Below are 57,037 nucleotides of genomic sequence, written 5' to 3'. Positions count from 1 at the left end.
GAACCGTTAGCTGTAATTAAAAACCAATCAATGAGATTAAAATTATTATTCATACCCCTTTTATTAACCTTAACCGCTTGTGGACAGACGGTCGAAAAACAAAATCAAAATTCAGAAAAAAAACGAGTTGTTGGAACTCGAATTTATATAGAGGAACCAGAAAATTTTAAAACCTCCAAAGACTTTGTTGGATTTGAAAGCGGACAATCTTTAATCCAATTTATGGACCTTTTCGGAGGAAACTATAACTCTAATGCTAGAAATTTTACCAAAGAAAACTTTGAATTAAAAGGCATTCAAGTCTTTGATTTTGAAGAATTACAGATTGACAACTATCCGGCAAAAATGGCTTTAATTCAAGGTAATGAATATCAAAAAAGTCTTCAACTCGTATTTGGTGATAATGATTTTTCAGTTTTCGCAATGGCTATCATCCCTAACTATGAGAAAAACAAAATTGAGGAGGTTAAAAAGTCTTTCTTAACCATAGAATATAAAAAAGATAGAGTTCTTGACCCTTTTGAAAATGCCTTTTTTGAATTGGACGATTCAAAAAGTATCTATAAATATGCGAGAGCAACATCAAATTTCTTTTTTTATTCTTTGAATGGAGTACAAAAAGATAATTATAATGAAGAATCCTTTTACATGATCTCTCAAATACCAACTGAGTCAATGAATGAAAATCCAAAATCTCTATTTGAAGATAACTTGAATTCCCTAAAAAAGAATGGCTTGGTAGTTTCAAAAAGGGTTGTTACCGATAGAAAAGAACTCAACGGTCTTGAATTCTATGAAGAGTTAGTAATTGGAAAATTGAATAACAAAGAATCGCAAATCAAAATGACAAGTGTTGTAAAAGGAAGTCGTGCTGTATTAATAAATGCTCTTGCAAAAGATAATTACGAATTGACACTTCAAGAGTTTGACAAATTGACAAATGAATTGAAAATGAAATAACTACAGCTAACATTGGCTATAATTCATTGCTGCTTTGTCACTAACTTTAAAACTAGTAACCATTAATACGGCCCGATTTCTAACCGACAATTTCCTGCCGGAAATCGCCGCAACGAAATCATAGCCGGGGCCGTTGTAAGCAATTAAAAAAGTCCTCCCTTCTTCTCGATTTTTTTTGCTGTTTAGGATAGTAAGAGCTCGTTTTTCAATCTCAAGGTAATTATTAGCAACGATTGTGTCCCAAATCTTACCCAAAAACTTTGCGCATGGTCCCTGTCCTGTTTTTGTAGTGTTCCGGTAGATAAACGTCAAGCAAAAACAGGATAGGGCGCATACCTACTTTTGATTTAAAATACTATCTTTTTTTTTGGTCCATTTTTTAAAATCTTCATAAATAACAGGGTGGTCTTCGAAATATCGTCTTGCGTTTTTAAAGCTTTCTTTTTGACCTTCTAGGAATGCTACTTTGTTTCTCTCCTCGAAGTGGATAAAGTGATAGCCAAAATAACTAAGTGAAAGAACCTGAATTGAAATTACAATACAAAACAAGGTCGCCACCCAATTCGGGATTATCCGTGCAGATTTAATCCCTGTTTTATTTCCGTTGTTTTCTCCTTGTAAACGGTTATGGCTTTCTTTTGTTCCGTTGTAAAGCCTTTTATATAGTTTTCGATTCTTGAAGTGTCCGCCTTTAATTTCAAGTCCTTGAAATTCTTTGACAAGGCTTCCAACTTGCTTATCGATTTATGGAACCCTTCGATTTCCTCGGTCAGGAGTTCCATCATCTCTTCCATCTTTTTCATGCTTCTATTCTTTAAGTTTATATTCCTATACCTCGGTCCAATGTCCTTTTAATGACCTTCTTCAATACTCTCTTTGCAATATTGGTCGCTATATTCGTGCTCAGCCCCGTTGTCTTTCCCGCTAGCTTGATGGTGTTCCCTTTTTTAAGTTGGATGCCCATTGTAGAATTATGGGCTATTTGAATAGCCAATCTACTTCCCGACATCGAACGATGTACTTCGCTTCCTTTTAGATTATGCCCTTTATACTCGAATCTAAACCCCTGTAACTGGTTTTGCCTATTGATACTTGGTATGACCTTTATCTTGTTTTGTTTCATGTACTGGATATATTGGTAGAAATCCTTGGGCCTCTTTTCCGTCATTACTTTTTCATGAACCTTTTTGATCGCTTTGCGAATCCTTTTTAGTTCGCTGAGTTTTTCCTGTTGTACTTCCCTTGCGGTGGTCAGTCCCATTTCCTTGGCAACTTTCTCGGCTGCATATTGGCTCCTCTTTCCTATGAAGTTGTCCTTATAGGCCGTCCCATCGAAACCTATCCTATTGACATAAACATGAACATGGGTATGCTGTTTGTCCCGATGTACGAAACCAATTCCCTGATGTTCGGTGAGTTTCATTTCAATAATGAATCTTTGGGTTAGTTCTTGAAGCTGTCCACTTGATAGGTTCGTACCGTCTTCTATCGTTGGACTTAGTACAAAACTTAGGGTATTGTTCTTCGTTCTTATGTTCTGCTCTTGGATAATCTTGAACTCCTCTGTGATCTCCCTTGGGTTATCCCCTGCAAGATGTTGCTTGTAGACAACCTCTGCTTTCTTCTCCTGGTTCCATCCATAACCCATGGATGCCCCTGTATGCGATATCGATTTTCCCTTCCCTATCATTTTTTGAAATTGTACAGATGCATTCGTATTTCATTGGCGAGCTGCTCTACTTCCTTTGCCAATTTGGGATTCCGCTTTTTGAACATATTGCCTATCCTTGTAAAGTTGTTCTTGTATTTCACGAGCATCGCATAGTGTTCCAATTGTTCCGAGGTAAGCCTTTCTACGATGTCGTTTTCAAAAGCTGCTCTTCTGCAATATTCTGATAGGGAGAGCCCAGCCTTTTTGGCCTTTAACTTGAGCAGCTTTTTTTCATAGATGCTGCACCGAAATTGTACGAACTCTCGTTTCACTTTTTCTTTTTTTCTTTTGCGACCTACGGGAGCAAAAGCAAGATTGTCATGACAATGACACATCTTGAATTGCCGCCCAACTACAAATTAGCTGTTGAACTGAGCGGTGGCAGCAAGTACTTTGATTTTAACTATGGAAGAGCTGTTGTTTTCAAGAAAATCCAATAATTTACTTGAATCCTTAGGATTATCTGAAATAGATTATGACTAATATAAGAAAGGTAAGTAGATGCGCCCTATTTCGATTTTAACTGACGCTTACCTACCTGGACACTATAAAATCGAAATAGGATCCAGCGCGGTCAAGTTGTGGTAAGAATTGGGGATGGGCTTTTAAACTTAAAAGTTGACCACTTTATCTAAAGCTTCGTCCTGTTCATCATTCATAAAATTAGCCTGATAAGAAATCGTAGTGGTTATCGAGGAATGACGATACAACTTCTGTAGCATTTGAATCGGGATTTTATCTCCCGAGATATTACCAAAGGTGTGCCTGGCAATATGCATACTTAAATTTTTATCTATTCCTACCTTTTTGGCAATGCGTTTAAGATGTCGGTTAAAATTTCTAGTTGTAGTCTTGATTCTAGTACGCAGCTGTTTTGCATTATTAAAATCAGTGTTTCGAAGCTCCTTAAAAACAAACTCTTCCGAATCATTTGATGACTCTCTATAGATATTCAAAATCAACTTAGCTTTAATCGGTATTCTTAAAGAAACACGTTTATCATTCTTGCTCATACGGTAATGCAACCGGTCATCACTGAAATCACTCCATCGTAACTGAATTATATCTGTTATTCGAATTCCAGCAAAATAAAAGCTTAAGAGCCAGACGTTCAATGCGTGCTGCTGGGCTTCGGTCAGGCCAACTGCATTTTCCAAAAGTTGAACCTCCTCAACGTTTAATCCGACCTTTTCTGAGTCTGGAAATTTAATCTGATATTTTCCACGACCGAATGGATAATTATTCCTATCGGCAATAGATTCAGCAATGGCCAAATTATAAATGGTTCTAATAGGAATTATATAGTTCATTACAGTCCGAAATGCCAATCCTTTTTTGTGAAGAAGATGTGTTTCAAACCTATGAAGTAAATTAACCGTTATACTATTGAAAGGTAATTCTTGATGTTTGGTGAATTCCAAAAATCGTTCAATTCTACTTTTCTCATTGTCATACCGGTGGAATTGTTTTCTATTTCGAAGGTTTGCGAGATATAATTCTGCCACGGAATAAAAGTCATGCCTGTTCTTATTCTGAATATTATCCTTTATAGTTTGAACGGATTTATACTCCTTAGAAATTTCTGATTCTAGAAGTTTACTATTTACTTCAGATACCCGTGTTAATATCAATTGATTTAAATGGGCAGAATTGGGATGTGAACGTTTTACTTTGCACTTGACTTTATCCCACAATTTTTTCTCGATATACTGACCTGTATAAATGAAAGATGACCTACGATTTTTAGTTATCCGAATGGCAATTGGATATTTATCGTGTGAATTTTTCTTATTTCTGAGGACAGCTTGTACCGTTGCCATAACTTATCTTTATTTTAAAGGTACAAAATCCTGGGTACAACATAGGTACAACATTTATTGCTTTTAGACCTTATTATTTGATATCAAACAAAATTAAAATATTCATAACTAATTGTATATCAGCATACTTATATTATTTTGATAACATGTGTCGTCTTTTTCATAACCCGGAGGCCGAGGGTTCAAGTCCCTCTCTCGCTACAAAATGCCCTTACTAATCTAGTAAGGGCATTTCTTTTTAATCTACTGGCTATATTATATTTCATTTATACTTTTCTAAAACCTCTTCTATTGGAATATCACTTTTAAATTCTTTTACTTCAATATTTCGATAAAAAATTTCGGCAGTTTCGGCTTGTAAGCCAATTAAGCCTTTACTATGACTTAGATTTCTAAGCACATTAACAACTTTATCGTTTAAAATATGAACAGCATATTTGTTACCCATAACAATTACCTCACATTTGTTCCACTCGCCATTTAAGGCGTTATAAATGGCTTTTTTGCTGGCTCGGTGTTCGCCACCTCTATGTTTTTGAACAACTCCTCCTTCTTCAGGCGACAAATAACTTAACCTCTTAGCACTAGATTCTCCCTCTTGGGCATACCAGTCAAACTGCGCTCCTGAGTTCCAAATATCGCCAGTGTGATTTAAATCTTCTAAATGGTTATACCGTACCTGATATTCCAAACCCTGGGGCCAAACCTTTGCATCAAAAACATGGTAGTACATGCCTGCATCATATTGATATGTCTCAAAGTTGTTAAATCTTTTAGCGCCCCACCTGTATTCAAACTTAAAACTATAGCGACTATATTCTTTATTCGAAAAGAACATACAATGGGTTTCATTGCGATTTTCTTTAAATCCATATCCATCTTCAAAATCTTTGAATACGTGCATTTCTCCATTTTCTCCTGAAGTAAATACCTTCTTTGCCAATTCTTCATTAAAATCACGGCACATGATATTCCAATCATTTAAATCCTGCCCATTGTATAAATTAATATAGCCCTTGTCATTTAATTGGGTTAGATCTGTTTTACAACCAACTAGACCTAAAATGCTAAGCACAATCAATATCTTTTTTATCATGTTACAATAGTTGGAATTACTCTTTTTTCTGTATTAAAATTGCCCAATCCTTTTGATTGGATTTAGGAGGTTTGCCCAACGCAACCTCTTGACCTCCGTTTACTTCTTTTACCTTTGACTTTTGTAATTTGCCCCCCAATTTAGGGTTGTACCAGTGTATGGTAAACTTTCCACTGGCACTACTTAAATCAAGTGTAGCAGTTGGTTCCGTATTGAGATATACGACATAAACTTCGTTCTCTTTTGCCATGCAGTATAGCTTATTGTTATCGTCAGAATTACCAACCAGCGCATTCTTATTGACCATTTGCCAGAAAGGAATTTTATTTTCTTTAAAGAACCTAATGGCATTAACGGCTTGATCCCAAAATAAATCTCTAGATCGATAGTCTTCGCATGTTATATCAGAATTGGGGTGTTTATATCTAAAATACCATTCATTTCCCCAGCCACCGGCCATAAGGGTACCCCATAATGCATTTCTTCTGGCCACATCATGATTTGGGTCTTCATCGTCTGGAAGCAGCGAATGCTGTGCATCGCCTGGCTCATCGACCGCTACCGCCCATTGAAAACCTGCTTTTTCAGAAGCATCTAGCCAATGTAATACCTCTTTATGCACAGTTCTAAAATCAGAGGTGTGCGTTTGTATAGAAGGCCCTGTAAGTCCGCTATCAGGCCCCAAAAGATCATCGTACATTACTCCATTGTGTATTACCAAATGATGATGATACGGGTCGTGCTTCTTAAAATAATGGGTCATGGCCAAACGCTGTTCAGTATCTTGTGGAGGCGTGGGGTGGTTAGGAATCCATTCCCCATTTTCTTCACACAAATTCCAGTTCAATGCCAAATGATGACCGAATCTTGCTATTAACTCTCTGTAATAGAGCTTGCTGTTTGCCCCCACTCCTCCATTGTCAAGCAAACCTTGATTTTCTACCTCCAATGTTTTGAAATGAAGAAAGAGGCCTAGTTTCTGGGCATGCGAAAAAACGATTTCCCATTGATCCATTTTAGAAACATCGATTCTAGCATAAGTATCATAGTCTATATATGGAAAAACATTTTGATCATCGCCTTCAATATTATTGGTTAAAAAAGAAACGGAATTCAAGCCTTCAGAAGCCAAATAGTTTAAAGCCCCGATCATGGCCTTTCCTTTTCCGTTTTTCCATGTTGGGTCGCCCTCTTTCCAATCTTGAAGATGCGGCGCCCATGATTTTATGAAATTATCTTTATGCCCATCATTATGAAAGGTTCCATCAAAATCTTTATAGGATAAAAAGTTTTCTGGTGCGTCTGGTCCTTGCTTTAAAAAATATTCCCCTGTTTCGGCAAACTGTAAATACCGTTCACCAACATAATTCAATCTTCCTTTGGCCCTAAAATCATTTCCTTTCTTGTCGGTATTTTCAATGCTAAAAGTTCCTTTTGCACCGTCCATATACTTACCACTTGCTCCGGTGTTTTTCTTATCGCTGATGGCTACCCAATTTCCTTTTCTAAAATCGACATTGTAAGTCCACTCCCCTATTTCATCTGGAGAAAAATGTACGCGCCATTTATTACCTTCAGTACCAGAAGTTTCACCTGCGTTACCATCAGCGGCAAAATAACCTGGTATTTTATAGACTTTACCCGAAGACTTGTGCGAAAAGGTAACATTGAACCTATAGTTCATAAATGGATTATACTCTTCCTTTTCTGAAGTAAAAGGACCTTCAAAGGTTAAAGTGACCTTATGCCACTTCTTTAACTCACCATCAATTGTTGGCTTTTTTGCAGAAGTGTCATCACCTTGCATTTCGGTGAGAAGATTCTGTCCATGACCAATTTTGGTGATAACCATTCCATTCCAGCGACCCCTACTATACTCTTTACCATCTTCACTACCTATATTCGCTTTTACACTGATAACATCATTTTTGTTCAATTGAACATCTAAAAAACTCTTGGCGTATTTTGCGCCTTCTTCAAAAGTATCTCTGCTCAGAGGTGGACTAAAACTACCTTGTTCAAAATTATTTACACTAAAGGCATATGAAGATCTTCCATCGTTTTCTCCCACTCCAAAAAGAACCACATCGTAAAGACCGGAATTTTCATTGAAAATAGTATTGGCTTCTGCGGTCTTTCTTTGCTCTGGATTTATTGCAAGCCAATCACCATCAATGTAAAAACCATTATCTACATTTTCAAAATCTTTGGCATCTATTATCGTGGCATAAGGCTGGTAATACTTTACTTTTTCCCATAGTGAAAGGTCCGAAATATCCTTTTTTATTTCAGGGTTTTTTGGTTTATAATCCTTGTCCGTAGTTATAAGCCATTGATCCATCTCAAAACCATCCTCACGTAAACTGAACTGTATATCGTGCTCACCGGCCCTTTCAATATCTAAATAAATAAGACCGGGAACTCCACAATGCTCTTCTTTAGTACGTTGCCTGCTGGCCCAGAACCAGTTTTTCTTTCCATCGCACCATTGCATACGCTGGCCAGATTCTGGCCAAGTACCATCAATACCGACATGTACCCCATTGTCTTCAGAACCTTCACTGAAGGCCCTTACCCAGACGTAATACCTGCCAGGATTCGAGATATTAACTTTATAATGCAGAATGGCCAGTTTGCCAGGTTCATTACTAAAATTCTCGCCTGGTATAAGTTCTTCATCATGGTTAATCCTCGTGTCGGGCAAAATCTCTAAATATCTTTCTTGGCTAGCCCCTTCAAAATGCAACTGAGTGTTTTCCCTTTTGAGATTTGATGAAAATTCAGGCGATACTACATACCATTTTCGAATATCGGTTTTTGTCTGCTTACTAAAGTCTTCAGCTTCAACCAATAAACTACCCCCGCTTTCCTGGTGTATTTTTTGTGCACTGGTATAAAAAACTGAAAAGAGAATAACAAAAAATGCCATGCCTACCTTTCTAAAAAAATATGTAATAAATTCTCCTTTACTCCTCATTTTAAATGTTTGTTATTAACTAATTATTTTTAGGTTCTATTTCTATTCGTTGATTTTCTTACCACTAAAAAGGATTTCAAAATGCGCTTTTCAAAGCTTTCATTCTCATTCTCCATTTGCTTTAAAAGAAGTTCTGCCGCTTCTTGGCCCATTTGATAGGCAGGTTGATCTATACTTGTAAGAGAAGGTTCTATAAGCTCACCGACCGGTTCATTATTAAATCCGATTACAGATAATTTTTCGGGTATGGCTATGCCTCTTTCTTTTGCCGCAACCATTAAGTTAATAGCGATTTGGTCACTGAAGGTTAAAATACCATCTGGATAGTTGGGTGCGTACAATAGCTTTCTAGCTGCAGAGAGCATACTTTCTTTATCGAACTTACTAAACACCACATTTTCCTCTTTTATTGAAATACTATTTTCCTCCAAAGCATCTTTATATCCTTGGGCCCTTTCTAAATTTATCTGTAATGATTCCGGTCCGCCCAAATAGGCAATATTCCTACAACCTATAGCTATCAAATGATTTACTGCTTCATGAGCCACTTTTCTGTTATCGATTACTACCTTATCGGTCCTTATTGCATTGCACTCACGGTTAAAGAATACCAAGGGAATGTTTCTACTTTTCAATTTTTCAAAATGCCCAAATTCTTTGGTTTCAGAGGCAATGGAAACTATAACACCATTTACCCCTACAGCGATAAGCTCTTCAATCAATGTTTTTTCCCTTTCAAAAGATTCATTAGATTGGCATATAAGGATATGCATACCCCTTTGCTCCAAAATATTTTCAATGCCGCTAATCACCATAGCATAAAGATGGTAGCTTAATTTTGGTACGATAACCCCAATAAGGTTCGATTGCTTTAAGCCGTCTTTAGCAAAATGAGTATCAGAGACATAACCCATCGCTCTTGCCGCATTCCAAACCTTTTCATGGGTTCGAACGCTTATATTCGGATTATCATCCAGTGCCCTAGAAACGGTAGAGATAGAAATATTAAGCTTATCGGCAATATCCTTTAAAGTGACTTTAGTCATAAGTCCAATTTATTTTATGCAAAATTTTTGCATAAAATACATAATTATCTATAAATAAAAATAAAAACCTATTATTTTGCTAATATTAATTTAAAAAAATACATTTATATCATATTTTAATGCAAAATTATGCAAAATACTGTATTCTATGAGTAAAAATTATAAGATAGCCGTAGTAAACGGTGATGGAATTGGTGAAGAAATTGTACCCGCAGGAATATCGGTCATTGAGGCTGTGGCAAAAAAATATGGGTTTAGCATATCTAAAGAAAACTTTTCATGGGGTGCTGGGCATTATTTAAAGCATGGAGAGTTTATGCCAGAGAACGGCATAGAAACTTTAAAGTCTTTTGATGCTATTTATTTTGGTGCGGTTGGTCTTCCAGAAGTCGATGACACGCTACCGGCAAAAGATTATACTTTTAAAGTACGAACCGATTTAGAACAATACGTAAATTATAGACCGGTTAAATTATTTGCTGGTATCGAGAGTCCCCTAAGGGATAAAACAGAAAATGATATTGATTTTGTTATCATCAGGGAGAATAATGAAGGTGAATTTGTACAGAACGGAAAAATCCTTTATCCAGATACTCCCAATGGTGTTGCAGTAGATACTAGCATGGTAACTCGCCTGGGGGTGGAACGTATTGCACATTATGCTTTTAAACTTGCTAGAAAACGCAGAAGAAAATTAACTAACGTTACAAAATCCAACACCTTGATATATTCTTTAGGTTTTTGGGATCATGTTATGGAAGAAGTATCTAAGGAATATCCTGATGTTGCGTACAGCAAAATGTATGTTGATAACGCCTCGGCAAGTTTTGTTTTAAGGCCCGAAGTTTTTGATGTTATTGTTACGACCAATATGATCGGGGATATCTTGTCAGATTTGGGCGGTGCCATTATGGGCAGTCTTGGACTTGGAGGTAGCGGAAACATCAATCCTGAGAATGATTACCCCTCTATGTTTGAACCTATTCACGGCTCCGCCCCAGATATCGCCGGCCAAAACATCGCGAACCCTATTGGCCAGATTTGGTCCGCTGCCATAATGTTGGAACATCTGGGCGAAATTGAGGCTGCAAATGACATTATGAAAGGAATAAATGCCACCACTGCCAAAGGTGATCTAACAAAAGATTTAAAAGGTTCGGCAACGACCACTGAAATTGCACAGAGTGTTATAGATTCTATTCTAACTCTTGAAAAAGCGAACGCAATTGGCTAAAAATAGAATTATAGATTTAACTCAGCCCATTTCTGAAGCAATGGCCGGTGTTAGTATTGAACAATCAAAGTCTATTGAAACTGATGGATGGAACGCCTCTACCCTGCACCTGTATTCGCATAGCGGCACACATATGGATGCCCCTATCCATTTTGATGTAACCAGACAAACTTTAGATCAGATTCCCATAGAACGTTTTATCTCAAGGGCCTGGGTCATAGATTTAGATGGAATTTCACCAAGCGAAAAAATTACGCTAAACCATTTAGGTTCCAGCCGAAATCTGATTTCACATGGCGATAGTGTTCTTTTAAAGACAGGCTGGGGCAAGTATATCGGGCAATCAAAATATAGAGATGAATTACCCCGTATCAGTGAAGAATTGGCACATTGGTTAGGTGAAAAACAAATAAACATACTTGGTGTAGAACCTCCTTCCGTTGCAGATGTCAATAATATCGAAGAAGTAACCAAAATACATACGATTTTAATGAAGAACGATATTCTGATTTTGGAAGGATTGACCAATCTTGACAAAATCGAAAAAAATGAAGTCACACTTATGGCCTTTCCGCTCAACTATAAAAATGGGGACGGCGCACCGGCCAGAGTATTAGTATCTGAGAATTTAACTGTATGATTGCTGAAGAAATTCAAAATAGCATAACCGAAGGAAAATTATTAGATGATATTAGTGAAGAAATAAAAGCTGAGTTTTATAAAAAACCCAGAGTGATTGTTATTTTGGACGATGATCCTACTGGTACCCAAACCGTTCACGATGTTCCAATAATTACAGAATGGTCAGAAGAAACCCTTTCACATACAATATCAAAGCATAATATATTTTTTATTCTAACCAATTCGAGAAGCCTACATACTATTGAAGCCTATGATCTAGGTTTCCTTTTAGGAAAAAGACTTAGAAAGATCACGGAATTACTGGGCAAAACCCTCATTCCTATAAGCAGAAGCGATTCTACCCTGAGAGGGCATTATCCTATCGAGATAGATGGGCTTAAAAAAGGATTAGATTGGGCGCATTGCAAAGAGGTATTCACCCCTGCTTTTTTTGAAGGTGGTCGCTATACATTTAACGATATCCATTACGTCAAAGAAGGTCAAGATTTCATACCTGTCTCACAAACTCCTTTTGCTCAAGATAATACTTTCGGGTTTAAATCTTCTAATCTCAGAGAATGGGTTAAAGAAAAAACGGAAAACAATATTAAAATAGAAAATGTTGGTTCGGTTTCAATTCAAACAATCAGAAAAGATGGAATTATTCAGGTAACAAAAGAGCTCTCGAAAAAAGAAATTACTATTATTAATGCTACAAGCCCCTATGACCTTCAGGTTGTTGCTTTGGCCTCCTTTAAACTGAATAAGGATATTGTTTACAGAACCGCTGCATCGTTTATCAATGCAATATCATCTATTCGACCAAAACTTTTTAAAATAAATATAGCCCTTTCACTAAATGAAAGAACTTTAGGTGGCCTTACCATTATAGGATCCTATGTGCCAAAAACAACAGCTCAATTAAATTATTTGAAAAACAATAATGAAAATTTAGCCTTTTTAGAATTTAAGGTGAATTATCTTCATGAAGATGAGGAATTTCAAAAACAGATTCAAACCCTTTCCGTTCTTATAGATTCTTTCATTAAAATGAGTAAAGATGTAGTTTTATATACCACTCGAGAAGTCTTTACCGGAGCTACCAAAACAGAGAGCTTAAATATCGTAAACAGGGTATCTTCAGGTTTGGTAGGGGTAGTTCAAAACCTCACCAAAAAACCAAAATATTTAATTGCAAAAGGTGGTATAACGTCTAGTGATATTGCTGTCAAAGGTCTAGGTGTTAAATCGGCAGTTGTCGCTGGTCAGGCAATTCCTGGGGTGCCAGTTTGGATTTTAGATACTAAAAGTGCTTTTCCTGGAATGCCCTACATCGTATTTCCGGGCAATGTGGGTGACGAAACTGCGCTACACCAACTAATACTTGAGTTATCATGAAAAATCATAGTTTTTTCCCAAAGCGCTATTTTATGGTTTTGGGAACCTTTCTTTTGGCCCTTCTCCTTTATATAGACCGTGTTTGCATTTCGGTAGCCAAAGACCCCATAGCAGAGGCATTGCAACTAAGTGACAAACAAATGGGCTGGGTACTTTCTTCCTTTGCATTAGGATACGCCTTGTTACAAGCCCCATCAGGATTATTATCCGATCGCTTGGGACCCAGGAAAATATTAACGGTCATAGTAGCAATATGGTCGGTATTCACAGCTTTGACTGGTGCGGTATGGAATTTTATTTCATTATTGATTACAAGGTTTTTGTTCGGTGCCGGAGAAGCCGGGGCTTTTCCTGGAATGTCTAGAGCCATATACAGTTGGATTCCTTTGAAAGAACGTGGTATCGTGACAGGCATAAACTTTTCGGGCTCGCGCCTCGGCGCTGCTTTTGCCCTGCCATTGGTGGCTTTTATGATAGATGATTTAGGGTGGAGAAACTCTTTCTATGTATTGGGTGCCATTGGGTTTGTTTGGGCGACTATTTGGTATATGGCCTTTCGTGATAATCCTGAAGACCACAAACTCATTTCCAATCAAGAAAAAGAATATATTATCGCCTCAAGACAAGATAAAAAAATCTCTAAGGCCAAAGCCAAAGTACCTTTTGCACAGGTTCTCGGTTCTAAAAATATGTGGTTGGCCATGGGACAGTATTTCTGTAGTAATTTCACTAATTTTTTTGCCCTTACCTGGTTATTCCCACACATCAAAAGCGAGTATAACCTAGAGGCCGTAGAAGCGGGTCTATACACTTCTATTCCCCTAATATTCGGAGCTTTTGGCAATTGGTTTTCAGGAGCATTAGTGGATAGAATATTTAGCAAAGGAAGATGGAAACGCTCGCGAGTTTTACCCGCTGTACTCGGGTTTTCACTTGCCGCACTTGGATTAATCGGAAGTATCTATATGGATACCGCTGTGGGCGCGATCGTGTTTTTAAGTATTGCTATTTTTGGGGCCGATATGACGCTTGCGCCCTCATGGTCTTTTTGTGTCGATATCGGTAAAGAATTTTCCGGCACCGTTTCGGGAACTATGAACATGGCCGGAAATATAGGCTCATTTGTGACGGCTTTAATCTTCCCTTACCTCGCAGCCTGGTGGGGTTCTACCACGCTTTTCTTTTTTGTGGGTGCAATCCTAAACATTTTGGCTATATTGTTTTGGTTGAATATGAAACCGCAAAAACGATTGATTAGATAGTCATGAAAAAACTAAAAGGGGTGTGTTTGGGGGCGGGCTATTTTAGTCAATTCCATTTTGAGGCATGGAACCGTATAAATAATGTTCATATTATTGGAGTATACGATAGATTTAGAGCCAAAGCTGAAACAGCCGCCAAAAAGTTTAAAATTGAAAGAGTCTATGAAAACTTGAGCGAAATCTTCGAAAAAGAAAAGCCAGATTTCATTGATATAATCAGCCCTCCAGACACCCACTATGAATTATGTGAGCTGGCCATTAAAAATAATGTACATATTATTTGTCAAAAGCCATTGGCGCCTACCTTAACCGAAGCGCATAAAATTGCGGCGCTCTTAGAGCCTAATAAGGTAAGAATGATGGTGCACGAAAACTTTAGATTTCAACCTTGGCATAGAGAAATTAAAAAGCTGCTCAACGCCAATACTATCGGAAAACCACATGCCATTAATCTTCGCATGCGCATGGGTGACGGGTGGCAATCTGATGCTTATATGAACAGACAACCCTATTTTCGGGAAATGGAAAAATTACTGATTTATGAGACAGGTATCCATTTTATTGATGTTTTTAGGTATTTAATTGGAGAGGTAGACAGTGTTTATGCCAAACTAAAAACATTGAATCAAAACATAAAAGGAGAAGACTTTGCATGGGTACATATTAATTTCGAAAATGGTGCTTTAGGGTTCATAGATGCAAACCGTTACAATGAAAATACCGTTGACGACCCCAGATTGACCTTTGGCGCTGTGCTAATTGAAGGTAATAAAGGTAGTCTTCGTCTCAATGATGAAGGAAAAATAACCGTTCAATTATTAGGGGAAAAAGAAAAACAGCACAACTACACCTTTTACAAAAAGAATTTTGCCGGGGACTGCGTCTACAATACCCAACTACATTTTGTTCAAAGCTTAAAGAGTAATGAAGACTTTGAAACCGATATTACGGACTATCTAAAAAACATGGCCGTACAAGATGCCGTTTACAAATCATTCAAAACGGGCGGACCGGTAAAGCTTTAAGAACCAAAGATTTGAAACCCAAAAAAGAGCCTCAGGTGATATCCATCTTTTTAAGTAAAAATGAAGCGTTCATGTTTTTACAAATACCTTCTTTAAGGGTATAATCAAAATAGAGTTCATCATTTCTGATTTCGGTTTCAAAATAATAATTTTTAACCTCGGGCAGATCGGTGCTAATTTCACATAGACTTAAATCATGGGTAGCGATAATACCCGAAACATCCATAGCTACCAATTTCTCTATGAGCTTTTTAGAGCCGGCTGCCTTATCTACACTATTGGTGCCCTTTAAAATTTCATCAAGTATGACCAAATAGGTTCCTTTTTCCAAATTTTTAATAATAAACTGTAAACGCGTTAGTTCCGCAAAAAAGTAAGAACTATTCTCTGTGAGAGAGTCGCTGGTGCGCATACTAGTGATTAATTTTATCGGTCTATAAACACTTTCTTCAGCGCATACCGGCAGGCCAACATTGGCCATTACGATATAGGAGGACACTGTTCTCAAAAAGGTGCTTTTACCAGCCATATTGGCTCCGGTTACAATAAAAAACTCCTTATTTTTTAACTGCAAATCACTACAGACCCTATCATTCGAAGCAATAAGCGGGTGTCCTAAGGATTTGGCGTCTATCCTCATATCTGTTGTATTCGAAAGCTGAGGAAATGTAAATTCTGGGTGGTTATATGCAAAACCCGCCAAACTGTTGAAGCCATCATAAAATGCTACGGTTTCGAACCATTGGCTTACCAAATCTTTATGGGCAACTATCCATTTTTCAATTTTCATTGAATAATAGATATCCCATAGAAAGAAGCCATTCCCTAAAAAAGCAACAAAAACATTATTTCTATTATCTAATGCATCCAAGTGTTTAGAAAAGTCTTTAAAAACTTGAGATGCCTTCTGCTGGTTCGATTTGATTTTTTCCTTTTCAGAATTAAGAAGTACTGTTTTAAAATCATAATCCTCAATCTCTCTTAATAATAGTGCGTATTGTTGAATGGTTTCTTTTATCCTATTGGTAATAGCGCTCAACTTATTTACCCTTTTCACAAAAAAACCTGTCACTACCAGCCCAAGAAGAAGGCAAATTAAAATAGGCTGAAATCCGATTAGGTCAAAAAACGATGCTATAAAAAACGCAAAGGAAATAACCGTAAAAATTGCAGGCAACCATTTAAAATGAGCGGGTATAAACGACTGATAATTCTTCAACCAAGAGGTAATCGTATCATTTGAAGTATTAGAATTCAACATGCGGGCCAATGCCGTATATTTTTGTCGCCATTTAGGTATTTGAGCTAGCTCTTTTATAGCTTCTTGCCGCTCTTTTATGCCAATGATTTTATTCGAAGTCAATAAATCGGCCAGAAACTGTCTGCCCTCTTTTAAGCCTGTTCGATTTGCATATTGAAAAAACGAGCCTCTACCAAAAAGATCAATATCCGCACTGAAAAAGTGGTTTGCATCCAAAAATGCAGAACCATCCTCCCGATTCAAATAATCTCCTTTCGCAATTTGAAGTTCTTCTTCATTAAGGGTTTTAAGCGTTTTTTTTAAGTCATAACTTGTTTTTCGAGAAGCATAAATTTTGAGCAGTTTAATAAAAATTCCTATACCGATAATCGCAATTACAGCTGCTATTCTTGGGGAATCAGAAAAGAAATAAATAAGCAAAGCCGAAGCTATAAAAACGAACAACCTTAATAGGCTCAATAAGTTCAATCTTTTCTTATCGCTCTTTATCAGTGACTTAAGATTGGAAAGTTGTTCTTTATAGAACACATTTGGGTCTTGCATAAATTTGTATTGGGCGTTATTGAGTTTATAAACGCTCTTTGATAATGTTCTCTACCACTTCAGGATTTAGCAAGGTAGAGGTATCCCCTAAATTACCCATATCATTTGATGCTATTTTTCTAAGTATGCGACGCATAATTTTACCACTTCGAGTTTTTGGAAGCCCTGGCACAAACTGAATCTTATTTAACTTGGCAATAGGTCCTATATGCTCTGTGATTACCTGATTGATTTCTTTTTTCAAATTCTCACGGTCACGAGACTCACCAGTTTCTTTTAAAATTACATAGCCATACAAAGCATTTCCTTTTATGTCATGCGGAAAACCTACAATTGCAGATTCTGCCACAGCAGGATGCTCATTTATAGCATCTTCGATAGGTGCGGTACCTAAATTATGTCCCGAAACAATAATTACATCATCTACCCTACCTGTAATGCGGTAATAGCCAACCTCATCACGTAAGGCGCCATCACCTGTAAAATACATGCCTTTAAAAGCAGAAAAATAAGTGTCCTTATAGCGTTTATGGTCTCCCCAAATGGTTCGAGCAATTGAAGGCCATGGAAATTTTATGCACAAACGACCATCGACTTGATTACCAAATATTTCTTTGCCATTTTCATCCATTAATGCAGGTTGAATTCCGGGCATAGGTAGTGTAGCGTATGTTGGTTTTGTTGGTGTTGCAAATGGTATCGGCGAAATTAGAATTCCACCTGTTTCTGTTTGCCACCAGGTATCTACAATGGGGCATTTTTTATCTCCTACATGGTCATTATACCAATGCCAGGCTTCTTCATTAATTGGTTCTCCTACGGTACCCAAAACTTTAAGGCTAGAAAGGTCATATTTAGTTACAAAATCTAAGTTTTCTTTTGCCAAAGCTCTAATTGCAGTTGGTGCAGTATAAAATTGTGTCACTTTGTGCTTTTGAACAACGTCCCAAAAACGTCCAAAATCTGGATACGAAGGAACCCCTTCGAACATTACTGTAGTAGCACCATTAGCCAACGGGCCGTAAACGATATAGGAATGCCCCGTAATCCAACCGATATCGGCAGTACACCAATACACATCGTCTTCTTTGTACTGAAACACATTTTTAAACGTATAAGCGGTATACACCATATAGCCACCTGTAGTATGTAACATCCCTTTGGGGCGACCTGTGGAACCAGAAGTATATAAAATAAACAATGGGTCCTCCGCTTCCATGATTTCTGGCTCACAATCTGTAGATTCAGCATCCAAAAGTGGTAATAACCATTTATCACGACCTTCCTTCATCTGAATACTTGAATTGATACGTTTAGCCACCAAAACAGTTTCAATACCTGGGGATTCCTCTAAAGCATCATCTACAATGCCTTTTAAGTCGATTGTTTTTGCACCACGATAACTACCGTCTGAGGTAATCACCATTTTTGCCTCACAATCATTAATTCTTGTGCTTAGCGCGGTAGCAGAAAAACCTGCAAATACTACCGAGTGCACTGCTCCTATTCTTGCGCATGCTAAAACTGAAATAGCCAATTCCGGAATCATAGGCAAATAGATAACTACCCTATCCCCTTTATTGATGCCTTGCGATTTTAAAACATTCGCAAACTGACACACTTTAGCGTGCAATTGCTTATAAGTAATATGCTGGGCTTCTTCGTCTGGGTTATTAGGTTCAAATAGAATGGCTGTTTTATCACCACGAATATGCAAATGCCTATCAATACAGTTTTCTGTGATATTTAGTTGAGCACCATCAAACCATTTAATTTCGGGTTTTGTAAAATCATATTCTAAGACAGAATTCCATTTTTTGCGCCACATAAAGTGTTCTTCGGCAATTTCTTCCCAAAAGGCCTCTGGATTACGAACCGATTTGCGATATACCTGAAAATACTCTTCTAAATGTTTGATATGGTAGTTGCTCATTAACTAAAGTTTGAAACTTAAAAATAGTAAAAGCTAATGGTTAATTTTATTGTTCTCTGTTTATTTAAAAAGATAAAATAGTAAATTGTGTAACTCAACCTAATCAACCAAGTGTATGCGCAGTTTATTTCTATCTATCCTATCCTTTTTTATTGTTTTCCCAATCTTTTGTCAGTCCAATCTATCCAAAGAAACAAGAAAATATGTTTCTCATGAGCGGGGTAGTTATTTATTGCAAAATCTTACCTTAATAGATGGCACTGGCTCAGCAGCTAAAACCAATCAGGATATTATAATTAAAGGAGATAAAATCATACAAGTTGGTGTTGATTTAAAAACTCCAAATGGCGCTACAGTAATAGATATGACTGGAAAAAGTGTTATTCCTGGTTTAATAATGCTACACGAACACTTATTCTATCCTAAAAGTACTCCCGAACAAATTTATGGTGTAGACCAAATGAGTTATTCTTTTCCAAAACTTTATTTGGCAGCCGGTGTAACTTCTATGCGTACCGCTGGAAGTATAATGCCACAGGCGGATGTTAACATCAAAAAAGCAATTAATAAAGGTCAAACTCCTGGACCAAATATGGATGTAACTACGCCTCATTTAGATAGAGAAGGACTTAATATTTATGAATTAGGTCCTTTTGATAGCGCCGAACAAGCTGTTAATGCTATCAACTTTTATGCTGATATGGGTGTTACTTCGGTAAAAGTTTACAATTTCATTACCAAAGATGATTTAAGAGCCATTGTCAAGGCTGCCCATTCCAGAAATATGAAAGTTACAGGGCATTTATGCTCCATAACCTATCGTGAAGCAGCAGATATTGGTATTGATAATCTTGAACATGGTTTTTTTGCTAGCAGTGATTTTATAAAAAATAAGGTTGAAAATGAATGCCAACCTTTTGAAATGAACAAGGCTATGCTAGAAACCTCAGTAAATGCTAAGATAGTTTCTGATTTGATTACACACTTAGTAAGTAAAAAAGTAGCATTGACCTCAACAATCAATGTATTTGAACCCTACACCAATAGAGAAGTAGTGCCCGGAGGTGGAATTGATGCCCTTTTTACCAACGCAAAAGAAAAAGTATACAAAAGATGGAGCAGTAAGCAAGGAAAAGATTCTATTGATTATGTACGTTTTAACAAAGCAAAGGTGTGGGAAAAGCAATTTTTTGATGCCGGTGGGTTATTAGTAGCTGGCACTGACCCTACGTACGATGGTAGAATAGTTGCCGGTTATGCAAATATGCGTTTGTTAGAGCTTTTTGTTGAAATGGGCTTTACTATTCCGCAAACCATACAAATAGCATCATTAAATGGTGCAAAATATCTTGAACAGGAAAATTCTTTAGGTACAATTACTGCTACTAAAATTGCTGATTTAGTACTAATTGATGGAGATATTAGTAAAGATATTTCTGAAATACGAAATATAGAAACAGTATTTAAAAATGGTATTGGATATGATTCTAAAAAACTATTTAAAGCAGCTGAAGGTTTGGTAGGGATTCGATAATTTGATTAATGTTCGGCCGCATCTCCTGCTCCACTTGGGATTCTAATATTTTCTACAATTTCTTGAACCTCAGCAGGAGGCGGAGCAGTAAAACGAGAAATTACAATAGCAATAACAAAGTTTACCAACATTCCAACAGTACCAAAACCTTCTGGCGAGATACCAAACCACCAATCATTAGCGGTACTAGTCTCTGGATTGCCAATCCAACCTAATTTAAAACGTGCGATATAGTAACTCGTAATAGCTAAGCCAGCTATCATTCCTGTAATTGCTCCTTCTCGATTCATGCGTTTACTAAAAATCCCCATTACAATAGCAGGGAAAAAGGATGAAGCCGCCAAGCCAAAGGCCAAAGCAACCACAGAGGCTACAAAACCGGGTGGATTAATACCAAAATAACCAGCAACTACTACCGCAAATACCGACGATACCCTAGCAATCAATAATTCTTTTTTATCCGAAATATTAGGGGCAAATTGCTTTTTAATCAAATCATGCGAGATGGATGTTGAAATGACCAATAATAAGCCCGCTGCGGTAGACAGTGCCGCTGCTAAACCACCTGCCGCAACTAAAGCGATAATCCAGTTGGGCAGCCCTGCTATTTCAGGGTTGGCCAATACGGTAATATCACGGTCTACGTACAATTCGTTTCTAGTTGCACTTGAGTTGGTAATTAATCGCTGCCCTACTGCTCCCCGAGCTTCAGAAAACATAGGCTTTTTACCTTCAACTGCTGAACCGGGCAAATACTGAATTTTACCATCTCCATTTTTATCAGTCCAAGCAATTAGCCCTGTGTCTTCCCACTTTGTAAACCAATCTGGAATCTCTTTATACGGCGTATCTTGAACAGTTTCCATGAGATTAGTCCGCGCAAAAACCGCAATGGCCGGCGCTGTGGTATATAAAATGGCAATAAACAATAAAGCGTATCCTGCAGATTTACGGGCATCTTTTACTTTGGGAACCGTAAAAAATCGAATAATTACGTGTGGTAAACCAGCAGTTCCTAGCATTAAAGCGGCGGTTATAAAGAAAATATCTGTGGTGGACTTTGTACCGTCGGTATAAGCGGTAAAGCCAAGGTCCGTCATCAATCCGTCTAGCTTATCCAAAAGATATACACCATCGGTACCTGAAGAACCCATTCCTAATTGCGGAACAGGGTTTCCGGTAGCCATAAGGGATATAAAAATAGCAGGTACCATAAAGGCAAAAATCAACACGCAATATTGTGCTACTTGGGTATAGGTGATGCCTTTCATGCCACCTAAAAAAGCATAGAATAAAACTACCGCCATGCCGATATAGACACCCGTATTTACCTCAACATCTAAAAAGCGAGAAAAAACTACCCCCACACCGCGCATTTGCCCTGCTACATAGGTAAATGAAACAAATAAAGCTGCCACTACGGCAACTGTTCGAGCTACGTTTGAATAATAGCGGTCTCCAATAAAATCTGGAACCGTAAACTTTCCAAATTTCCTTAAGTAAGGCGCTAAGAGGAGTGCTAACAATACGTAACCTCCTGTCCAACCCATTAAATACACCGAGCCATCGTAACCTGAGAAGGCGATTATACCTGCCATTCCTAAAAACGATGCAGCGGACATCCAATCCGCTGCCGTGGCCAATCCGTTTGCCAGTGGGGAAACTCCCCCACCGGCAACATAAAATTCTTTTGTAGAGCTTGCTCGAGACCAAATCGCGATACCGATATACAAAGCAAATGTGAGCCCTACGATAATAAATGTCCAAGTTTGTATACCCATAGCTTATTCGTTTACCCCGTATTTTTTGTCCAACTTATTCATCAATCTCACATAAACAAAAATGAGTACCACAAAAACATAAATAGAGCCTTGTTGGGCAAACCAAAAACCTAGTTTAAAACCACCTAATCGAATGGTGTTCAATTGATCTACGAGTAGAATTCCAAATCCATAAGAAACTATGAACCAGATAAAGAGTAGAATGGAGAGGTATTTTAAATTTTCTCGCCAGTATTTTTTGCGTTGGGAGGAATCCATTTGGTTGGTTATTTCATGAAAGATATGAAAACCAAAAATAATCATGAAAAAAGATGCTTCGACAAGCTCAGCATGACAAGGAAACAATTGAATTCTATTATATAGTATTCAAGTAGGTAGATACATTTTGCCCAATACGTTCTTGAATATTGGTGATATCCGCCTTTTCGAAAGGCTCACCCATAATACTCTCGTACAGCTCGATATAACGCTCTGAGACCGAGTTGATATATTCATCGCTCATTTTAGGTGCCGTTTGCCCTTCCAAACCTTGAAAACCATTAGAAATTAACCACTGACGCACAAATTCTTTAGAAAGTTGTTTTTGAGCCTCGCCGCTATCTTGCCGTTCTTGATAGCCATCAGCATAAAAATAACGTGATGAATCAGGCGTATGGATTTCATCAATCAAAACAATCTCACCTTCTTGGGTTTTACCAAATTCATATTTGGTATCTACCAAAATCAATCCGCGTTGCGCAGCCAGTTCGGTTCCCCTTTTAAACAAAGCTTTTGTATAACTTTCTAGAACTGCGTAGTCTTCTTCGGAAACAATCCCCTTTCTAAGAATATCCACCTTTGAGATATCCTCGTCATGATCTCCCTTTTCCGCTTTTGTTGCCGGAGTTATAATAGGTTCTGGAAATTTATCGTTCTCCTTCATACCTTCTGGCATTGGCTCTCCACAAAGCATTCTTTTGCCTGCTTTATATTCTCTAGCGGCATGACCGGACATATAGCCACGAATTACCATTTCTACCTTAAAAGGTTCACAGGCTTTACCCACGGCAACATTGGCATCTGGTGTTGACATTAACCAATTCGGCACAATATCTTCGGTAGCCTGCATCATTTTAGTTGCAATCTGATTTAGAATCTGCCCTTTGTAAGGAATACCTTTTGGCATGACAACATCGAAAGCTGAAAGACGATCTGTCGCTATCATAACCAAAATATCGTTATTTAAAGTGTATACCTCTCTTACTTTTCCTTTATATACAGATTTCTGACCTGCGAAATGGAAATTGGTATCCATTATTGTGTTTGACATCATGAACTAGTTTTGGTGCTCAATATTCTTGTATGCGTCAATAACCTTTTTAACCAGTTTATGGCGAATTACGTCTTTATCATCTAGGTGAATAATACTAATACCCTCGGTATTCTTAAGAATCAAAAGTGCTTCTTTTAATCCGGAAATTACACGTCGCGGTAAATCTATCTGCCCTGGATCGCCTGTTAATAAAAACTTTGCGTTTTTACCCATACGGGTCAAAAACATCTTCATTTGGGCATGGGTAGTGTTCTGGGCCTCATCTAGAATCACAAAGGCATTATCTAAGGTTCGGCCACGCATAAAGGCCATTGGCGCAATTTGAATGGTGCCGTCTTCGATATACTTTTCAAGTTTTTCAGGAGCGATCATATCGCGCAAAGCATCATACAAAGGTTGCATATAAGGATCTAGCTTTTCTTTTAAATCTCCTGGTAAAAAACCCAGGTTTTCACCAGCTTCTACAGCTGGCCTAGTCAATATGATTTTTCTAACCTGCTTTTCCTTTAAAGCCTTGACTGCCAGAGCAACACCAGTGTAAGTTTTACCCGTACCTGCAGGGCCAATGGCAAAAACCATATCATTCTTCTTACTAGCATCTACTAGTCTGCGTTGATTTGCTGTTTGAGCCTTGATTAAACGACCGCTAACGCCATGCACTAAAACCTCTCCACTAGATTTTGATGAGTTCTCTTGTTCGCCATTACTCGTCAATACTCGCTCTATGGCATTTTCATCCAATTTGTTATACTTAGCAAAATGGGCCGTAAGCATATCGAAACGCTTATCGAACTCTTCTAAAAGTTCTTCATCTCCATACACTTTTATTTTGCTTCCGCGAGCAACAATCTTAAGCTTTGGAAAGTACTTTTTTAATAATTCTATATTTTCATTCTGCTGCCCAAAAAAATCTCGCGGGCTAATTTCGGTGAGTTCTAATACCAGTTCGTTCAAAGAAATTTTACTATTTAGGGATTTGTAGAATTTTGTAAAATATTGCGCAATGTTTTTGTTTAATTTTACATCTTAAACTTGTTCACAAACATAATTAAAAAAGGCTTTTCAAGAGCAAAAACATATTAACAGTACTACATGGCAATCATTACTTTAACAACAGATTTTGGATACAAAGACCATTTTGTTGCTGCCATTAAAGGAAACATTTTAAAAGAAGTGCCAGATGCTACCATTGTTGATATTTCGCATGCCATTTCACCATTAGACACCAGAGAGTGCGCTTATATTCTTAAAAATTCATATTCTCATTTTCCCGAAGGCAGTATTCATATTATAGGTATGGATTCTGAAGCGTCTATCGAAAACGAACATATTGTGGTGCAGGTTGAAGGGCACTATTTTATCGGGGCCAATAATGGTATCATATCATTAATCACAAAAGAACTAAACCTAGACCAAGTTGTACAAATTACCTTACCCAATGTTCAAGTGAATTCTTTTCCGGTGATCGAGGTGTTTGTTAGAGTGGCCTGCCATTTGGCAAGAGGCGGAAAACTAGGCGTGGTAAGCAAGCCCTTCTCTGGCTTAAAGGAAATTAAAGAGTTGGAACCACGGGTAACCAATGATGGCAAGACTATTTTAGGCAACGTTATTTATATTGATAACTACGGCAATGTAGTAACCAATATAACCAAGACCTTATTTGAAGCCTATAGAAACGGAAGGCCTTTTGAGCTAATAGCTAGAAGACAAAAAATAAAAGCCATTCATAAAAGCTATAATAGCTTTATCAATTATGAATTACCTGAAAATCAGCGCAATGGCCCTAGTGACCTACTAGCTATTTTTAATTCTTCCGGTTATATTGAAATCGCTATCTACAAAAGCGATTTAAAATCTGTAGGCGGTGCCTCTACCCTATTGGGGCTTACAAATGATGCCATGATAACCATAAACTTTTTATAAATGTTGGTCAGAATCGTAAAATTGACTTTTAAGAAAGAAAATATTTCTAGTTTTGAGCAAGTTTTTGAAGAAACCAAAAAGCAGATCAGAAGTTTTGAAGGATGTAATTTTCTAGAGCTGTATCAAGAAGCTGAAAAACCCAATGTATTTTTCACCTATAGTTATTGGGAAAATGCGGAAGCACTTGAAAAATATCGAAATTCGGACTTCTTTAAAGCCGTTTGGGCTAAAACCAAGATTTTGTTCGATGCTAAACCCGAAGCATGGAGCGTAAACAAAAAAGCTACTTTGAGTTAATACTATGCTAGCAATTTTTAAAAAGGAAATCCAATCTTTTTTCACTTCACCAATAGGCTATTTGATTATAGGCTTGTTTCTAGTTTTAAATGGGCTATTCCTTTGGGTTTTTAAGGGAGCGTTCAACATTTTTGATTATGGTTTTGCCGACTTGAGCAATTTCTTTTTATTGGCACCATGGGTGTTCTTATTCCTGATTCCTGCCATAAGCATGAAAAGCTTTTCAGAAGAGAAAAAGCTTGGCACTTTAGAACTGTTGTTAATTAAACCCATTTCAACCGCCAAAGTAGTATTTGGAAAGTTTTGGGGTGTTTTTGTATTATGCGTTCTGGCAATACTGCCCACCTTGATTTATGTTTACACCATCTCAAACCTCGGTATCACAGAAGGTAACTACGATTTAGGGGCGGTATTAGGTTCGTATTTTGGATTGCTTTTTTTAGTAGCCATGTATGTCAGTATTGGCATTTTTGCATCGTCTCTTTCCGATAACCAGATTCTTTCCTTTATTCTGGCCATTGCAATCTCATTTTTAATTTTTTATGGGTTTAATGCCTTAAGTGGATTGTTCACTGTGGGCGAAACAAGCGAATTCATAAAGTCTTTTGGAGCGAAAAACCATTTTGAAAGTATTGCCCTAGGGATTATCGACACGCGCGATATCATCTATTTTTTAGGGTGCACGTTTTTCTTTTTGTATTTGACCAATATTCGTTTAAAAAACTTGTCTAAATGAAAAAGGAATTTCTTGTAGCAATACTTAAAGCGTTAATTGTTTTGGTCATTCTAAATGTGCTGAGCAATTATTTTTTCAAAAGGTTCGATTTGACCGAAGATAGTAGGTATACCCTTTCAGACGAAGCTTATACGACGATCAATAAATTTGAGACGCCGGTTATAATAGATATTCTCTTAGAAGGCAACCTTCCTTCAGAGTTTTCTAGGCTTAAGACCGAAACTAATTTATTACTGCAGCAATTTGCCTCAAAAAACAGCAACATTAAGTTTGATTTTGTCGATCCCCTAGAAGATAGTGAGCAAAGAGAACAGACCGTAGCCGAACTACAACAGATAGGTTTAACTCCCGCGAACGTCACGATTGAGGAAAATGGCAAAGTGTCACAAGAATTAGTATTCCCTTGGGCAATGGTAAATTATAATAATAAAACGGTAAAGGTACCATTGCTCAAAAACAAGTTAGGTTCTTCAATGGAAGGTCGTATCAACAATTCTGTACAACAATTAGAATATGCATTTACTGACGCTTTTACCAAACTTGCCATTACGGAAAAAAAGCGCGTGGCCGTTCTAAAAGGAAATGGAGAATTAGAAGACATTTATCTGACCGATTACCTAAGTTCTATTCGCGAATACTATAATATTGGAGCGATAACATTAGACTCGGTTGCGAATGATGCCCAAAAAGTATTTGAACAACTCAAAGGTTTTGATTTAGCATTAATTGCAAAACCTACGGAAGCTTTCACCGAAGAGGAAAAATATGTTCTAGATCAATTCATTGTTAATGGTGGTAAATCAATTTGGCTTATAGATAATGTAGTCATAGAACTGGATAGCCTTTTCAACGAAAAAGGAAGTAGCCTGGCGCTACGACGTCAATTGAATTTAGATGATTTCTTCTTTAAATATGGTGTTCGTATAAATCCGGTTTTGTTGAATGACCTGTACAATACCCCAATCGTTTTAGCCTCCGGTGAAGCCAATGAGTCGCAGTATAATCCTTTACCATGGGTATATCATCCTATGGTATTTTCAAAAAATAATCATCCTATCAACACCAATATAGAAGCCTCTCGGTTTCAATTTGCAAATAGCATCGACACCTTATCAAACAGTAATAAAAAAACAATTCTGCTTCAATCGTCGCCTTTATCAAAAACGGAAGGAACACCCAGACCTATAAGTTTAAATCTTTTAAGCAAACAATCTGATAAGGAATCATACCTTAACAAAGGAAATTTACCTTTAGCAGTCTTAGTAGAAGGGGAATTTAGTTCTGCCTATACCAATAGAATTAAACCAACAAAACTGAATGGTAGTCTTGAAAAAGGAGTAAATAATAAGATGTTGGTTATTGCAGATGGAGACCTAATAAAGAATCAATTAAGAAACGGAAAACCCTTGCCTTTAGGTTATGATAAATGGACGAACAACACATATGGCAACAAGGAGTTTTTGGTAAATAGTATCAATTACCTACTTGATGATACCGGACTTATAAACATTCGCAATAAAAAAGTTTCTATTCCGCTCTTAGATACTCGAAAAGTGCAGGGGCAAAAATCAAAATGGCAGCTTATAAACATTGGTGCTCCCGTAATTTTAATAAGCCTTTTAGAAATTTGTTTTGCCTACTATCGGAAAAAAAGATTTAGCCCCTAAGTGTTGATAAAATTGTTTTTTAAGCAAGTACTTTTAAAATATCTTTGTCTTTATCGGTTTTGATTTAGAAACTTCAACTTACGATTTTTAAAACACCGTTCACTAAAATTCTTTTGATGAAATTTATTGTATCCAGTACGTATTTACTAAAACAACTTCAAGTATTAGGAGGGGTAATTAACAGTAGCAATACGCTACCTATTTTAGATAATTTTCTTTTTGATTTAAAAAATACCAAACTAACAGTATCCGCGTCGGATCTAGAAACTACCATGAGTTCTGTACTAAACGTAGATTCTGATTCTGAAGGCGCCATAGCCGTACCGGCACGATTACTATTAGACACTTTAAAAACGTTTCCTGAGCAGCCTTTGACTTTTATTGTTGAAGATAACAATACCATTGAGATTAGTTCAAACCATGGTAAATATGCATTGGCATACGCCGACGGTGCTGAATTCCCTAAAGCTGTTGAACTCTCTAACCCGAGTTCTACGGTGCTTTTAGGAGACATATTGGCAACAGCTATTAACAAAACTATTTTCGCCGCTGGTAATGACGATTTACGTCCCGTTATGAGTGGAGTATTTTTTCAGTTTTCACCTGAAAACCTAACTTTTGTGGCAACGGATGCCCATAAATTGGTTAAATACCAACGTTCAGATGTTACCGCCTCTGAGGTCGCTGAATTTATCATGCCAAAAAAACCTTTGAATCTGTTAAAAGGAATTCTGGCCGGCTCTGAATCTGAAGTAAAAATTGAATATAATGAGAGTAATGCAAAATTTACTTTTGACGATACCGAATTAATTTGCCGCTTAATTGATGGCAAATATCCGAACTATGAAGCGGTAATTCCTAAAGAGAACCCTAATGTACTTTCAATTTCAAGAAATCAATTCTTGAGTTCCGTTCGTAGGGTATCTATTTTCTCAAATAAAACAACCCACCAAATACGTTTAAAAATTGCCGGTGCTGAACTGAATATATCCGCAGAAGATGTTGATTATAGCAACAAAGCCGAAGAACGTTTGTCGTGCGCATACCAAGGTGATGATATGCAGATAGGTTTTAATTCTAGGTTCTTAGTAGAAATGCTAAACAATTTGTCTTCAGATGATGTTTCTTTAGAAATGAGTCTGCCGAATCGAGCGGGAATTTTAACTCCGGCAGATGGTTTAGACGAGGGGGAGAAAGTTACCATGTTAGTAATGCCGGTAATGTTGAACAGTTAAACTAATCGACCTTTACATACCAAAAAAGGCTAGAAATATTTCTAGCCTTTTTTATTTAGATAAACTTTATTGTCAAAAAGTTCGATGGAGATTCTCCGTTGGCCGCTTTAACTGCATTAACGATTGGCAGAATAAAACCTAATATACCAACTCCGATTAACCCTAGTATACCTAACCCGAATAACAATATTCCTGGAATACAGAGAATTATATACAAGAGCATACTTAATTGAAAGTTAACGATGGAGCGTCCATGCTCGTCCATTCCCTCAACATTATTCTTTGATGTTAACCAGATTATTAACGGAACTATAAAGCCCCCAAAGCCGGTTACATAATGTAATAATTGCGAGAGATGTGTTATTGCTAAAAGAGTATTGTCTTTTCTTAAAACTTGCTGATTAACTAATTCCATTTTTGATTGATTTTAATGATGATGTACTTATTGGTAGTTATTTAATAAAAATTGTTACAAAATCTTCCCCTTATTAATCTAAAACATTGATAATAAAATATTTATAAAAATTAACTTGAGTATTTCTAAATTGAGGCTTGGTAAACAAAAGGTGCTGCATTTTATCGATTTTTTATTCCTCTTAACGGGGAATAAAATTAATACATGATCATTGGGGTAAATTTATATTGTTCCCATTAACTAAAAATTAACAAATACATATTAAAATGAAAAAAGTAATACTTTCAGCTTTGGCTGTAATGACGTTCGCTTTTTATTCTTGTGAGGTTGAACCTCTTGACACCAACAATATTAATAGTGTTGATGGTAAAGGAAAAGTTAAAAATAAAGAACCAGAAGCTGAAACAAATTGTGACATATCACTCATACCTGATTTGCCATCACTTGTAAATGCTTGTACCACTGGAAAAGGTATTAATGCAAATGGCACCTTCTTTGATTTAACTGTTAGTGATACAGATTTAGCTGGCGATTATGGTGCATGGTGTGTAGATATTGATCTTGACATGGAAGAAAATGAATGTTTTGAAGCGTCCGTTTATTCCAGCTATGGAGATTTTCCAAGTTTTTATTTTGAGAATCCGGATAATTTTGACTTGGTCAACTGGATAGTGAATCAAGATTTTGTAAAAAAAGAATCAAACATTGGAGGTGATTTCACTTTTGGAGATGTTCAATGGGCAATCTGGGAATTAATCGATGATAACAATTGTCAAACTTGTGATGACCTTGGTGACGACTGGAATGAGGACAGAGGACAAGAGATAGTAGACGCTGCATTAGCTAGTGGAGAAGGCTATGAGCCAGGACCAGGAGAGGTATTGGCTATTATTTTGATTCCAAACAACTTCCGTCAGACTTTAATAATACCTATTCCTCTTGATTGCGAACCAGAATCAGAATGTGAAACCGCTTTTGCCTTTAGCGGTGACCAAGAAGATTGTTTCATAAACAATGGGTTTAATAGATGGGGATGGTCTATTGGTCCACTCGCCGAAGGCAGTAATGAAACCTATGAAATATATGCTGGTGCTGGTAAATGCGATTTAGGTAAAGGGGATTTAGTTGGTACGGTTGATGTAAGTTACATAGGTGGCGATGTAAATGTAACATATAACATTGACGGAGCTTACTCAATAGAGGAAACACATACCTATGCTGGTAATGCTATGTTTCCAACAGATAAAAAAGGTAAAGCCACAGTAGCGCCCGGACAATATGCTATACAAGAAAACTTATCCGGAGAAATTTATGTTATTGCACATGCTGTTGTGTGTGATTAGCATATTACAATGGCCATAATAATTTAAATTCCTTTTTGAATTATTATTGTCATAGGATGTAAAAACTAAGTAAAAGTGTTGGAGGTTATTCCAACACTTTTACTATATTAAAAATTTATTCTTTTTGGACGAGAATTCCTGACTAATGAAGTCTTTCCTAGTACTGATCACCTCTAGGTCATATACTATCAATAACTTTACCATACCTTCAAGAACTCGGAAACTATACTTTGGTGGGATGACTCGTTTGTAATGCAAATTTGTTAATTTTCTATGTTTACTCAGCTTAAAAAGCTTTAGAATATAAACCTAAAAAATTGTAAAGTCTATATAATATCCACGTCAAAGAATTTTATTTTTGGACGTAAATGAAAAACGCTAATTGAATAGAGTTTTTATTTCAATTTTTATCAAGGCATCAATACTATACTTGTTAAAAAAGGAAAAACTAGAAAATTAAATTTGTACAAGAATCTTAACCTAATAAAGATAAATGGATAATATAATAGCATTAGCAACCCCATCAGGATCGGGTGCCATTGGAGTTATTCGTATTTCAGGAAATAATGCAATTGAATTGGCAGCAACTTTTTTTAAATCTATTCGTGAAAAAGATTTAAAGAAGCAGAAAAGTCATAGTATCCATTTGGGCCATATCATTGATGGCAATAAGGTATTAGACGAAGTTTTAGTATCTGTTTTCAAAGGGCCTAATTCTTATACTGGAGAAAATGTAGTCGAAATTTCTTGTCACGGTTCTATATACATTCAACAACAGGTTATCCAACTCTTTCTTAAAAATGGCTGTCGTAACGCTAAAGCAGGAGAATTTACTTTACGAGCCTTTTTAAATGGGAAAATGGATTTAAGTCAAGCTGAAGCGGTGGCAGATTTAATAGCTAGCGATAGTGAAACGTCCCATCAAATAGCTTTGCAGCAAATGCGAGGCGGTTTTAGCAATGATATTCAAAAGCTAAGGGAAGAGCTTTTAAATTTTGCCTCGCTTATTGAATTAGAGCTTGATTTTTCAGAAGAAGATGTTGAATTTGCTGATAGGTCAGAATTTCATAACCTTTTGAGCAGGATCAGCGAGACCCTAAAAAAATTAATTGATTCTTTTGCTTTGGGCAATGTGCTAAAAAATGGCATTCCAGTTGCAATAGTGGGCGAACCAAACGTAGGTAAATCCACCTTGTTAAATTCCTTACTGAATGAGGAACGTGCTATCGTTAGTGATATTCCTGGCACAACAAGAGATACCGTAGAAGACCAGATTTCCATTGGAGGCGTTACTTTTCGTTTTATTGATACTGCCGGGATAAGGGATACCAATGATAAGGTTGAGAAAATTGGGATAGCTCGTACATTTGAAAAAATGGAAAATGCAGGTCTTGTTATATATCTATTTGAAGCCTCAAAAAATAAAGAAACTGAAATCGAAATACTTAAGAGTAAATATCCAGATAAAAATATATTAGTTGTTGCCAATAAGATTGATGAAGTTGATAAAAAGCGTATTGAATATCTAAAAAAAGTGCATCCTAAAGTTCTTTTTTTAGCAGCTAGAACGGGTTTTGGTATAGATAGGTTAAAAACGATACTTTTGGAATTATCTAATGCCGGAGCATTAGGAAAAAATGATACTGTTGTTTCCAATAACAGACACTATGATGCCTTATTAAAAGCTCTAGAAGAAATTCAAAAGGTAAACGAAAGCATGTCCAATGGAGTTTCTAACGACCTGGTAGCAATTGATATTAGGGAAGCCATATATCATTTAGGGGAGATTACGGGTCAGGTTACTAATGATGAGCTGTTAGGCAATATATTTTCTAATTTCTGTATCGGAAAGTAAATTATAAGATACCCTTCTAGTAGATGTATATTTGTATTCCAAATTTTATGCATGTTTACATTTTTCTCAAAAAAAGAATATCTAGTTGACCATTTAAGTGGTTTCGTTGATATACACAATCATATTCTACCTGGTATTGACGATGGTGCAAAGAATATTGAAGAATCAATTAAATTAATCAAAGGGTTTTTAGAGTTCGGAGTAACTAATTTTATTTGTACTCCACATATCATGCATAATTACCATGAAAACACTCCTAAAACTATAAAGAAAGCCTTCAAGCTATTAGAAAAAGAAATAGAGGAATATAATATCAAGAACATCTATTTAGACTATTCTGCAGAACATATGATAGATGATAATTTTGAGAGTCTATTGGAAACCGGCAATATCCTTCCCTTAAAATCTAATCATTTATTAATTGAAATGTCCTATTTACAACCTAGTATAAATTTTGATGTCTCAGTCGAAAAAATAAAGCAATTACAAATGTTTCCTTTACTTGCTCACCCAGAAAGGTACCACTACCTAAATTCAGATAAAAAGTCTCACAAAAAAATCAAATCAATGGGGGTCAAATATCAACTTAATATGCTCTCCTTAAGTAACTATTATGGTAAAGAAATTCAAAGCGAAGCCCTTAAACTTTTAGATAATGGGCAATATGATTTTGTTGCTAGTGATGTGCACAATTTAAAGCATCTAAATCATCTAAAGAACAACGTGACAATAGACAAGAGAAATCTCAATAAGGTCTTACTTCTAATTAATAAAACAATTGAAACCTTTTATTGATTAATATAGGCTATACATTACTTCCTAAATTGCCACCATTTTTTTTCTTGAACCCCATATCCGTATCCATATTTGCCGCCATATCCCAAATAGTTACTTTTAACACCATTGACGATAAATGAAAGATTTTTCAATTTTCCCTTTTTCAAAAGTTGAATAGGATATTCCAGCACTTTTCTCTGGGTAACACCAGCTTTTGTGGTATAAATAATTTGGTCAGCGTATTTGCTTAAAATAAGAGTGTCGGTTACTGCCAAAAGAGGTGCAGAATCTACTATAATGTAATCATACTTATTTTTAGCAAGTTCAAATAATTCTTTTGCCCTTTGACTCATAAGTAATTCCGATGGATTAGGTGGAATTTGACCAGAATAAATCATGTCAAAATTATAGTCGTTAATGTTCACAGGATTTACAATATCTTTTAAGCTTAAATCGGAGTCGTGCAGAAATTCTGTGAAACCTTTTAAAGTATTTCTTGTAGATTTGGAAATAAAATCTTCTTTTAATGCTTCGGAATAAAAACTATGCAAACTTGGATTTCTAATATCTCCTCCGAGCAAAAGAACCCTTTTTCTAGTAATAGATAAGATAAGAGAAAGATTTGAAGACACAAATGTCTTACCCTCGCCAGGAACGCTTGACGTAATTAAAACAATTTTACCATCACCATTTTTTGAAGATGTATTCAGTACATAGTCCAAATTGGTTCTTAAGATTCTAAATGATTCACTTAATACCGAACGGTCATTCTTGGTGATCAACAAGCTCTCCTTTTTGCTAATCTTTGGTACTTCTGCCAAAACAGAATAGTTTTCTCCGATGACTCCCTCCAGACCAATTTTGTTGTGGATTTTGTTATCTAATAAATCCTTTGCATAAATTATTGAGAAAGGAACAAGAAGGCCCAAGATGAAGAATGCCAAATAAATTACTTTACGTTTGGGAGACACTGGAAAGTTAGACCCATATGCCATATCAACAATTTTAGATTTTGGGGTTGCAGAGGCAAAAGTAATTTGAGACTCTTCCCGTTTTTGTAAAAGGTAAAGATAGAGAGATTCTGTTGTTTGTTGTTTTCTTGAAATATCCCTTAATGCTCTTTCATTTGATGGGGCGGCATATATTCTAGAGTTAATTTGAGAAAGCTGTTTACTCAAACTGTTAACCTGCAAATTTAAATTATTGGTAACGTTGTTTAAACTTGACTGCATTCCTTTTTTTAAACTTTCTAGTTGTTGATCTAACTTAACGATTACAGGGTTTTTCTCATTTGAACTTTTTAGGAGTCTTTTTCTTTGTGCCACCAATTCATTATATCGTGAAGCAGAGTTGTCTATATTCTGATCGGAAAGTCCAACAGCAGGAATTACATCAAAGCCTTCTTGATTTTCCAACATATTTTGCATGGAACTTGCAATATTCAATTGAATGTTTGCCTGTTGTAGCTGTTGTTCACCCGCCGCACTTTGCGAAAAGTTAACATTGGATTGAGATCCTAAATCAGCGATCCCACGACTAGATTTAAAATTTTCAGCCGTTTCATCAACAGATGATAAACTAGAATAAATTTCACTTATACGATCATTAATAAACTTTGTTGTTCGGTCGGCTATTGCCTTTTTATCACTGACAGCATTATTATTATTAGTGATAATTAGATTATTGATATAATCTACCGCTCTTTGTTCAATTGGGTCAATTATAGAAATATTTACAATATTGGAAAGTTTATCTTGAGCACTTACATTGATTCTTGACCGATACCCCTCGGCAACAAAATCTAAAGGGCTTAACATGATTTTAATTCTACTATTCCTATAGTTCTTTAATCTATTAGTATTTGGAATCAAAATAATATCACCAATTTCAGTTTTAATATTAGATCCAAATGTATATGTCTTTGGAGACTCATCTTCGCTCTCAGAATAACCAAAATTAGTATCTGATTTTAGGTCAACATAAAATTCATGCTTTGAACTATTGATTACTGAATCAGCTGCAAGAAAATTTATCGAAAATGGGTGATTTTCACTTCCATAAATTTCAGAACTCTTAATATTGCCTAGTATAAAATACCTTAGATTAATCCTTAATTTTTTAACAACGTCAATATGGTTGCTTCTTGCATTTAAAATTTCGATTTCATCCTTAATCTGGGTTTTTCCACCAGAAAGTATATCCAAATCCTGAAGAACGCTTAGCTCTGATGTTGAGTTTTTATCTTCAAGTATTTGAATCTTGGCGGTTGCACTATATTCCGGAACAGTATACCTTAGATAAGTAAATGCAAGTGCTATAGCAATAATTACGCTTAGCAAAAACCATTTCCAATGTTTTAGATAACCATTGATTATTTCATTTAGATCCAAATTGTTATCGCTCATCAATACAATAGTTGATTATTGGGGTAAATTCAAATAAAGACTAGTTTCGTGTCAAAATAATTACTGCAGAAGTAATTAAAACAGAAGCAATAGAAACAGCTATAGTTGCTCTTTGATCAAGACTAGAAGCAGTTTTCCCTGATTTATTCGGTTCAACATAAACCACGTCGTTCTGGGTAAGGTAATAAACAGGTGATTTTAAGGCCTCTTTTTGATTAAGGTTGATGCGGTGATAAACTTTGGTTCCATCAAAATCCCGTAATACCATTATATTGTCTCGCTTACCTTTTATATTAATATCTCCTGCTAGACCAATTGCCTCCATAATGGTAATTTGTTCCCCATTAACCGGATAGGTCCCTGGCCTGTTAACTGCGCCAAGTACAGTTACCGTAAAATTTTGAATTCTGATATTGATAATCGGATCTACAAGATAATCAGCTAGTTTTTGCCTTAAAAGTGTTCTTGTTTCTGCTGGAGACAAGCCTACAATTTTAATTTTACCAACCACGGGGAAATCAATTTCACCATTTTTATCGACCAAATAATTTACCTGCTCTGCACGTATACCACCTTCTTGTGCACCTCTAAAAAGATTAAAGGGCGCACTGGCCTCAGGGTCCAAAGTAGATACATAGATGCTTACAATATCATCTACTTTGAATTTGGTATCGAAAGTACTGTCATTGACCAAAGTCTCGAACTGAGAAGCGTTTTTAAAATAAACTACCCCATCGCCCGATGCGCAAGAGGAAAATATAACTAATATGATTACACAAATTATTGATAAATTTCTCATGCCTATTCAGATACTTATTTGGTTACTAATTGAGTAGAAGTTTCTTCTTTTTTTTCCATCTTTTTCTCATCGAATTTACAAAAATCAGAATTATTCGAAACAAACTCGGGAACTATATTTTTCATTAACTTAACAGTATTCTCTTTGAAAAACATATTTGAAACGCAGAGCTCATCAATCTTAGCTCTTACCGAAGAATAATCTATTTCTCGAACCTTACTGATCATTATTTTGTCATGATACGTAGGCAAGGTATTTTCTCCATTCGCTAAAAGTTCCTCATAGAGTTTTTCACCCGGTCTCAGTCCTGTAATCTTTATATCAATATCCTCAGGATAATTAAGTCCTGAAAGTCTAATCATGTTTTTAGCCAAATCCAATATTTTTACCGACTCACCCATATCAAAAATAAAAATCTCACCTCCTTTTCCCATGGCCCCCGCTTCTAACACCAATTGCGAAGCTTCTGGGATTGTCATAAAATACCTCGTAATATCTTTATGAGTTACTGTTAAAGGTCCTCCTTTCTCAATTTGCTTTCTAAACAATGGAATTACCGACCCATTCGACCCTAAAACATTTCCAAACCTGGTCGTAACAAACTTGGTCTTTTCTTCTTGTTGTCTACAGCTAATATACATTTCTGCGATTCGTTTTGAAGCCCCCATAATGTTGGTCGGGTTTACTGCCTTATCTGTTGAAACAAAAACGAACTTCTCAACCCCATATTCAATTGAAAGGTCAACAATATTTTTGGTTCCTGCTATGTTGATCTTAATGGCCTCGTATGGATTTTGTTCCATTAAAGGAACATGTTTGTATGCAGCAGCGTGGAAAATTCTATTGGGTTTATACTCATCAAATAAAACTCTCATCTTATTTTTATCCCTAATATCACTAACAATTGGAACAAAATTAAAAAACCCCGCTTGTTTCAACTCTTGTTGCAAATCATAAAGTGCAGATTCCGCTTGGTCAATTATGACAAGTGTTCGATAGTCATACTTGCATATTTGACGAACCAATTCACTACCTATTGACCCGGCACCGCCGGTAACCATAATAACTTTATCATCAAAATCTTTGGCTACTTTACTGTTTTTTATCTCGATTGGTGGTCTATCCAATAAGTCTTCAATCTGTACTCTTTTTATTTGAGACAACTTCAATTCTCCGTTAATCCAATCCTCTACTGGAGGAACTATTTTGACTTTAACATCTAAGTCAACAACTTCATTTACCAATTTTCGCAAGTGGTTTGGATTCACATTTTGTATAGAAAAAATAATTTCGGTAATGTTATTATAGGTAATAAAATCTTTCGTCAATTTAGATTTGCTAAATACTTTTACTCCATTTATCTGTTTACCGACCTTTTGAGGGTTACTATCAATAAATCCAATAACCCTAACTTTCATTTTTGAATGATTAGTCAAAGTGTTATAGGTAATTATTCCCGACTCTCCTGCTCCATAAATCAATAAATTAGTAGTTGGGGCATTGTCACTTTTAATCAAAGTCTCGTAACAGATTTTAAAAACATATCTAGAGGCCGTGAGAGCGATAAAGGTCAAAAGACTATTAATGATGATAATTGATAAAGGTATTGTGAAATTCTCATAGAAACCTATTTGTCTATTTACTAGAATAATGCCTATGATACCAATACTGGCCATACAAATAGCATTGAAAATGGCATACACATCCTTTATTCCTGTATGGCGAACTACTCCTTTATAACTACCTGAAATAATAAATGAAGAGAGAAATAAAATAATAACCAAAGGTAACTGGGACCAAAGTCTTTGAACTTCAAAATTAAAACTGAGATTAAATCTGATGAAATAGGCTAATGTAAATGATATGCCAACAATGCATAAGTCAACAAACAATACTGTCCATTTAGAAGCATAATGCTTATCATTATCAAAAATATACTTTCTAATCATTTAAGTTCATTTATGATTATTTCACAAACTCGTTCTAAGTCATCAGTACTGAGATTAGAACCACTGGGCAAACACAATCCCCTTTCAAAAAGAGACTGGCTCACACCATTAGTGAAAGAAGCTGCTTTTTTAAAAACCGGCTGTAAATGCATAGGCTTCCACAGTGGTCTAGATTCTATGTTTTCCTCAGCCAAGGCAATTCGAATCTGCTCCCGCACTTTAAAAGAGGGCGTTAGTATACAACTTAGCCATCTATTGGAAAAACTACCCTCAACCTCATCTAGAAAATCAATCGCTTCCAAATGCAATAAATGTTTCTTATAATATGCAAAGTTTGCTCTTCTAGAGGCAACCCTATCCTCCAAAACTTCCATTTGGCCTCTTCCAATACCCGCTAAAACATTGCTCATACGATAATTATATCCTATTTCAGAGTGTTGATAATGAGCAGCTTCGTCTCTGGCTTGGGTTGCCAAAAAAATTGCTTTTTCTTTTGTTTTTGAATCTTTTGTTAGTAAAGCACCGCCGCCTGATGTAGTAATTATTTTGTTTCCGTTGAAGGATAAGATTCCTATATCACCCAAACTGCCACATTTAACGCCGCCATAAGAGCTTCCCAAAGCTTCTGCGCTATCTTCTATTACCGGTATACCATATTTCTTAGAAATATTCATAATCTCATTTGCCATATAGGGCATCCCATATAAGTGTACTGCAATTATGGCTTTAGGCCTTTTACCCGAATTAACTTTTTCAATAATGGCTTCTTCTAATAAAATTGGGCAAATATTCCATGTATCCAACTCACTATCTATAAAAACAGGTTTTGCGCCAAGATATGTAATAGGATTTGCCGATGCAGAGAACGTAAAGCTCTGGCAAAGCACCTCATCACCTGAACCAACTCCTAAAAGCTTTAAAGCAAGGTGAATTGCTCCTGTTCCAGAACTTAAACAAGCCGCATGAATGTCATTTGAAACAAAATCCTCGATGGCCTTTTCAAATCCTTGTACATTAGGTCCAAGGGGGGCTATCCAATTACTATCAAAAGCCTCATTAATGTAGTGTTGTTCCGTTCCTCCCATGTGGGGAGAGGATAACCATATTTTCTCATTGGTGATAATATTCATAGTAGGGGTATAAGGTCAAAACAAAAATAAAAGGAAAAAATGTAGATTGGGCTTTCTAATTGAACAAATCGTCATATGTTCCAAAAAGTCGTTTAAAAACAGTGTAGTATCTTGTCCCAATGCCTTAAAACCTTAAAACACTTCTAACTGCATGGTTATTTTTATTATGTTTTTAAACCCTTCATTAAAAATCTAGTTTGTTTCTAAATTTTTAAAATAAAAAAAGACTTTTTATATATGTATTTTTGCTTTCATCTTCTATAACGCAATAGAGAATGGTTTCGCTATGAATAAATGTAACAAATCTTAATAAATCAAATGAGAGTACTGGTTACTGGAGGAGCAGGTTTTATTGGCTTTTATACCATAAAAAAATTGCTCCAAAAAGGCTATCAAGTTATAGGCCTTGATAATGTTAATGATTACTACAGCACGCAATTAAAATTTGACCGTTTAAAAGAGCTTGGCATTTTAAAAAGTGACGCTCAAAAATTTAACAACAAAGTTTATAGTGAAACATTTTCGAATTTTACCTTTATCAGACTAAATTTAGAAGACAAAAATTCACTGGATCACTTATTTGAAGAGGAAGCAATAAATGTTGTATGCCATCTTGGAGCTCAAGCAGGTGTTAGATACAGCATCGAAAATCCTAAAACCTATATAGAAAGTAATATAAATGGTTTCTTTAATGTTTTGGAATGCTGCAGAAATTTCAACATAAATCATTTGGTATATGCAAGTAGTTCTAGTGTTTATGGTTTAAATAAAGAAGTTCCGTTTAAAACGTCTGATAATGTTGATTTCCCTATAAGTCTTTATGCTGCTACCAAAAAAAGCAATGAATTAATGGCATATACCTATAGTCATTTATACAACTTTAAAACAACGGGGTTACGATTTTTCACGGTATACGGACCTTGGGGAAGACCAGATATGGCGATGTTTCTGTTTACCCAGAATATTATTGAAAACAAAACTATAAGAGTATTTAACAATGGGAAAATGGAACGAGATTTCACCTATATCGACGATATTGTCGAGGGGGTTATTAGAATAATTGAAAATACTAAAAAGGAACGCGTTAATTATAAAATCTATAACATCGGACACGGTAAACCAGTAAAGCTTTTAGATTTTATAAGCACTATAGAAACCAAACTGAACAAAAAAGCAATAAAAGAATTTTTACCCAATCAACCAGGTGATGTCACAAGGACTTGGGCAGATATAAGTGATTTAGTTAGGGACTACGGGCATGAACCTAAAATCTCAATAACTGATGGTGTAGCTTCATTTATCAACTGGTACAAGAAGTATTACAAAATGTAAATAGTTTCATTACGGTCAAATTAAAAATAGATTTCATCGATTGGCCAGACACCGGGACGAAAAAGTAATTATTAATCAAACTATCCAAAGCACTAGTTTTGCCAAATAATTTTATCAGATTAAAGATTTGGATACTATTTTCGCGGTAAAATTGTTATTGTCTTATTAAATTTTAATTAGAAAGAATGAACTTAACGGTTATTGGTAGCGGATATGTAGGATTGGTAAGTGGAACTTGTTTTGCCGAAATGGGAAATAAGGTAACATGTATCGATATTGATGAAGAAAAAATTGAAGGCTTAAAAAATGGCGTCATCCCTATATATGAGCCTGGGCTTGACCAAATGGTGAAACGAAATATCGAAAATGGAACTTTACATTTTAGCACTAAACTCTCTAAACACCTTAATGGCTGTGACGCTGCATTTATAGCGGTTGGCACACCTATGGGAGAAGATGGATCTGCAGATTTAAAATATGTATTGTCCGTCGCCAGAGAAATAGGTACACATATGACAACCCCCCTTACAGTAGTAGATAAATCAACCGTTCCTGTAGGCACTGCCGATAAAGTAAGTAGTGCCATCACCGAAGAACTTGACAAAAGAGGCTTGAAAATAGAATTTCATGTAGTCTCTAATCCTGAATTTCTGAAAGAAGGAGATGCTATAAATGACTTTATGAAGCCAGACCGTGTTGTAATTGGATCTGACAACGAGCATTCCACACAAATAATGAGAAATCTATATTCGCCATTTTTTAGAAGCAGCATGGATCGATTAATCACCATGGATGTTAGGTCTGCAGAGATGACAAAGTACGTAGCAAACGCAATGCTGGCCACAAAAATTTCATTTATGAATGAAATCGCAAATATTTGCGAACTAGTTGGTGCAGATGTTAATAAGGTGAGAATCGGTATTGGATCAGACAGCAGAATAGGGTACAGTTTTATTTATCCCGGTAGTGGATACGGAGGTTCATGTTTTCCTAAAGATGTAAAAGCACTAAAAAAAACTGCAGCAGAATTTGACTATGATGCCCAAATTATTGGGGCGGTAGAAAAAGTTAATGATAAACAAAAATTGGTGATAGCCAATAAAGTCGTTAAAAGGTTTGGTGAAAACCTAAATGGAAAGACCTTTGCTATATGGGGCTTGGCCTTTAAACCGCAAACAGATGACATGCGAGAAGCACCAGCTATATATATTATCAAAGAACTCGTTAAAAGAGGCGCCAAAATAAACGCTTATGACCCCAAGGCAATGGAGGAGGCTCAGCATTTTTATTTAAAAGATACGCCTAATGTATCCTATAAAACCTCGAAATATGAGACCTTAAAAGATGCAGATGCCATGATTCTACTTACGGAATGGAAAGAATTTAGATCTCCAGACTTTGAAGAGTTAAAACAGAGTTTGAAGTCTCCCATAATTTTTGATGGTCGTAACCAGTATAAAGATGATCACTTAAAAAATCTTGGTTTCGAATATTATCAAATAGGAAAAAAAACTGTGGTATAATTTTATCAAAAAAAAGCAAAATTTAAATAGTTTCATCAGTAATTTTTAATCTATCACTGACAAAACCTTTGGTATACATCTTACCTTAGTAAGGTACTTGTTTTTTAGCGGTAAAATTATCTTTTCAAGTGTTTTTTAAATATCATTTCAAGCATTAGATTCTTAAGTTTTGTTAAAATTTGTGCAGTTCATCGAAAATAATATCGATGAAACGTCTAATTTTTAGATCTCTGCGTAGCTTAGCAGGGTATGAATAATGTAATACATCGAATTTATACTAAAGTTTACCGATATTACGTTATCCTTATATCCCAAATTTGTAAGAAAAAACCTATTTATCTGTCTTAACATGAAAAGAGCAACTAATCCCCACAAGTTGATTTTACCATTTGTTATTTTATTATCACTGATTTTGTCCACTTCTTGTGCCAAGGATACTGACCTTTTTCTTGAAGCAGTCCTGGAAGAAGAGGTTATAGATGAGGAAGCCACAACTGATGAATCATCTAATAATGATGAAAATACAGGTAATGAAACGCCACCACCACCTGAACCCGATTTTGAGAACACCAATAGAATAGAGGGTACGTATACACCCACTTCTGCCGCTGAAATATCAGATCCCGTGCGAGCAAATTTTAAGGCCATAATTTCAAAGGATTTTGACTGTAGTAATTGCACATTTGCTCCCAATCAAACAATAGAACCAGCTGGAGGCAGTATTAGTGGGGCAGGTATTAATTTGAACGGTGCCTATATAGAAAATACTGAAAAGCAAGCTTTTGCCCCAGAAGCAAGGTTTAATCAAACTTATAGTAGTTCTAGACTAAGTCCAGAAACATTTGGCGCAAATGGTAATGATTCTTTTGCTGATGACATTCATATTTCTTCATTAATCAATAATTCCTCTTATGCCATAGGTAAAGAAAATGCAATTTATATTAAAAATCAAGAAACCTCATTTAGCCGATTTGGAATTTTTGATTGGGATATGAGAAATTGTATTATTCAGACCACGGACGCAAGTTCGCTAAGTCATGGAGTCACGGTTGATAATTCAATTGACTATCTATTTGACTTCTCAAATATAGATCTAAAGATTACTAACGGTAAATTTGATGGCAAAGATTTAGCCAGTAGGTGTCTTTATTTGAGAAATGTTCGCTCTTATTACTTAGAAAATATAATTATAGAAAACTATTATGCTCCTGCTAACGCATATGCTAGAGGTGTTGCGTTAAAAGTGGATATAAATGACAATTTTACTGGAGGAAATTTACTAAATAGTACTATTAGAAATATCGGTGCAGCCTCTGATGGTAACGCAAATAATGTCCCTTTTGGTGTCTCAAAAGGGCTTTATTATGGAGTGGGAAGTCAGAATCCATCAGAGCAGCTCATCCAAGGTTGCACAATAGAGAATATTTATGGCGATGATGCCGAGGGGTTTATTATAACCCCTGTATATGGATTTACGGATTATGATGAAGCAACTAATAAAGCTAATATAACTTTTAATGATAACACTTTTAAAGCTTGTCAAAGAAGAGCGTTAAAAATAAATGCATCCAATGTGCAACTCACAAATAACTTAATAGAAAGTGCAACTAATGACTGGTTATTTAGTGGAGCTCAGGCTACATTGGTTCATATTTTTCCAGTTAGTCCTCAAAGCCCTCTATACAATGTAAATCTTAACGGTAATACTATTAAAACACTTGGTGATGCTCGAAATCCCGCATTTGGTATAACTGAAGCTAGAAATTGTGTAATTGAAAACAACGTTATGGAGGCAGATTATATTTTAATGCAACGCAATGTTGGATTTGGAAATGGCAGTAATATTGCTGGGTCTAATTCCGGATATTTAGATGACACTGTGATATTTAAGAATAACACTATAACAAATTATTTTATATTATTAGATGCATATTTACTTCCATCTAATGGAGGCTTTGTTTTTGAGAACAATACTATAAACCTAATAATTGATAGGGGTATGGGAGGCAGTTGGGGTGCAATTAGAAGAGCTTACCCTTCAAGAAGTGATATAACAGATCTTACTTTTAAAGACATTACGATTAATGTGAATCAAAAAATATTTACTGGAGATAGTTTTGGAGGTGTAATGTTATCTGAAGCAAGCAGTTTGATAAATGTAACTTTTGATAATGTAGACATTAACTATACAGGTACTGCTGCAGTCCCAACGTATCCATTTGTAAGAATTGGCACTAACCCAAGTGTAAATTTCGGTAATACAAATACCATTATGAATTGTGATATAACTGGTGCAATTGGCACTGGTGCGGTAACTAAAACTGGTAGTGGTAACCCTATAATTAATAACAGTTTTGGTGATGGTGATACACCAATCACTATGAATTAATGAATTTTCATATAAAATACACTTACAACATTACTTCTAAAAAGCTCTCACTATCACCTTGGGAGCTTTTACAGTTTTAAGCAATTGAATTAATCTAAACAAAATATACATAAGATCTCTCCCGAAAAGTTCTTTTTTCAGAAACAAAAATTAGCTTAATATTTGTAAAATATTTATAAGTATTCAAATTAAGACTAGATATTAGATACAAGTATTATTTATGGACAACATCACATGATTGATTTTCTGAAATCTTTACTTTCAAAAGCCGGACTACCTGCTGAAAGTTCATCTTCAAGAAAACTTTTTGTCAATACTGGTTGGCTTTTTTTTGAAAGAGTCTTTACCTTACTAACCGGATTATTCGTAGGAGTATGGGTCACTCGCTATTTAGGTCCCGAGGACTTTGGTCTCTATAGTTATGTGCTAAGTTTTTCAGTTTTATTCACTTCAATAGCTTCTTTTGGCATAGATGAAATCTTTGTTCGTGACTTGGTGAAATTTCCAGAAAGAAAGGATGAACTAATTAGTACTGGTTTTGGCATTAAGCTTTTAGGTGCTATTTCAACTTTTCTATTGTCTGTAATTGCCGTGTTCACTTTTGGCTATGGTAATGAGGATACCGGTACATTTATTTTTATAGTTGTAGGCTCTACAATATTTCAGTGTTTTTCAGTAGTAGATTTGTACTTTCAATCCATAGTGGAAAGTAAAAAAATAGTCAAAGCCAACTCCATTAGACTTGTTATACTTTACATTGCTAAAATACTATTTATTCTTTTTGACTTTCCGTTGTTTGCCTTCGTTTTACTCCTACCGGTAGAGGGCTTGATAAAAGCTTCTAGCTATATTTGGGTTTTTCGTTTAAACAAACTCAACATAAAAATCTCAACTTTTAGTTGGACACTAGCTAAATCAATGATTGGTGAAAGTTGGCCTCTTATCTTAAGTGGATTTGCAATTTCAATGGGACTGCGGATAGATCAAATTATGCTAAAAGAATATCTTCCGTTAGAAAGATTGGGTATTTATTCCACAGGCGTAAGGCTTGCTGAATTAGCATCATTCCTACCAATTGTTATAATGCAAAGTTTGTTTCCTAAAATAATTTCTTCATTAGACCAACAGAAAGATGAATTTATCATTAAAATGATTCGTGTTGTTTTCTACAGTATTTGCTTTATTGCCCTAATAATCACTTTCTTATCGGAGTATATTGTAGAAATTTTGTATGGAGAAAAATTCAAGGAGAGTCATAAAATTCTTAGTATTTTAATTTGGACTATCCCAATTACCTTTCTTGGAATGGTAACCAATAAGCTACTCACTATAAAAAAATTTCAAAAGACTATACTGCTTAAGCAAATTTCATTGACCATTCTTAATGTTGCATTAAACCTTTTCTTTATTCCTAATTTTGGGATTATAGGTGCAGCATACGCCACGCTAATTGCAGATTTTTTTATTAATTTTTTTATGGATGTTTTTCTGAATAATGCTCAATGGATATTCTATTTAAAGCTATCAGCGATTGCTAAATTTAATTTAAAAAAATGAAGATTCTAACAGTTGTAATGGACTTAGATTTTGGGGGTACTCAAAGGGCAGCTCAAGTTTTTGCAGAGGCCTACAACGAATTAAATCATGATTCGAAAATTTTATCTTTGTACGGTTTAGGTTCAAGGCTAGACGAACTGAATCCTGATATTCAGGTATGGGATGGTATAAAATTCATCAATGAAATAAAATCTTGGGGACCAAACTTGATTCATTTTCATTCTACAGGATTAGTATGGGAAGATGTAAACCGTATAATTTTAAATATAAACAATAACTGTAAATACGTTGAGACCAATGTCTTTTCAACACCTAACCCTTGGACATCCATCATGGATGAATCGTTCCAACTGAGTACATGGGCTAATTGGGTTTTCGAATTAAGAGGAGGGCGTAGTATTCAATCTAAAATAGTTCCTAACCCTATAAAGACTAATTCTTTTCAACCAGCTTCAGCCATAGAAGTTAAAAGGTTTAAAGAATCATTAGGGTTGTCTCAAAATGCAATAATTATTGGACGAATTGGTCAAGCGTTCATGGGCAAGTGGTCAACTATGCTAATTGATGTTTTTAATCATTTGGCAGAATCTAATAGTGATATTTATTTACTACTAGTAAATGCCCCCAATGAAATTCTTGAATTAGCGGAGATGTCCAATTTTGCTAATCGCATTAAACATATCCCAAAAATTATTGGAGATAAATCATTAAGTATCGCGTATTCGTCTATGAAAGCAATGGTTCATATTGCAGAACAAGGAGAGAGTTTTGGAATTGTTTTATGCGAATGTATTTTATCAGGTACCCCTGTAGTTACTCTGAGTACACCATGGAATGACAATAGCCAATGTGAAGTAGTTGGTAACAGTAGAGGAGGGCTGGTCGTTCATACCAAAAAAGGTATGATACTAGCTTTAAAGGACATCATTGAAGATAAATTAAATATTCCTATAAAAATTCGCGTAAAAGAAATTAAAAATTCATATGGTTATTTGAAAACAGCAGAGTTCGCTTTGAAAAAAGAAGAAACAAATAATAACCGTAATAATTCTATTAGTCATATTTTTAATGATAGTTACGATAGACCAAATTGGTTAACTAAAGTACTTTTAAAAACAAATAAAGATTTCTTTAGAAAATTAACTATATTTTCTTCAGGGTATAAAAAGTTTTCCTTAAGACTCCTATATAGAAAAATATTTTAATGTTAAATCATAAAGAGAACAAACTACTTAGAAAGTTTAATGAAGCGCATTAGTCTAATACCATTATTCTTATTAATTATCTTCTTGCTTGATGCTTTCTCAACTGGAATTTACATCGGTTACCTTATTGTTTTATATATATTCATTTTTAAAAATAAAGAACTTTTTAAAACACTTGATTCTGAATCATTGGTAGTTCTTTCTTTCTCCATAGTTTATTCAGCATTTGATTTCTTAAATGGTAATGATAGGGGTATTCAATTACTGATAGTTCAGTCTTTATTTCCATTCTTTTTTTATTGCTTAGGTAAAATATTAATCTCCAAGAATCTAAATCAAAAAAATGTTTTTTCTTTAATTTTACTGTTTGCAGTTGTATATTCTTTTTCCTCAATCTTAACAATATTACTCGATATAAATGAAGGTGGTTTCTCTCAAATTAATAGAGATTTTAAAAGTGTTTGGGATGGAAGGATAGTCTTAGCTACTGGTATGGCCGGTTATCTCATATACAATGTGTCGCTACCAATTTTTATAATTTCAAAAAATAGCTTTCTTAATTTAATTGAAAGACTAATATTAGCTTTAGTATTCTTTATAAGCCTTATCTGTGCATTTCGTTTAGGCAGTAGAACTATAATCGTATTATCCGTATGCTCATTATTATTTGGTATTTTCTATCAATTGAAAATTCTTAACGTAAAGGAAAAGTTAAAATTTATTATAATAATTAGTATAATATCAGCAACATTTCTATACGTAGTGCCTATTGATTTAGAAGCAGATTATTTTTCTACATTAGGGCATAGATTAAGGGAAGGCACTTCGAGTAATTCAAGTGCTGGTGGTAGAACTGAATTATGGTCAAATGGTTTTTTTAAAATGTTTTCAAATCCATTAGGTTGGGACTCGGAAAAGTATGGCCACAATATGTGGTTAGACACTGCAAAAGTATCAGGATTAATAGCATTTGCGTTTTTAATTCTTTTTACGTTAAAGTCGATTATAAATACAAAAAAACTTTTTTAAAAAAAAAAATAGATGCTTCCTTAAAATTAGGTCTTGGACTTTTTACGATGGTAAGCTTAGTCTTTTTTTTTGGCGAACCAATTCTTGAAGGTAATATATACCTATTTGTATTTTTTTGCTTACAACAAGGTATCCTTAAAAAAAGTTTGGAGTTGTTTGGCACTAAAAATTAACAAAGTCTTAGTATTCCCTTGACGGTTTAAATCAATAAACAGGATAACCATTTAATATGGTATTTCATATAATAAAAGAAATCATTTGAAGTTAAATATGGATATTTGCCTTAAATCTAATCTTACAATGAAAAATAAAATAGCTCTGATAACTGGTGTGACGGGACAAGATGGTGCTTACCTAAGTGAATTTTTATTAAAAAAAGGATATGAAGTACACGGCTTAAAAAGAAGGTCGTCCTTGTTTAATACGGATCGAATAGACCATTTATACCAAGATCCGCATTTAGAAAATAGAAATTTTATTCTCCACTATGGGGATATGACGGACAGCACTAACTTAATCCGCTTAATACAAGAAATACAACCAGACGAAATTTATAATCTAGCGGCTATGAGCCATGTAGCGGTTTCCTTTGAAACCCCAGAATATACAGGTAATGCAGATGGGCTGGGCACCTTACGTATATTAGATGCTGTTCGATTATTGGGTTTAGGTGAGAAAACAAGAATATACCAAGCCTCCACTTCTGAACTTTATGGAAAAGTTCAAGAGGTACCGCAATCTGAAACGACTCCATTCTATCCTAGAAGTCCGTACGCCGTAGCAAAAATGTATGCCTATTGGATAACCGTGAATTACCGTGAAGCCTACAATATGTATGCTTGTAATGGTATTTTGTTTAATCACGAATCTCCCATACGAGGAGAAACTTTTGTTACAAGGAAAATAACAAGGGCAACGGCGCGTATTGCTTTGGGGTTGCAAGATAAGTTTTATTTGGGAAATCTAGATGCACAAAGAGATTGGGGGCATGCGAAAGATTATGTGCGTATGATGTGGATGATCTTACAGGCAGACCAAGCAGAAGATTGGGTAATCGCTACTGGAAAAACAACTCCGGTTCGCGATTTTGTTCAGATGAGTTTTGCAGAAGTTGGTATAGAACTGGAATTTAAAGGTGAAGGTGTAAACGAAAAAGGTTATGTGAAAGCCTGTAGCAATCCAGATTATCAAATAGAAATAGGAAAAGAGATTTTGGCTGTTGATCCAAAGTACTTTAGGCCTACCGAAGTTGATTTATTGATAGGCGACCCTACAAAAGCGAAAACAAAATTGGGTTGGGTACCAGAATATGATTTGCAGGACTTGGTTAAAGATATGATGCAAAGTGATTTAAAGTTAATGCAAAAAGATCAATATCTTAAAGAAGGTGGCTATCGTATTCTTAATTACTTTGAATAAATAATGAAAGTAGATTCTAAAATATATATAGCGGGCCATAGAGGTTTGGTAGGTAGTGCCATAGTGAATAACCTTAAGGCTAAAGGTTATACTAACCTGATTACTAGAACACATTCTGAGCTGGATTTAACAGATTCTGAACAAGTTGCTGATTTTTTCAAAAACGAAAAGCCTGAATTTGTTTTTTTAGCTGCAGCCAAAGTGGGCGGCATTGTTGCCAATAATACCTATCGTGCAGATTTTATTTATGAAAATCTGATGATACAGAACAATGTTATTCACCATAGCTATCTAAACAAAGTTCATAAATTACTATTCTTGGGAAGCACCTGTATTTATCCTAAAAACTGTCCGCAGCCAATGAAAGAAGAATATTTGTTAACGGATAGTTTAGAATATACCAATGAGCCTTATGCCATTGCAAAAATTGCTGGTATTAAATTATGTGAAAGTTATAATTTGCAATATGGCACCAATTTTATTTCGGTAATGCCCACAAATCTATACGGGCCTAATGATAATTTCGATTTAAAAAAATCCCATGTACTCCCTGCCTTAATTCGAAAGATTCACTTGGGAAAAGCACTCGAAGACAATGATTGGTTCACTATTGATAAAGATTTGGATAAATTACCCATAGAAGGTGTCTCTGGATCTGAGGATATGCAAACAAAAATTGAGGTGCTAAAAAAATATGGGGTTACAACTAACCCAAATGGAGGCATCTCTGTTGAAATTTGGGGTACCGGTAATCCTAAACGAGAATTTTTATGGTCAGAAGATATGGCTGAAGCATGTGTTTTTTTGATGGAAAATCGAGATTCTAAGGATACTTTTAGTGATAATTTAAAGGAAATTAGAAATACACACATCAACATTGGTACTGGTTTAGACATCTCTATAAAGGATTTGGCCCAGCTAATAAAACAGCATTTGGGCTTCAAAGGGAGTTTTATTTTTAATTCTGATAAGCCAGATGGCACCATGATTAAAAGAACAGACGTTTCTAAGCTTCACAAATTGGGTTGGAAACATCAGATAGATGTAAAAGATGGTATAGACAAGCTATACAATTTTTATATTAATGTTTAACTCTTTTATTACGTAAAAATAGAATATTGATTTTGTCCTCTTAACTCTCCTTCAAAAAAAATGGTCATAGAGGCTATAATAATTCATCAAAAAACCATTAATTAATTATGTGTGGTATTTTAGGAACCGTTCCAGCAACAGCTTACGAATCTTTTAAAGACTCATTAGATACACTTACCCATCGCGGACCTGATAGTTTCGGAATTGAGTCCATTGAAAGTTTTGTGTCTCTTGGTCACCGTAGGTTATCCATCTTAGATATTTCTAAGAACGGTCACCAACCCATGCAAACAGATGATAAACGGTATAGTGTCGTCTTTAACGGTGAAATCTATAACTTTTTAGAAATAAAAAAAGAGTTATTGGATCTAGGGCACCACTTTAAATCTACATCAGATACCGAGGTACTGCTTAAATCATATATACAATGGGGTGAGAAAAGCGTTTTAAAATTTAATGGCATGTGGGCCATTGCTATATGGGACAACCATAAAAAGGAATTGTTTCTGTCTAGGGATAGATATGGTAAAAAACCCCTTTTCTATGCTTTTATAGAAGGTAAATTTATTTTTGCCTCTGAGATGAAAGCCATATATCCGTATTTTAAGAATATTGAGGTTTCAGAGGATTTTGATTGGATGAAAAAGAATATTTTCTTTTATGAAGCGACTGACAAATGTCTGATCAAGGGAATAAAACGTTTCCCTGCAGGATATAGTGGCACCTTAAAAGAAGGCAAATTAACTACGTATCGCTATTGGAATACATTAGATCATTTGGTAGAAGTGCCCAAAACCTATGAAGAACAAGTAGAACGGTTTCGCGAATTGTTTATGGATGCCTGTAAACTGCGCATGCGCGCAGATGTTACCATTGGCACTGCACTTAGTGGTGGTTTAGACAGTAGCGCTACCATTTCAGCCATGGCGCATTTAGCTAAAAACAACAACAGCTACTCCAAAGACTGGCAGCACGCCTTTGTAGCTTCTTTTCCTGGTACTCCCTTAGATGAATCACATTACGCTAAAATGGTTACCGATAATTTAGGGATGAAATCTACATTTATAGATATTGAGCCTTTGGAACATTGGGGCAAACTCGAAGAATATTTTTATCTTTTTGAAGACTTATACATTACCTCTCCCCTACCAATGATAATGCTATATGGTGCTGTTAAAAAAAATGGGGTTACGGTTACCTTAGATGGCCATGGGGCAGATGAAATGTTAAGTGGTTACCAACAAGGCACCCTAGAAAGCTTATGGGATGCCCGTTTTAGTCCAAAAAAAATAAAAGATATTTTGGCTATTTATCAGGGTAGCGAAAATGAAGACACCACCCAATACAATAAAACAAGTAACTTTAAACTCCTTTCGGAGTTTATGTTAAAGAAGAGCGCGAAAAAGCTTTTAGGTCACAAGATGCCCTCTAAGGACCAAGATCATCCCAATTTTAAAAAATTGGATAATCATGCGCAGTACTTATATGCCATGTTCCATGAAAATATCTTACCTACACTTTTAAGAAACTATGACCGATATGCCATGATCAATAGTGTTGAGATTCGGATGCCATTTATGGATCATCGCATCGTAAGTTTTATGAATTCGCTACCCTACTCTAGCAAATTGGGTGATGGCTACACCAAACGTATCGTCAGAGATGCCCTTGATCCATATATGCCAAAAGAGGTAACTTGGCGAAAGTCTAAGATAGGCTTTAGTTCCCCAATAGTAGACTGGATGCAAAATGAATTAAAAGAATGGTTTTTAGATAATGTTAGCTCAAGGGCATTTTTAGAATCCGATTTAGTGGAAAATACTAATGATTTAAAAAATAAAATAACTCAAATAGTAAGAAAAGAAAATAACAGCTTCATTGATGCACAAAAATGTTGGACAGAATTTTCACCATATATTTGGGAAAATGCCGTTTTAAAAAGAAAAATAAGTTAGATTCTTAACAATACTAATGAAATGAACAAATTATTTAAGAAAATAGTACTCTCAAATAAGCTATTGACATTTTTTGCCATTTCAATAAACAAAATTTATCTAAAAAGAAAGTACAAGCTTCGGTTTGATAAAAATGTATTTATTGGTTTTTCGGTTATTCCTGAGGGGCGAAACTATTTTTCGGATAATAGTTCTATTACTGGTTCTTTTATTGGTTATGGTTCATATTTAGGAGCGGGTACCAAAATTTCTAAAACTAGAATAGGTCGTTATAGCTCTATAGGGCCAAACGTAAAATGTGTTTTTGGAAAACATCCTACGGACACTTTTGTATCTACGCATCCTGTCTTTTTTTCTATCAACAGACAAATGGGATTCTCGTATACAGATATTCAGTTATTTGATGAGTACGAACCGAATCGCGATAAAGATGATAAGTATTCAATATTAATTGGAAATGATGTTTGGGTAGGTGCGAATGTTACCATTATGGATGGTGTTAGTATTGGAGACGGAGCAATAATCGCCTCCAATTCTTTGGTAAACAAAGATATAGACCCATATAGTATCGTAGGTGGTTTGCCTGCTAAAATAATAAAGAAGCGCTTTTCTGAAGAAAAAATAAAATTTCTGCAGGAATTAAAATGGTGGGATAAGCCGGAGTCATGGATTAGTTCGAATGCAGCCTTATTTGTGGATATTGAATTACTTCTAAGAAAATATAAAAATGAATGAAATTTCTACACCAATAGTTATTGTTGGCTTTAACAGACCTAAATCATTATACAGGTTACTTAATTCCTTAGCTAGTGCTTATTACCCAAATAATAATATTCACTTAATTATAAGTATAGATAAAAGCGAGCATAATAAGGATGTTCTAGATATTGCGAAAGAATTCGAGTGGAAACATGGAAAAAAGATCATTAATTACAATTCTGAAAACTTGGGCCTAAGAAAACACATTATACAATGTGGAGATTTAAGCATAAAATATGGTTCAGTAATAATACTTGAAGACGATTTATACGTATCACCCAACTTTTATTTTTATTCTTTATTCTCATTAAACTATTCTAAGGATAAAGATTACATTGGAGGTATTTCTTTATACAATCACCAAACCAATGTGCATAATAATAAAAAGTTCATCCCATTGCAGGACGGTTTTGACAACTGGTATTTTCAATTTGCCTCTTCCTGGGGACAAGCATGGACTAGAGAACAATGGCAAGACTTTAAAATTTGGTATAAAAAAAATGAAAAACTACCTACGCATATTGACATTCCGCAAAATGTTCAAAATTGGTCAAACAAATCTTGGCTAAAATTTTTTATTGCTTTTTTAATACAATCAAATAGGTTTTTTCTTTATCCAAAAATTTCTTTAACAACAAATTTTAGCGATATTGGAACACATGTTGGCAACGATAGCACAAGTTTTCAAGTGCCCTTAATACTAAATAAAAAGACTAATTATAATTTTGGAGAAATTGAGAAATCTAAATCTGTATATAATTCCTACTTTGAAAACATAACTTTAGCTAAAATCTTAGAAATTCCTAAAAAAGATATTTGCATAGATCTATATGGTTATCACTCTGGAACGTCAAGAAAATATTGGTTAACATCAAAGATTCAAGATTTTGAGATTATAAAATCCTATTCTCAATCATTAAAACCAATCGAATTAAATGTTATTAATAACTTAAACGGTAATGATTTATTTCTGTATGATACTTCAATTTACGAAAAAAATATTTTCAAGTATAATAGAGTTAAACAAATAATGTATGATATCAAGCACATATCATATAATGACTTAACACACTTGCTTATTACTGAAACAAAGGCAAAAATAAAACGTTTGATAAAAAAAGTTCTTAGAAAAACCTAGTTATATTATGGTCCAGTACATTCCATTATTTTTGGCTATTATTTTGCTGAATCAACTAGTATATAAAACATAGAATGATTAAAAAAATAGTACTATTTATTCTTAGCTTAAAATCTCTTTTTTACAATTTTATTCTCTTTAAATATAAGAATGTTAGCTGTAAGGGAAGACCAATAATTTATGGCAGACTGCGTATTTTTGGTCAAGGAATAATTGTATTCAATCATAGCGTTACGATAAACTCTAGTCTAAATTCTAATCCTATTGGTGGAGATACAAAAACCATTCTCTCAGTTGCCAAAGACGCTAAACTTACAATCGGTTCAAATACAGGAATATCAAATACTACAATTTTTTGTAAAAAAGAAATCACAATTGGGAGCAATGTGAAAATTGGCGGTTCAGTAAAAATATATGATTCAGATTTTCATTCTTTAGATTTTATAAAAAGGCGAGATGTAGAAACAGATATCCCAAAAATGGCTTCCGTAAAAATTGGAAATGACTGCTTCATTGGTGCCCATAGTATTATTTTAAAAGGTGTTACAATTGGCGACACTTCCATAGTTGGAGCTGGGTCAGTTGTAACCAAATCAATTCCTAAAGGAGAAATATGGGGTGGTAATCCTGCAAAATTTATCAGAAAATTATAGCTTATTATCTAATCTTAACCTCTTAACTAGGATTTTATAAAACTTAGCCAAAATCTTAATTAATTAGGAAAGAATAAATATAACTTTGCGTCGTTCTTTATTTGACAATAATTAGGTTATGCTAAAATTTGCGGTCTTGCTTACTTGTTTTAATAGAAAAGATAAGACAGAGGCTTCCTTAAATTCTATCTACTCGGCATTTGAAAACGTAAAAGATCGTTTTCAAATGGATGTTTTTCTTACCGACGATGGCTCTACTGATGGTACTGGTAAAATGGTTTCTGAAAAATACCCTAAAATCCATATTTTAAAAGGTACAGGAACATTATACTGGGCCGGAGGAATGCGAAATTCATGGAACAAAGCACTTGAAGGCAATTATGATGCATACTTATTATTAAATGATGACACCAATGTTGAAAAGGATCTTTTTAAAAAGATAATTGAAACTGAAACCTTTTGTAAAAAACAAAATGGAATTTCTGGGGTATATGTTGGAGCTACAGTAGATTCAAAAACCAATGAGCTAACTTATGGTGGGTCTAATTATACCAATAGATTATTAGGTACTGCTAAAAGACTTCCTGTTATTGATGCTCCGCAATCCTGCGAACTTGGTAATGCCAATATAATGTGGGTTCCAAAAAATGTAGTTGACAAAGTTGGGATTTTAGGAAAAGGATATATTCACGGAATGGCCGATTATGATTATACCATGATGGCGGTTAAAAATAATTTGCCTGTCTATGTTATACCGGGTATTTCTGGAAAATGCAGCAACGACCACGGTAATATTTATGAAAGATTCATGAAGTTGACCTTTAGGAAAAGGATTCAGTTTTTATACAGCCCCATCGGGCTGGATTTTAAATCTCAGATTTATCACATGAAAAGGCATTTTCCGTTAAGACTACCGATTTTTGTACTAACTGGGTGGTTAA

At 35.3% G+C, this 57,037-nt stretch carries 46 protein-coding genes (1 of these 46 only partly in view); 28 read left to right on the top strand and 18 right to left on the bottom strand.

Features of this window, described 5'->3' with window-relative positions:
- The first annotated feature begins 30 nt into the window (after positions 1-30).
- Positions 31-960 carry a hypothetical protein gene (locus ACZ1GR_RS18085; protein WP_472610247.1) on the top strand — a complete coding sequence of 310 codons (930 nt, stop codon included), beginning with the start codon at positions 31-33 and terminating at the stop codon, positions 958-960.
- Between the two features lie 569 nt (positions 961-1,529).
- On the opposite strand, the gene ACZ1GR_RS18080 is transcribed toward ACZ1GR_RS18085, so the two are convergent.
- From ACZ1GR_RS18080 to ACZ1GR_RS18050, 7 genes are all read right to left on the bottom strand, one after another.
- Positions 1,530-1,763: a DUF6730 family protein gene (locus ACZ1GR_RS18080; RefSeq protein WP_472610246.1), complete on the bottom strand. Its 234-nt coding sequence runs from the start codon at positions 1,761-1,763 to the stop codon at positions 1,530-1,532.
- Positions 1,764-1,780: 17 nt separating this feature from the next.
- Entirely contained in the window at positions 1,781-2,650 is an 870-nt protein-coding gene (locus ACZ1GR_RS18075; protein ID WP_472610245.1) for a relaxase/mobilization nuclease domain-containing protein, read from the bottom strand.
- Positions 2,647-2,943 (bottom strand): mobilization protein MbpA, encoded by a 297-nt coding sequence (mbpA, locus tag ACZ1GR_RS18070; RefSeq protein ID WP_472610244.1) that lies wholly within the window; start codon positions 2,941-2,943, stop codon positions 2,647-2,649. The genes ACZ1GR_RS18075 and mbpA overlap by 4 nt, the downstream gene beginning before the upstream one ends.
- A 339-nt stretch (positions 2,944-3,282) precedes the next feature.
- Positions 3,283-4,491, bottom strand: a complete 1,209-nt coding sequence (locus ACZ1GR_RS18065; RefSeq protein ID WP_472610243.1) for a phage integrase SAM-like domain-containing protein — start codon at positions 4,489-4,491, stop codon at positions 3,283-3,285.
- Positions 4,492-4,753: 262 nt separating this feature from the next.
- Positions 4,754-5,587 carry a 3-keto-disaccharide hydrolase gene (locus tag ACZ1GR_RS18060; protein WP_472610242.1) on the bottom strand — a complete coding sequence of 278 codons (834 nt, stop codon included), beginning with the start codon at positions 5,585-5,587 and terminating at the stop codon, positions 4,754-4,756.
- Positions 5,588-5,603: 16 nt separating this feature from the next.
- On the bottom strand, positions 5,604-8,564 hold the full coding sequence (locus ACZ1GR_RS18055; protein ID WP_472610241.1) for a DUF5060 domain-containing protein: 2,961 nt from the start codon (positions 8,562-8,564) through the stop codon (positions 5,604-5,606).
- A 29-nt stretch (positions 8,565-8,593) separates the two neighbouring features.
- Positions 8,594-9,610, bottom strand: coding sequence for a LacI family DNA-binding transcriptional regulator (locus tag ACZ1GR_RS18050; RefSeq protein ID WP_472610240.1), 1,017 nt, complete (start codon positions 9,608-9,610; stop codon positions 8,594-8,596).
- Positions 9,611-9,758: 148 nt separating this feature from the next.
- On the opposite strand from ACZ1GR_RS18050, the gene ACZ1GR_RS18045 reads away from it, so the two are divergent.
- From ACZ1GR_RS18045 to ACZ1GR_RS18025, 5 genes are read left to right on the top strand one after another with little or no spacing between them, the layout of a single operon-like run.
- Complete coding sequence (locus ACZ1GR_RS18045; RefSeq protein ID WP_472610239.1) at positions 9,759-10,844, top strand: isocitrate/isopropylmalate dehydrogenase family protein; 1,086 nt, start codon at positions 9,759-9,761, stop codon at positions 10,842-10,844.
- Complete coding sequence (locus ACZ1GR_RS18040; protein ID WP_472610238.1) at positions 10,837-11,484, top strand: cyclase family protein; 648 nt, start codon at positions 10,837-10,839, stop codon at positions 11,482-11,484. The genes ACZ1GR_RS18045 and ACZ1GR_RS18040 overlap by 8 nt, the downstream gene beginning before the upstream one ends.
- A complete protein-coding gene (locus tag ACZ1GR_RS18035) occupies positions 11,481-12,863 on the top strand; it encodes a four-carbon acid sugar kinase family protein (protein WP_472610237.1) in 1,383 nt (460 codons plus the stop codon). The genes ACZ1GR_RS18040 and ACZ1GR_RS18035 overlap by 4 nt, the downstream gene beginning before the upstream one ends.
- Positions 12,860-14,125, top strand: a complete 1,266-nt coding sequence (locus tag ACZ1GR_RS18030) for an MFS transporter (protein ID WP_472610236.1) — start codon at positions 12,860-12,862, stop codon at positions 14,123-14,125. The genes ACZ1GR_RS18035 and ACZ1GR_RS18030 overlap by 4 nt, the downstream gene beginning before the upstream one ends.
- Positions 14,126-14,127: 2 nt before the next feature.
- Entirely contained in the window at positions 14,128-15,150 is a 1,023-nt protein-coding gene (locus ACZ1GR_RS18025; RefSeq protein ID WP_472610235.1) for a Gfo/Idh/MocA family protein, read from the top strand.
- A 31-nt stretch (positions 15,151-15,181) separates the two neighbouring features.
- Here ACZ1GR_RS18025 and ACZ1GR_RS18020 read toward each other — a convergent pair whose 3' ends face one another.
- Together ACZ1GR_RS18020 and acs are read right to left on the bottom strand one after the other, a co-directional pair.
- Positions 15,182-16,954: a MutS-related protein gene (locus ACZ1GR_RS18020; RefSeq protein WP_472610234.1), complete on the bottom strand. Its 1,773-nt coding sequence runs from the start codon at positions 16,952-16,954 to the stop codon at positions 15,182-15,184.
- Positions 16,955-16,979: 25 nt separating this feature from the next.
- The gene (acs, locus tag ACZ1GR_RS18015) at positions 16,980-18,887 is read right to left on the bottom strand and encodes an acetate--CoA ligase (RefSeq protein ID WP_472610233.1); all 1,908 of its coding nucleotides are present in this window, start codon (positions 18,885-18,887) and stop codon (positions 16,980-16,982) included.
- A gap of 115 nt (positions 18,888-19,002) precedes the next feature.
- Here acs and ACZ1GR_RS18010 point away from each other — a divergent pair, with 115 nt between their 5' ends.
- Positions 19,003-20,421, top strand: a complete 1,419-nt coding sequence (locus tag ACZ1GR_RS18010; protein ID WP_472610232.1) for an amidohydrolase family protein — start codon at positions 19,003-19,005, stop codon at positions 20,419-20,421.
- Between the two features lie 5 nt (positions 20,422-20,426).
- Here the strand turns inward: ACZ1GR_RS18010 and ACZ1GR_RS18005 are convergent, their stop codons facing one another.
- From ACZ1GR_RS18005 to ACZ1GR_RS17990, 4 genes are all read right to left on the bottom strand, one after another.
- Positions 20,427-22,202 carry a sodium:solute symporter family protein gene (locus ACZ1GR_RS18005; protein ID WP_472610231.1) on the bottom strand — a complete coding sequence of 592 codons (1,776 nt, stop codon included), beginning with the start codon at positions 22,200-22,202 and terminating at the stop codon, positions 20,427-20,429.
- A gap of 3 nt (positions 22,203-22,205) precedes the next feature.
- The gene (locus ACZ1GR_RS18000; protein WP_472610230.1) at positions 22,206-22,460 is read right to left on the bottom strand and encodes a DUF4212 domain-containing protein; all 255 of its coding nucleotides are present in this window, start codon (positions 22,458-22,460) and stop codon (positions 22,206-22,208) included.
- Positions 22,461-22,557: 97 nt separating this feature from the next.
- Positions 22,558-23,511, bottom strand: coding sequence for a phosphoribosylaminoimidazolesuccinocarboxamide synthase (locus ACZ1GR_RS17995; RefSeq protein WP_472611836.1), 954 nt, complete (start codon positions 23,509-23,511; stop codon positions 22,558-22,560).
- A 6-nt stretch (positions 23,512-23,517) separates the two neighbouring features.
- Positions 23,518-24,468 carry a PhoH family protein gene (locus tag ACZ1GR_RS17990; RefSeq protein ID WP_377766651.1) on the bottom strand — a complete coding sequence of 317 codons (951 nt, stop codon included), beginning with the start codon at positions 24,466-24,468 and terminating at the stop codon, positions 23,518-23,520.
- A gap of 138 nt (positions 24,469-24,606) precedes the next feature.
- On the opposite strand from ACZ1GR_RS17990, the gene ACZ1GR_RS17985 reads away from it, so the two are divergent.
- From ACZ1GR_RS17985 to dnaN, 5 genes are all read left to right on the top strand, one after another.
- On the top strand, positions 24,607-25,437 hold the full coding sequence (locus ACZ1GR_RS17985; protein WP_472610229.1) for an SAM hydrolase/SAM-dependent halogenase family protein: 831 nt from the start codon (positions 24,607-24,609) through the stop codon (positions 25,435-25,437).
- Positions 25,438-25,734, top strand: coding sequence for a putative quinol monooxygenase (locus tag ACZ1GR_RS17980; RefSeq protein WP_472610228.1), 297 nt, complete (start codon positions 25,438-25,440; stop codon positions 25,732-25,734).
- 4 nt (positions 25,735-25,738) lie between these two features.
- On the top strand, positions 25,739-26,470 hold the full coding sequence (gldF, locus tag ACZ1GR_RS17975; protein WP_472610227.1) for a gliding motility-associated ABC transporter permease subunit GldF: 732 nt from the start codon (positions 25,739-25,741) through the stop codon (positions 26,468-26,470).
- Positions 26,467-28,137 (top strand): gliding motility-associated ABC transporter substrate-binding protein GldG, encoded by a 1,671-nt coding sequence (gene gldG, locus ACZ1GR_RS17970; protein WP_472610226.1) that lies wholly within the window; start codon positions 26,467-26,469, stop codon positions 28,135-28,137. Before gldF ends, gldG begins: the two co-directional genes overlap by 4 nt.
- Before the next feature lie 116 nt (positions 28,138-28,253).
- Positions 28,254-29,372, top strand: coding sequence for a DNA polymerase III subunit beta (gene dnaN, locus ACZ1GR_RS17965; RefSeq protein ID WP_377766646.1), 1,119 nt, complete (start codon positions 28,254-28,256; stop codon positions 29,370-29,372).
- 55 nt (positions 29,373-29,427) lie between these two features.
- On the opposite strand, the gene ACZ1GR_RS17960 is transcribed toward dnaN, so the two are convergent.
- Positions 29,428-29,787, bottom strand: coding sequence for a DUF4870 domain-containing protein (locus tag ACZ1GR_RS17960; protein WP_472610225.1), 360 nt, complete (start codon positions 29,785-29,787; stop codon positions 29,428-29,430).
- A 266-nt stretch (positions 29,788-30,053) separates the two neighbouring features.
- On the opposite strand from ACZ1GR_RS17960, the gene ACZ1GR_RS17955 reads away from it, so the two are divergent.
- The 3 genes from ACZ1GR_RS17955 (at position 30,054) to ACZ1GR_RS17945 (ending at position 33,780) form a co-directional block, all read left to right on the top strand.
- The gene (locus ACZ1GR_RS17955; protein ID WP_472610224.1) at positions 30,054-31,130 is read left to right on the top strand and encodes a thioester domain-containing protein; all 1,077 of its coding nucleotides are present in this window, start codon (positions 30,054-30,056) and stop codon (positions 31,128-31,130) included.
- Between the two features lie 493 nt (positions 31,131-31,623).
- Complete coding sequence (gene mnmE / locus ACZ1GR_RS17950) at positions 31,624-32,985, top strand: tRNA uridine-5-carboxymethylaminomethyl(34) synthesis GTPase MnmE (protein ID WP_472610223.1); 1,362 nt, start codon at positions 31,624-31,626, stop codon at positions 32,983-32,985.
- Positions 32,986-33,036: 51 nt separating this feature from the next.
- The gene (locus ACZ1GR_RS17945; protein ID WP_472610222.1) at positions 33,037-33,780 is read left to right on the top strand and encodes a tyrosine-protein phosphatase; all 744 of its coding nucleotides are present in this window, start codon (positions 33,037-33,039) and stop codon (positions 33,778-33,780) included.
- A gap of 17 nt (positions 33,781-33,797) precedes the next feature.
- Here the strand turns inward: ACZ1GR_RS17945 and ACZ1GR_RS17940 are convergent, their stop codons facing one another.
- Genes ACZ1GR_RS17940 through ACZ1GR_RS17925 form a run of 4 tightly spaced genes read right to left on the bottom strand, consistent with a single transcriptional unit; the run spans position 33,798 to position 40,045 of the window.
- Positions 33,798-36,167 carry a GumC family protein gene (locus ACZ1GR_RS17940; protein ID WP_472610221.1) on the bottom strand — a complete coding sequence of 790 codons (2,370 nt, stop codon included), beginning with the start codon at positions 36,165-36,167 and terminating at the stop codon, positions 33,798-33,800.
- A gap of 40 nt (positions 36,168-36,207) precedes the next feature.
- Entirely contained in the window at positions 36,208-36,966 is a 759-nt protein-coding gene (locus ACZ1GR_RS17935) for a polysaccharide biosynthesis/export family protein (protein ID WP_472610220.1), read from the bottom strand.
- 14 nt (positions 36,967-36,980) lie between these two features.
- Entirely contained in the window at positions 36,981-38,915 is a 1,935-nt protein-coding gene (locus ACZ1GR_RS17930) for a polysaccharide biosynthesis protein (protein ID WP_472610219.1), read from the bottom strand.
- Positions 38,912-40,045: a DegT/DnrJ/EryC1/StrS family aminotransferase gene (locus tag ACZ1GR_RS17925; RefSeq protein ID WP_472610218.1), complete on the bottom strand. Its 1,134-nt coding sequence runs from the start codon at positions 40,043-40,045 to the stop codon at positions 38,912-38,914. Before ACZ1GR_RS17925 ends, ACZ1GR_RS17930 begins: the two co-directional genes overlap by 4 nt.
- A 318-nt stretch (positions 40,046-40,363) precedes the next feature.
- Between ACZ1GR_RS17925 and ACZ1GR_RS17920 the strand changes: the two genes are divergently transcribed.
- The 13 genes from ACZ1GR_RS17920 to ACZ1GR_RS17860 all read left to right on the top strand — a co-directional run.
- Complete coding sequence (locus tag ACZ1GR_RS17920) at positions 40,364-41,377, top strand: NAD-dependent epimerase/dehydratase family protein (protein WP_472610217.1); 1,014 nt, start codon at positions 40,364-40,366, stop codon at positions 41,375-41,377.
- A 185-nt stretch (positions 41,378-41,562) separates the two neighbouring features.
- A complete protein-coding gene (locus tag ACZ1GR_RS17915; protein WP_472610216.1) occupies positions 41,563-42,900 on the top strand; it encodes a UDP-glucose dehydrogenase family protein in 1,338 nt (445 codons plus the stop codon).
- Positions 42,901-43,249: 349 nt separating this feature from the next.
- Positions 43,250-45,289, top strand: a complete 2,040-nt coding sequence (locus ACZ1GR_RS17910; protein WP_472610215.1) for a hypothetical protein — start codon at positions 43,250-43,252, stop codon at positions 45,287-45,289.
- A 234-nt stretch (positions 45,290-45,523) separates the two neighbouring features.
- Positions 45,524-46,846, top strand: a complete 1,323-nt coding sequence (locus tag ACZ1GR_RS17905) for a flippase (RefSeq protein ID WP_472610214.1) — start codon at positions 45,524-45,526, stop codon at positions 46,844-46,846.
- On the top strand, positions 46,843-48,051 hold the full coding sequence (locus ACZ1GR_RS17900; protein WP_472610213.1) for a glycosyltransferase: 1,209 nt from the start codon (positions 46,843-46,845) through the stop codon (positions 48,049-48,051). The genes ACZ1GR_RS17905 and ACZ1GR_RS17900 overlap by 4 nt, the downstream gene beginning before the upstream one ends.
- 39 nt (positions 48,052-48,090) lie before the next feature.
- Positions 48,091-49,080, top strand: a complete 990-nt coding sequence (locus ACZ1GR_RS17895; protein WP_472610212.1) for an O-antigen ligase family protein — start codon at positions 48,091-48,093, stop codon at positions 49,078-49,080.
- A 300-nt stretch (positions 49,081-49,380) separates the two neighbouring features.
- The gene (gene gmd, locus ACZ1GR_RS17890; protein ID WP_472610211.1) at positions 49,381-50,499 is read left to right on the top strand and encodes a GDP-mannose 4,6-dehydratase; all 1,119 of its coding nucleotides are present in this window, start codon (positions 49,381-49,383) and stop codon (positions 50,497-50,499) included.
- Between the two features lie 3 nt (positions 50,500-50,502).
- A complete protein-coding gene (locus tag ACZ1GR_RS17885) occupies positions 50,503-51,591 on the top strand; it encodes a GDP-L-fucose synthase family protein (protein WP_472610210.1) in 1,089 nt (362 codons plus the stop codon).
- A 107-nt stretch (positions 51,592-51,698) separates the two neighbouring features.
- A complete protein-coding gene (asnB, locus tag ACZ1GR_RS17880; RefSeq protein WP_472610209.1) occupies positions 51,699-53,546 on the top strand; it encodes an asparagine synthase (glutamine-hydrolyzing) in 1,848 nt (615 codons plus the stop codon).
- A 21-nt stretch (positions 53,547-53,567) separates the two neighbouring features.
- Positions 53,568-54,281 carry a CatB-related O-acetyltransferase gene (locus tag ACZ1GR_RS17875; RefSeq protein WP_472610208.1) on the top strand — a complete coding sequence of 238 codons (714 nt, stop codon included), beginning with the start codon at positions 53,568-53,570 and terminating at the stop codon, positions 54,279-54,281.
- Positions 54,274-55,443, top strand: coding sequence for a glycosyltransferase family protein (locus tag ACZ1GR_RS17870; RefSeq protein WP_472610207.1), 1,170 nt, complete (start codon positions 54,274-54,276; stop codon positions 55,441-55,443). The genes ACZ1GR_RS17875 and ACZ1GR_RS17870 overlap by 8 nt, the downstream gene beginning before the upstream one ends.
- A 74-nt stretch (positions 55,444-55,517) precedes the next feature.
- Entirely contained in the window at positions 55,518-56,096 is a 579-nt protein-coding gene (locus tag ACZ1GR_RS17865) for an acyltransferase (RefSeq protein ID WP_472610206.1), read from the top strand.
- A 118-nt stretch (positions 56,097-56,214) separates the two neighbouring features.
- A protein-coding gene (locus ACZ1GR_RS17860; RefSeq protein ID WP_472610205.1) for a glycosyltransferase family 2 protein crosses the window boundary here: on the top strand, positions 56,215-57,037 show its 5' portion. 65 nt of this gene lie beyond the right edge of the window; the window shows 823 of its 888 coding nt (coding positions 1-823); the start codon lies at positions 56,215-56,217; the stop codon falls past the right edge of the window.

The organism is Croceitalea sp. W27 (assembly GCF_055693185.1).
Note: the sequence above shows the minus strand (reverse complement) of the source record. Positions and strands in the feature narration are given on the sequence as shown.

Coding starts and splice junctions, on each gene's coding strand:
- gldG (WP_472610226.1), top strand. CDS start 26,467: ATGAAAAAGGAATTTCTTGTAGCAATACTTAAAGCGTTAATTGTTTTG.
- gmd (WP_472610211.1), top strand. CDS start 49,381: ATGAAAAATAAAATAGCTCTGATAACTGGTGTGACGGGACAAGATGGT.
- ACZ1GR_RS18055 (WP_472610241.1), bottom strand. CDS start 8,564: ATGAGGAGTAAAGGAGAATTTATTACATATTTTTTTAGAAAGGTAGGC.
- dnaN (WP_377766646.1), top strand. CDS start 28,254: ATGAAATTTATTGTATCCAGTACGTATTTACTAAAACAACTTCAAGTA.
- ACZ1GR_RS17935 (WP_472610220.1), bottom strand. CDS start 36,966: ATGAGAAATTTATCAATAATTTGTGTAATCATATTAGTTATATTTTCC.
- ACZ1GR_RS17930 (WP_472610219.1), bottom strand. CDS start 38,915: ATGATTAGAAAGTATATTTTTGATAATGATAAGCATTATGCTTCTAAA.
- ACZ1GR_RS18000 (WP_472610230.1), bottom strand. CDS start 22,460: ATGGATTCCTCCCAACGCAAAAAATACTGGCGAGAAAATTTAAAATAC.
- ACZ1GR_RS17865 (WP_472610206.1), top strand. CDS start 55,518: ATGATTAAAAAAATAGTACTATTTATTCTTAGCTTAAAATCTCTTTTT.
- ACZ1GR_RS18060 (WP_472610242.1), bottom strand. CDS start 5,587: ATGATAAAAAAGATATTGATTGTGCTTAGCATTTTAGGTCTAGTTGGT.
- ACZ1GR_RS17955 (WP_472610224.1), top strand. CDS start 30,054: ATGAAAAAAGTAATACTTTCAGCTTTGGCTGTAATGACGTTCGCTTTT.
- ACZ1GR_RS17885 (WP_472610210.1), top strand. CDS start 50,503: ATGAAAGTAGATTCTAAAATATATATAGCGGGCCATAGAGGTTTGGTA.
- ACZ1GR_RS17910 (WP_472610215.1), top strand. CDS start 43,250: ATGAAAAGAGCAACTAATCCCCACAAGTTGATTTTACCATTTGTTATT.
- ACZ1GR_RS17920 (WP_472610217.1), top strand. CDS start 40,364: ATGAGAGTACTGGTTACTGGAGGAGCAGGTTTTATTGGCTTTTATACC.
- ACZ1GR_RS18075 (WP_472610245.1), bottom strand. CDS start 2,650: ATGATAGGGAAGGGAAAATCGATATCGCATACAGGGGCATCCATGGGT.
- ACZ1GR_RS17925 (WP_472610218.1), bottom strand. CDS start 40,045: ATGAATATTATCACCAATGAGAAAATATGGTTATCCTCTCCCCACATG.
- ACZ1GR_RS17900 (WP_472610213.1), top strand. CDS start 46,843: ATGAAGATTCTAACAGTTGTAATGGACTTAGATTTTGGGGGTACTCAA.
- acs (WP_472610233.1), bottom strand. CDS start 18,887: ATGAGCAACTACCATATCAAACATTTAGAAGAGTATTTTCAGGTATAT.
- ACZ1GR_RS17915 (WP_472610216.1), top strand. CDS start 41,563: ATGAACTTAACGGTTATTGGTAGCGGATATGTAGGATTGGTAAGTGGA.
- ACZ1GR_RS18005 (WP_472610231.1), bottom strand. CDS start 22,202: ATGGGTATACAAACTTGGACATTTATTATCGTAGGGCTCACATTTGCT.
- ACZ1GR_RS18030 (WP_472610236.1), top strand. CDS start 12,860: ATGAAAAATCATAGTTTTTTCCCAAAGCGCTATTTTATGGTTTTGGGA.
- ACZ1GR_RS18085 (WP_472610247.1), top strand. CDS start 31: ATGAGATTAAAATTATTATTCATACCCCTTTTATTAACCTTAACCGCT.
- ACZ1GR_RS17960 (WP_472610225.1), bottom strand. CDS start 29,787: ATGGAATTAGTTAATCAGCAAGTTTTAAGAAAAGACAATACTCTTTTA.
- ACZ1GR_RS18020 (WP_472610234.1), bottom strand. CDS start 16,954: ATGCAAGACCCAAATGTGTTCTATAAAGAACAACTTTCCAATCTTAAG.
- mnmE (WP_472610223.1), top strand. CDS start 31,624: ATGGATAATATAATAGCATTAGCAACCCCATCAGGATCGGGTGCCATT.
- ACZ1GR_RS17980 (WP_472610228.1), top strand. CDS start 25,438: ATGTTGGTCAGAATCGTAAAATTGACTTTTAAGAAAGAAAATATTTCT.
- ACZ1GR_RS18080 (WP_472610246.1), bottom strand. CDS start 1,763: ATGAAAAAGATGGAAGAGATGATGGAACTCCTGACCGAGGAAATCGAA.
- ACZ1GR_RS18065 (WP_472610243.1), bottom strand. CDS start 4,491: ATGGCAACGGTACAAGCTGTCCTCAGAAATAAGAAAAATTCACACGAT.
- ACZ1GR_RS17985 (WP_472610229.1), top strand. CDS start 24,607: ATGGCAATCATTACTTTAACAACAGATTTTGGATACAAAGACCATTTT.
- ACZ1GR_RS17995 (WP_472611836.1), bottom strand. CDS start 23,511: ATGTCAAACACAATAATGGATACCAATTTCCATTTCGCAGGTCAGAAA.
- gldF (WP_472610227.1), top strand. CDS start 25,739: ATGCTAGCAATTTTTAAAAAGGAAATCCAATCTTTTTTCACTTCACCA.
- ACZ1GR_RS17875 (WP_472610208.1), top strand. CDS start 53,568: ATGAACAAATTATTTAAGAAAATAGTACTCTCAAATAAGCTATTGACA.
- ACZ1GR_RS18035 (WP_472610237.1), top strand. CDS start 11,481: ATGATTGCTGAAGAAATTCAAAATAGCATAACCGAAGGAAAATTATTA.
- ACZ1GR_RS18050 (WP_472610240.1), bottom strand. CDS start 9,610: ATGACTAAAGTCACTTTAAAGGATATTGCCGATAAGCTTAATATTTCT.
- asnB (WP_472610209.1), top strand. CDS start 51,699: ATGTGTGGTATTTTAGGAACCGTTCCAGCAACAGCTTACGAATCTTTT.
- ACZ1GR_RS17905 (WP_472610214.1), top strand. CDS start 45,524: ATGATTGATTTTCTGAAATCTTTACTTTCAAAAGCCGGACTACCTGCT.
- ACZ1GR_RS17945 (WP_472610222.1), top strand. CDS start 33,037: ATGTTTACATTTTTCTCAAAAAAAGAATATCTAGTTGACCATTTAAGT.
- ACZ1GR_RS18045 (WP_472610239.1), top strand. CDS start 9,759: ATGAGTAAAAATTATAAGATAGCCGTAGTAAACGGTGATGGAATTGGT.
- ACZ1GR_RS18025 (WP_472610235.1), top strand. CDS start 14,128: ATGAAAAAACTAAAAGGGGTGTGTTTGGGGGCGGGCTATTTTAGTCAA.
- ACZ1GR_RS17870 (WP_472610207.1), top strand. CDS start 54,274: ATGAATGAAATTTCTACACCAATAGTTATTGTTGGCTTTAACAGACCT.
- ACZ1GR_RS18010 (WP_472610232.1), top strand. CDS start 19,003: ATGCGCAGTTTATTTCTATCTATCCTATCCTTTTTTATTGTTTTCCCA.
- ACZ1GR_RS17895 (WP_472610212.1), top strand. CDS start 48,091: ATGAAGCGCATTAGTCTAATACCATTATTCTTATTAATTATCTTCTTG.
- ACZ1GR_RS17940 (WP_472610221.1), bottom strand. CDS start 36,167: ATGAGCGATAACAATTTGGATCTAAATGAAATAATCAATGGTTATCTA.